The sequence below is a fragment of the Streptomyces sp. NPDC058051 genome (assembly GCF_042885475.1).
GTDB lineage: Bacteria > Actinomycetota > Actinomycetes > Streptomycetales > Streptomycetaceae > Streptomyces.
Genome location: NZ_JBHVRW010000044.1, coordinates 1 through 44,288 on the forward strand (window position 1 = coordinate 1; position 44,288 = coordinate 44,288).

The window sequence follows — 44,288 nt, forward strand, 5'->3', positions numbered from 1 at the left end:
GAACTCCACGACGCCTTCGTCTCCCTCGCCTGCAGCCTCATCTGCTACAGACGCCTCAAGAAAGCCCGCTCATGATCGTGTTACGAGCTCTAAGGCATTTCGAGGAACCCCATTGGAGGCAGGTTTGGGTGCTCGGAGGTGGATCGATCCGCCGTGGTGCTTTGAGTAAACGGTGGACACAATCATCTGCGTAGACGCCGGTTTGGCTAACCGGCGGGGTGCGGCTATGCTTCCACGATTTCTCCGAGATTCCCCAAGAGCTCGTAACGCGATCATGGTCGGGTCTTCTTGAGTCGTCGATAGCAGATGAGGCTGCAGGCGAGGGAGACGAAGGCATCGTGGAGTTCGGTGCGGCGTTCCCAGCGGGCGGCGAGTCGTTTGAAGTGGTGGAGCAGGGTGAAGGTTTGCTCGACGACGTATCGCAGCTTGCCGATGCCCTTGATGTTCGGTGATCCCTTGCGGGAGATGACGGGCAGGGTTCGTCGGCAACGGAGCTCGTCGCGGTGGGCGTTGGAGTCGTAGCCTTTGTCGCCGAGCAGGGCCTCTGGTCGTCGACGGGGCCGGCCGCGGCGGACTGCGACGGGCGGGACGCCGTCGACCAGGGCCAGGGTCTGGGTGACGTCGTTGACGTTGGCCGTGGTCGTGATGACCTTGAGTGCTCGGGCGCGTTGCGCCCTACCCCACATAACCTGCTGTGGCCGGGAACTCGCCTCCCTCTTGCCCGCGGGCCGTCAGGAAATCGGCCGGTTCCGCGTGGCGATGTGGGCCGAGGACCCGAGCTGTCCCGTCGACCGCTCGACCGCCGCCGCCCTGGCCACCGTCGAACACGCCCTCGCCACCGCCGGTGCCAAGGTCCGGAGCACTGCGGGCCCGGTCGGCTTCTCCGACTCCCTCCGACTCTTCGAGCAGCTTCTCCTCGCCACCGCGACGGCCACCACCGATGACGAAGCGGGCGCAGCCGAACTCGCGGCAGCACGTGATCTGCGGGACGACGACGCGAGCCCGCGCGCCGCCTTCCTCCGGCACCGGACGCAGACGCACCGCACCTGGCTCCGCGCCAACGAGGAGCGCCTGCGGCTTCGGGAGACGTGGCAACGGTTCTTCGCCGAAGCCGAGCTCGACGTTATCGTCACCCCGGCCGCACCCACCCCTGCGCTCCTTGCCGGCGCCCGCTCGCTCGTGGTCGACGGCGTGGAGCGGAGCTTCTTCGACCAGACCGGCTGGCTGAACCTCACCAGCCACATCGGCCTGCCCAGCCTGGTCGTTCCGGTCACCGTAAGCCCGGAGGGGCTGCCGATCGGCGTCCAGATCATCGGCCCGATGTACTCGGACCGGACGCTGCTGACACTGGCCGGGGCCCTGGCTCCGATCCTTGAGAAGGCCGCCGCGGTGGCGTGAAACTGGCTGCCCAAGGGCTGTCTGGGCAGCGGCAATTAGGGAGGGGCCCGACATGGCCCTCTGCGGTGCCAGGGCGCCTACTGATGCCGAGAACGGGACAGCGGGTCCGGCGCCCCCAGGTCGATCATGGTGCTGGTGGTTGTGATGACCTCGATCGGCCTGGTTTGCGCGTAGGAGGCGAGCGCGAGCGACAGTTTCGGTTCGGTCTCCGGGTTGGCTGGCGTGGTTGCGAGGAATCGCACGAGGTCGCCGGTGAGTCGGGCCCGTCCCAGAAGGAGGCGAAGCGAGTCCCGCCCGTGGTCGTGTAGCAGCGCGATCACGGCGTCGGGGCCCGGCTTCTCCACCAGCGTCACCATGTGTCCCGCCGGGTCGCAGATGATGACTCCGTGGCTGCTCGCGGCACTTCGGCTGAACGGGGCGGCCAGGACGGCAGGGGCAGGCTTCCCGCTCGTGGTGCTCGCCAGCTCGGACAGGGCTTCGTGGGTGGTGTCCACGTTGTCCGCGAAGGCGAGCAGTAAGTCGGAATCAGTGCCGAGGTGTTCGGCGCCGTTGAGTACAGAGGTGATGTCCGCGTACGGGCCGTGCTGGGCGACGAACTCCACCGTCGGGAGGGCGATGCGCTCGTTCGGCTCTCGGACGAGGTCGTCGTACTGGCTTTGCGCTCCAGGGTTGAGGACGTGCCGGGCCCATTGGATCAGCGGGTTGTAGTAGGGGTGGTGCACGACGACGATTCGGTCTGCTCGCGCGGTGGCCGCTTCGTCGAGGACGTGCATCAGGCCGGGGCGCCCTTTGACGGGGCGAAACTCCTTCGGGAGGTACCGAGACCACCCGGCGACCCGTGAGCCGAGACCGCCGGCGGCGATGATCACGTTCGGACGAGTATCCATCAATGTCCGCACCTTCCACTGGTGGGAGTCGCTACGGTCGGAGGATGCATACGCGTGTGACGGCCATCGTCATTGAAGACGGCGAGATCCTTCTCCTTGACCAGGACACCGACGCCCGGTCCTTCAGCCTGCCGGGCGGCAAGGTCGAGGACGGCGAAAGCCTGGGGGACGCACTGGTGCGGGAGATGAAGGAGGAGACCGGCATCGACGTCGAGGTCGGCCGACTCCTCTATGTCTGCGACGTCGTGAAGGCTCACGTGGTCCACATCACCTTCGAGGCCCGTCGGATCGGCGGAACAGTCGGCGACGTGAAGGAGAGCGCCGACACGACGCCGATTCGCGGCGTGAAGTTCGTCCCCCTTGAGGACCTGACCGGACTGGGCTTTGAGGCCCGGTTCGTCGATCTGTGCAAGCAGGGGTTCCCGGGCGCGGGCTCGTACATGGGGCCTAAGTCAGCCATTGGTCTCTGACCTCCGGGTCAGCGCACTGACCAGACGGCGGTCCGGGTCTCCGGCGTGCTGTTCTGGACCACCGAGGCCGTCGATCCACGACCGCAGTACTTGAGCGATCTCCCAGGCGCCGAGAGCAGTCACCCTGGACGGGTACTGGTCCTGCACGAGGCGCACGCCGACTCCTCGGGATGCGCCGAGCAGGTACCGGTGCCGTACAGCATGGACGGACTCGTCGGAGCTGGGCGTGTTCCACGCAGCACCGTGGAGGTATCTCTGCAGAGGGCCGTCTCCCCGGTTCGGGCCGTCCCCGCACCAGACCTGGAGGTTGCCGAGCAGGTGGTGGACCTCGGCGGGGCTCCGCTCGGCCTGGACCACGCCGGTCGTGTCGCCCAGGCTGTAGTTGGCGTTCTGCGGTCGCACGCCAGCTGTCGCTTGGATCATCTCCGCGCGAGTGGGAAGCCTGCTTCCCTCCCAGGCTGCGAACGCGGCGGCGCCGATCCAGGTGACCCAGTAGGCGGGGTGGTGCTCGAACCCGGGACTCGGCGTCCACTGAAGGCGAGCGGGGCCGAAGTGCAGCCGCCCACCGCGTTCGTGAGGCATCGGGCAGACCAGCAGGTGCGCCCCGTAGTGCGCGTTCGGCGTCCCGGCGGCGTGGAGCAGGGTCAGCATTTCTGCCATCTCGTTGTTGCTGATCAGGTAGTTCCGCCAGGCCGTGCCCTCGTCCTTGGGCACGTAGAAGGGCTTCCCTGGGGCGGGTGCGGGCGTGACGGCGCGCACGGAGCTGCCCCGGACGCCCCGGGGAGGGGTGCGCAGCTCGTATTCGTCGTCGCCTGATAGCCAGCTTTCCGCGGCGTCCGTCCACGCGTCGTTGAAGAACACGCGGGCCCCGGTGAGCACTTCCCGGACGCCTTCCTGGACGAGTTCGGCGCTGGTGCTGTCCAGTTCGGCGACGAGGCCGGTCTTGGACTGTGTGGTGGCGAACGTGGTGTCCGCGCGCGGTGGCGCTTCTCCGGCCGGGCCAACGGAGGCTGCGGGCACCGGAACCCCCATGAATGTGGCGGCGCCGTCCATGGTGCGGTCGCGCTCTCGTACATGCGTCTCGTAGGAGAGCCGGCGGTAGGAGCGTGAGGGGTCCGACATCAGCGCGCGAGCGAGCAGAAGTGCGTTGACGGCGACGAGTCGGCCCAGCGCCAGCGGCTCCGCCGGGTCGTCCTGCGGAAGCAGTGAGGCGAACGACCTCCACCTCGGTGAGCGGGCCGTCGCGGCGAGCTGCGCGTACCGGTCGTCGTATCCCCACCGCCGCCACAGACCGCCGCGAGCGAAGGAGCTGGCGATGCCCACGGGAGCCCGCGTCAGTAGAACGACGGGCGACGCCGGGAGAAGGGCAAGGATCGTGTCCGTGGCGAAGAAGAGGTTCGTTTCCTTCACCATGTGGCGCGGTGCCCCGTAGAGGTCGTCGAGGGCGCAGGTCAGGTGGTGCCATCCAAGTCGACCGAGGCTAACCCCTTTCAGGTCCACTGCCGTTCTCGCGCGGGGGGACAGCGGGTGGCTGCGGCCGAGCTGCTGGCGGAAGGGCTCGTTGTGCTGGGGCATCACGTTCCTGAAGGTGTCGGAGAGCCAGTTCGAGCCGACCCGCTCGAACGTCCCCAGGACCAGAACGGGGGCGGTCGGTGTCGCTCCGGGTCCGACGGTGCGGCCGTGCATGGCCGACACGCGTATTCCAAGGTCCGCCACCGAGTGGTGGCCTTCGTCTGCGGTGATCAACGCAACCTCATCTCTCGGGGCGGTGCACCACACGCCGCTGTACGGCTGGTACGAGGGCACCACGGAGCGCTTCTACGGGCGGTCGACTGCTTCTGTCTGCAACGGCGTTGCAGGACCTGCACGCGCGGTTGCCGACGGGGCCAGGGTGGTGCCGAAGCCACGGCGCGTCTTCAGCAGCCCTTCCTCCACCAAGGGGCGAAGGGCATTGCTTACCGTGCGGGTGCCGATGTGGAACTCTGCTGCGAGATCAGCGGTCAGAGGGGTGTCCGGGGGGATGGTTCCGTTCGCGATGCGGGCTCGCACTGCCTCGGCGATGCGCGGTCCCAGCCTGCTCGTGAGCTGAGGGCCCCCGCCGGGAATGAAGGTCCCGCCCGGCGCGACGCAGAGGCGTCCCTGCGCCAGCAGGCATTTCATGACCGGGTTGAGCAGGCTCGCGGGCACGGAGTACCGGAACCGAATCGCAGCCCGGGTCGGGAACTGGCTGCCTGGCGGGTAGGTCGCGTGGTCGTCGAGCAGGGCGACCAGCTTGTCGTTCAGCTTCCGGCCGGGGGTGCCCGGGGCCGGAACCGCCGGGACCGCTGTCGTCGCGGGGGACGTGGGAGTGCTCACGAGTCGTGCCTTCCGGAGACCCTGCCGGAACTGCGGGGGTGGATGGCTGTCGCTCTCACGGGGAGTCGACTCCCTTCACGGCGACTCCGGCGTACGCGCCGGCGAAGTGCGAGGGAAGGGCACGGTGGGAGTGGCTGCGGTGCCACTTGTGGGTGGGCACGACGCCGGGGTCGAGGAGCGCCCAGTTGCCGAAGTACGTTGCGATGGTGTCCCGGCTGCGGGGGCGGTAGGTGATGTCCGCGCCCGGGTTGCGGTCGGCGGCGTCGCGTACGAGCGGCGTCAGCGTGGACGGCATGGTGGGTGGCATGTCGGTGGCGTGCGTGATGGAGAGCCGGCTGCCGGCAGGCGCCCAGTCCCGCAGGACCCGCATCGCGTCCGTGGCCTGCGGATCGGCGATCCAGGGCAGGACGTCGTGCACCAGGGCGGCGACCGGGCGGGTGAGGTCCAGTCGACCGCTGATCTCTTCCGAGGCCAGCAGGGTGGCCATGTCGCGCAGGTCTCCCTGAACGAACGCGACACCGGTGTGCGCGGTGGCGATGCGCCGGTGGGCGATCACTACCGGGTCGATGTCCACGTAGATCATCGTGGCGTCCGGCTGGACGCGGAGGACCGCGGCGTGCACGTCCGGCCAGATCGTGCGGCGGGGCATCTGCGGCAGACCGCAGCCCAGGTCGAGGACCTGGTCGACGCCGTGCTGCGCCAACGTCCCCGCGATCCGGGCGTTGTGGTCCATGTTGATGCTCGCGGCGGCCTTGGCCTGGTTGATGTCATCCGCCGAAAGGCCCTGGAACACCTGTCGGTCGGCGGGGTAGTGGTCCGCCCCGTCCGTCAGCCAGTTGTAGAGCCGGGCGCTCGTGGGAACCAGGTGCCAGTCGTCCGAGAGCCGTGGGATCGGTGTGGCGGGGGCCCAGTCCGTCCCGTACGCACGGCGGTTGCTCTCGGCGTGGTCGCCGTTCGCGTTCTGGTCCATGGTGGTCAGACCTCCGAGGCAGGGCGCGGTGCGGCCGAGACGACGCCCAGAGCTGCTGCGAGCGTGAGGGCGTCATCGACGTCCAGCAGGTCCACGACCACCTCGTTCCTGCTGTCCCGCCGGCAGCGGCGGCAGACCGGATCCAGCGTCGCGAGGAGCTGTCGCCCGGTCGTCGTGCGCAGGAGTTCCTGGAGCATGTCGGCGAAGCGCTGGTGGTCGCCCAAGTCGCCCCGGTCGTCAAGATCGAGGTCCGTCAACGCCAGAGCGTCGCCGCCGAGCCGCCGGTAGAGGCGCAGAGAGTCGGGCAGGGTGAGCGGGGCGAGTTCGATCACACGGGTGCGGACCGTCACGTCTCGGGTGATCTCGGCTCTGTCCAGGGCTCGGTGGAGGTGGAGGGCTGCGTTCTGGAGCGGGGTGAGGTTGGTTTCGACCAGCCGTCCGAGGGCCCGCATGTCCTCGGCCGTCGGCAGCTCGATCAAGAGCATCGGGCCCGGGTCGAGCCACGCCGTCTCCACGAGCTCTACCTTGTTGGCGATGATCCCCTGGCCCTGGAGGGCTCCCTGCACGTCGCCCAGGGTCCAGGGGTGGGTGTCCGAGGGCATCAGCCGTACCTGGCAGCCGCCGGGCGGAATGCCCTGGGTCACCTCGGTGTAGGTGCCGCCGAACCGCAGCGCCGCGACCAGCTCTCCGGCCGCGTCGGCCACAGCCTCCCTCTCAGCTTTGCCGTCGAAGGTGGTGCGGGCCGTGGGATGCAACGTCATCGAATCTTCCTGCCTGACGAGATAAGGATCGGTCTGCCCGCTCGCCGGCCGGAACGGCCGGCGAGCGGGGGTGTTGAACGGGCCGGCCGAGCAGCGCCTGAGGTGTTCGGCCGGGACGCGGGCATGCGTCGCCTCGTTGCCTGCGGGGGAAGGGAACGCCGGTCACGTTTCCGGCAGCCCGTCACCGGCAGGAGGCCCGGATCTGTGCCGCGCGGTGCAGAGGTGCGCGGACTTGGTCAGGCGCCCGCGGTCTCCAGGGCTTCGGCGGTACTCGCGGCGCTCGCGAGGATCTGGTGGAGCTCGTCGTCCTGGGTCTCGGCGGTCCGCCAGGCTCCGTTTCTGCTCCACTTCATCGGGTGCCCTTCTGAGGTGTGGCCGTCTCCGAGCGGACGGCGTCGGCGGCGCGTGCCAAGGCGCGGACGAGGCGAGCGATGTTCTGCGCTCGTCTGGCCACGGCCCGCGTGGCGTGAACAGGGGGTCGCTGGTCGAGCCGACGGGATGCTTCGCCCAGTACGGCCGTGGCGGTGGGCCTGGTCTGCGAGGCCGGCGGCAGCGTCCGGTAGTCAAATTCGAGGCGTGCGGCGAGGTTCCGTGCGTGGGCCGTGAGCTGGTCGAGCAGGTCCGCGGCGACGTCGGTGTCCGGCAGGTCGGCGGCCGGGCCCGCGAGGTCCCAGGCGAGCACCCGGTCGACGACCGCCCGGATGCCGTCCGCGGCGAGCTGGGCAGCGCTTTCGGCGGGCGGCCGCGGTGCGAGGCGCTGGGGCACGGGCCTGGCGGGCATCACGCGACACCCGCCAGCGGTAGCAACTCGCGGACAGCGGCCCCGAGGCAGGCCGAGCGCCATACCTGCGCCGCGACAGTCGTCGGGTCCTCCGCCAGGGCGGTGGCCGCTGCCCTGCGCAGAAGGGTGAGCACCTCGGGGTGGTGCGCATGCTGTTCCGCGACGAGCGGGATGAGGTGATGCGCGGCCGTGGCCAGGGCCCCGAAGATCTCGCTGCGCTCCCGAGGGAAGGAGAAGCTTCGTGTCGCCCACCGTGCCCGGCTTCGGCGACACATCTCCTTGATGCCGGTCCCGCTGAGGTCCGTGCGCGGCAGAGCCAGCGGCACCAACCGCACGAGCAGACTGCTCAGCTCGGGAGGGGCTGTCACGGTCACAGGCAGGTGCGCGAGCACGACTGGGCGCGCCCCGCGTTCCACGAGGATGAACTCCCGCTCACGCAGCAAGCGGACGGCCTTGGCGACGGCATTCTGGTCGGACACCATGGCCACGGCCAGCTTCGCCCGCGCGGGCAGCTGGGACATGGGCGGGTACACCCCGGCCCGGATCAGCGTGATCACCCAGTCGGCGATCTCCGTCGATCGGTCCAGGAGCCTGGTGCTGTGCGCGGGCTGGTCGGCGAGCGCGCTCATGCTGCCGCCTTGGGGATGGGACGGTGCGGAGCGATGATCTGCCCGTTGGGCAGCAGCTCGCCGGTGTCCTCGAAACACAAGGCACCGTTGCACCGTAGGCCCCACCCCTGCTCGGGTCGATGGACGACCAGGCGGGCCGCCTCATGGGCGGGAGACTCAGCAACAGGACAGGGCGGTTGATGCGGACACATGGGAGTCCCCGGGGATAAGGATGGTCAGGAAGCGCTGCGGCGGAAGGGAAGCCGGAGGGCTTCCCCGCTCACTCGCGCTCCGCGAGGGTGGAGTCGACGGCGCCGGAGGGGGAGGCCGGAGCGGAGTTGAACCGCAGGCGATCCTCCCGGCGACCGGGGTGCTGTGCCCTCCGGTAGACGCAGAACGGTTCCCGAAGGGCGCCCGTCGACGGCTAGCAACGGTGAGGGACGGCGCACGACTATCCGTCCTGGTGAACGTCGGCCGTACCGCTCAGACGCTGGCCGTACCAGTGAGGCTCGTTGAACGACGCCCCCTGCATAGAGGGAGATTGAGGCGTTTCGGCCATCGCTGCTCGCTCCTCCGTGCTCACCATCCGCACGCCATCGAAGAGGCGAAGCTCCCAGGAGGACAGTTCCTGCTCGGGGGAGGTCGGCTCGGCTCCGCGATCCGCGTCCACGGGTCAGAGTTCCCTGACGCCGACGAGTACGCGACCGAGCAGCTTCGGGTCGGTACGGCGGCGTCCGCGCTTGGTCGAGGGCGGACTACCCATCGACTGTTCCCGGCTCTCACGCGCAGAGGACAGACTGATCTCGGCCCACACCACCTTGCCGGGGAGGCCCCGGGCCGGGTGGTGGCCCCAGCGGTTGCTCACCGCGGCAACGATGAGGATCCCCCGCCCGCTCGTCGCCTCCACCCCAGGCTCCGTCAGTACGGGCGGCCTCGCGTCGTGGTCCCACACGGACACCCGAACGGCGTCACGATTGATCTCCAACGCCAGCTCGAAGGTCTGCACCTCGAACTCCGAGGAGTAGATGGATAGCTCGTCGCCCGCCTCCTTCGGGTGCCGTACCGCGTTCGTGGTCAGCTCCGAGACGATGAGCTTTACCGTCTCCACGACCTCGGCCGGCACTCCCCAGCGGGAGAGGACGTTGGTCGTGTGGAGCCGCGCCAGTCCCACGGCGTTGGGTGTGTCGGCCAGCTTGAGGGTGTCTCGCGGGGGTGTTGCCTCGGACATGGTGCCTCCCGAGTCAGGAGAGGAGCGCGGGGTGCCGCTGGCTCTCGCTTCGTGTGGGGAATCGCCTGACCCCGGTTCGACGGCTGAGCTGGTGAGCTGCCGTTCCGGAGTCGTTTCGGTCCCGGGCCCATTACGTCGACGTCGGTTGAGTGCCGCCGTACCGTTCGTTCAGAGCCGGGTACGTCCATAAGGGAACCGCTGCGATGCCCTGGTCAGAAGGGTGCATGCAGGATGTCTTCGACCACGCAGGTTGGCACGGTTGTATAGGGAGTGCACGTATGACGAACACACGGCATGGCCGAGAGCGGCGAGCATCGGCGGGACAGTTCGCTGGTCGCCGCTTCGTAGTGACGGGAGGCTCCAGAGGGTTGGGCGAGCAGGTGGTGCGCCTGCTCCTGTCCGAAGGCGCGCAGGTGGCGACGTGCGCCCGCAGGCCTGAGTACCTGGAGACGCTCCGCAGCTCGCTGCACACCCCAGGTGATCTGTTCGTCCGGGCCCTGGACGTGTCCGTGCCGGCGCTGCTGGAGCAGTTCGTGGACGACGCAGTCTCAAGGCTGGGCAGGCTGGACGGCGTTGTCGCATGCGCGGGCGGCGCGCAAGGGAGGGGGATCGCCGAGGCGTCTGCCGAGGACTGGGCGGTTACGTGGAGGATGAACGTCGGTCACGTTGCCCGGCTGGTCTCGACAAGTAGTCCGCACCTTCGGGAGGCGGGAGGTGGATCGGTTGTCGTGGTGGCCTCGGTCTCCGGTTGGAAGCCCGGACCGCAGGCTCAGTACGGTTCGGCGAAAGCGGCCCAGATCCACATGGTGGCGTCCTTGGCCAGAGAGCTGGCTCCCGACGGCATCCGCGTGAACGCGGTCTCTCCGGGATCGATGCTCATCCCGGGCAAGCGGTGGGACCGGATGCGGCGCGAAGACCCGCTGGCCTTCGAGCGGTTCAGTGCGGAGTTTCCCGGGGGACAGCTGGTACGGCCGGAAGAGGTGGCAGACGTGATCGCGTTCCTGCTCTCTGACCAGTCCCGAGCAGTGACTGGGATCAACCTGCCTGTCGACAGGGGCCAGAACGCACCGACGCCGGAGGGGTACTGACCCGTTGCCGTTAGGCTGCTGTGCCGAGTATCGGCCTCGCCTTCCGCTCGAAGTCGCGGACGACGGCTTCGCCTCGATGAGGGGCAAGCCGTGCGCGGAAGTCACGTAGGGCCTGGACGGACCGCTCGCTGTGCACGCCGGCGAGCAGATCGACGGCGTTACTCGCTGTGTCTACCGCTTCGTCCAACCTGTTCTGCTGGAGGAACGCTGTCGCGAGCACCGAGCGGCTGATGGCCTGCCGACGCCGCCGGTCGTTGTTCGCCACGACGGACGCCTGGGCGAGGCGCTCGGCCTGCCCTGCCTCACCGAGGTCACGGTGGACCAGGGCGGCCTCGGCTTCCAGATAGTGGTGGTCCAGGAACCGGACCCACGGCGACTCTTCAGCAGGCCCTCGGCTGACCTCCAGGCCCTTGGTGGCTGCAAGGAGAGACGACGTCGCCCGTTGAGAATCGCCCAGGACGGCGTATCCGCGGGCAGCCATAGCGTGCAGGCGCATCAGGCCGAGCGGACTGCCCGCCGACTTGACCGTCGCGATACCAGCTCTCGCGAGGGCGACTCCTTCGGCGGGGCTACCGAGACTAGTGGCGAGGTGCGACATGCCAGCCAGGATCTGCCCGCCGAGCACGCGGTCGCCGCCCTCGGCACACAACCTCAGCGCCTGAATCATGTAGCGCTCCGCGAGTCCGTAGTCGGCGGAGTCGTACGAGCACCAGCCGGCCATCGCCGCCAACTTCGCGGCCGAGGTGTAGAGATGCCGACGTTGGTGGGAGGGCATGTTGCGCTGCTGGAGCATGGGGGAGAGTTCGGTACTGAGGTAGTGCACGATGCTCGCTCGAACCCCACCACCGCCGAACCGGTTGTCCATCTCGTCGAACATCTGGATCATCGCCTGGACCTGCTCGACGGGGCCGCTGTCGGCGACCACGGCGAGACGAGGTGCCTGCTCGTCCTCCAAGAGCCACAGAATCCACTGCCGTTGGGGATCGACGAGGGCAGCCGCGACGTACGGCACAGCGCCGAGAAGGCTGCGCCGCGAGATGTCCGTCGCCCCGAGTTCCGCAAGCGTATGAAGTGTTTCACCCACATCTTCACGGTACGTCAAGGCCCTTGCGACCACGGGACGCTGGGACTGCTCGGCGAAGCCGATGTCCACGGGTGAGACGAGCCGGCCCAAGAACCCGGACAGGGCTGCGGCGATGAACTCGGGTGCGCGGCCTCGCGGAGTCATCCCTTGTTGTAGCCATCGGGACACCGATGCCTTGTCGTAACGGGATACCTCGCCCTGGAGCGCGCCCAGTTCGTTGACCTTGCGCGCCAGGGCGGCGTGCGAGCAGCCGGCCTCCTCCAGCACTGCCGCGAGTGCGGCGTTGGCCTCGCCGCTCTTCTTCGAACTGCTCATGTGCTGATGATGCCTTGTGGATCACTCTGCGTCCCAGCCTTCGGACACAGAGCCATGGAAGTGCAACCTCCGTACAACCGAACAACCCCGTTACCCCCTCCTCCCGAGCCGTGCCAACACTGACACTGGAGGAGCTGTCGGGCCCGCGTACCTTCCCGGCGACGACGCCGCTGGAGCGCCACCGAGGCCCTCGGCACTGGAGGGAGAACCATGCTGCAGCCTGTAGTGATCTTGGACTGCTTCACCGTCGAACCGAGCGGTCTCGGCGTACCGCCCTACCTGTCGGCCTACGTCCGCAACGCCTGGTCGGCACTGCGGCGGGCCCGGCCGGAAGCGGACGTCCGGTACGTGACCATCGACGACGTTCGCTGGTGCCTGGCCGGAGGCGAGCCCACCGTCGAGCCGCCCCTGAGTGACCGGCTCACCTACTCCACCACCGTCAACCGAGACAACGCTGTTCAGCTCCTGCGCGACGCCGAGATCGTGATCGTCATCGCCGGAGACGCGGTTCCGTCCGTCCATCTCCACGCGGTGAACGGATCGTTCGAGGAGATCGCCCGCGCGCTCGCCTGTGTGCGAGGCCGCCGATACCTGCTCGGCCCGCTCTCCACCTACGCCGTGGACTCGCCTGCGGAGTACGCCGGTTTGTTCGATGCCGTCCACACCCACACCGTGACGTCCGGTGACCTGCTGCTCGGCAGCCGGCGTCCGGCCGACTACAAGCAGATGCGACGCGAACGCGATTCATTCGCCGGCCTCGTCGACCAGATGCCCTGGCGGCCGATCGCCGAGCTGGAGCTGTACCGAGGCTGCACCCGTCGTAAGTTCTGCGACTTCTGCAACGAGCCGGCCAAGTCGCCCCTCGTGGCCTTTCGCGAGGTCGACGACGTCGTCGAAGAGGCGGCTCAGCTCTACGCGGCCGGCATCCGCAACTTCCGACTCGGTCAGCAGACCTGCTTCTTCTCCTACCGCCACCGGGACGAGGACGCGATCCGCACCCTGCTCAGCGGCATCCGTGAGCGCTGCCCTGAGTTGGAGGTGCTCCACATCGACAATGCCGACCCGTTGGCGGTCGCTGCACCAGTCGGCTTGCGCATCGCCAAGCTGGTGGCGGACTTCTGCACCGAAGGCAACTGCGCGCCGATGGGCATCGAGAGCTTCGACCCGGCCGTCATCGAGCGCAACACCCTCACCTGCACGCCCGAAATCCTCCTGCGCGCCGTCGAGCACGTGAACACGGCTGGAGCCGCCCGCGGTCCCGGCGGTCTGCCGATGCTCCTTCCGGGCCTGAACCTGATCTACGGCCTTCCCGGGGAGACCCACGGCACCCACGTGGCGAACCTTCGCGGCCTGGCCCGGATCCTCGACGCCGGCTTGCTGTGTCACCGGACGAACGTGCGTCTGGCAAGGGCGTTCCCTGGCACCCCGCTCGCCGCACTCGGTGAGCAGAAGCCGTTGCCGTCGGCCGAGCACTTCGCGTCGTGGAAGGCGGACATCGACTACACCTGGGATCAGCCGATGAAGCAGCGGGTGTACCCGACCGGCCTCCGCGTGCCCGGCCTCCACTCCTACTTCATCAGCGAGGAGGGCACCTACTGGCGGCGGCTGGGCTCGTACTCCATCCAGGTCGTCGAACGTGGTGCCGCGTTGCCGCTCGGCACCACCGGTGACCTCACGGTGACCGGGCACTCGCCACGCATGATCTTCGGAGAACGCGTTGCATCTTCTACCTGACGGAACGCTCGCGACGCTGGAGGCCCTGGACGCGATGGCGGGCCGCACCGCCCGCGCCGGCCTGCTGCTGCCCTGGGCTAACGTCGCCGTGGAGACCGAGATGCCCCGCCTCGGCCTGCGCCACACGATCTTTCACCACGCGCGGCTCGTGCCCGCGTCCCGTGCGACGGCGATCGACGCCTCCTTCTGGCACGGGCTGCGCGAGGCGTCGGCACAGGCACTGGACTCCTTGTCTCACGTCCCGCTCGACGCCGTGATGCTGGCGTGTACTTCGGCCGGCTTCACCGGCGGTCCGCCGCTGCCCATCGGCATGGTCACCGCCTTCGACGCTCTCCTGCGGGCCCTGAGCGAGGCGGACGTGACGCGTATGGTCCTTGCCACGCCCTACCCGAGCCCGGTGACCGAAGCCGAAGCCGCAGCGTTCAGCGAGGCCGGCATGGAGGTCCTGGCCCACGCGAGTATGGGTCTGACCGACGGGTACCCCGACATCACCCCCGATCAGGTGCTGGCCCTGGTGGAGCGGCTGCCTCAACCAGCCCTCGACGCGGCTGGAGCGATCGTCCTGTCGTGCACGGGGTGGCACACCCTCCCGGTGATCGCCGAGCTGGAGCGCCGGTTCGGGAAGCCTGTGCTGTCCTCGAATCTCGCCATGGCGCTGCTGGCGGCCCGAATTCCTGCTGGAGTCGCACTATGAAGATCGAACGCGTGAAGCCGAAAGCCATCGAGATCCGTCGCATCCACCGACTCGTGGCTCGTGCTGCCGGCCTGCCGGACGTGCGAGCCGAGGTGGAGGCCAATCACGACGAGAACCGCTGGTGGCCGACGACGATCACTGACTCGCGTGTGCGGATGCTCGCCGCGGGCTGGTCCACCCGGGTCTCCTACCGAATGGTCGACACGTACGCCGGAGTGATCAAGTCAGCTGTAACCCGTGGCTTCGACGACCTCGTCGCGAGCACGGACGCCGAGTTGGCCTCGCTGGTGCGCCCCATCGGCCTGCCGCAGACCCGAATCGACTACCTGCGCTCCCTTGCCGAACTTCTCCAGCACTGGGAGAAGGAGGGGATCGATCCGACGGCCGCGTCGGCGGAACTCGACACCCTGGTCCTCGACTTCGCCACGCGGGTGCGAGGAGCGTCCTTCAAAGTCGCCCAGTGCGCGGTGCTCACCGCCCGCGGGTACCACTGCGGCATCATCCCGGTGGATTCGGGCATGGTCGCCAAGCTCGCGCCTGCTCTGGGAATCGAGCTCCCGTCGGGAGCCGTCGCCCATGAGCGGATGCGGTACGTACTCGAAGAGGTTGTCCACGCCCGCCCGGTCGAATTTCGCTCTCTGGTCACCGCCAACGAGCACCAGGTCACCATTCCGGACGGGGTGGAGCCGACGTGGTGGGTGCATCTCGTCCTGATCTACTTCAAGCGCCTGTATCTCAACGGGCCCTCCCCGCAGCTCTGTCGCCGGCGGCCGGTTTGCACGAAGATCGTCGGTTGCGCACACCCGACCTGGAATGTCTGACCCAAGGGGAGAGCGCGTGGACCGGCTCGACGTGATCGGCAACATCAGCTGGGACCTGACCCGCTACCCAGACCATCGGGGCGGCGCCCGGCTCGGCGGTGCGGCCCTGTTCGTGTCGCTGGCGGCGACGAAGGCCGGCCGCCGGGCGACTCCCGTCTGCGTCCTCGGGAACGATCTCGCCCACCTCCCCGAGACGCCCGGCCTGGACGTGCTCGACTGGTCGGCATGGCGTCCGGCCGACGGGACGTCGACGGCCTTCGACCTGGAGTACGACCTGCAGGGCGAACTGGTGCAGGTGCACACGGACTACGGCGTGGCAGTGGCTCTGACCGAACACGCGCTGGAGCACGTGAGTGCGCACCCGCGCGCTACTTTTCACGTCTGCTGCCGCCGTCCGCTGGACGTGGAGGCCGTACTCGGCCAACTCGTGGAAGTCTCAGCCCGGTTCAGCGTGGACTTTTTCCTGCCGAGCGCGGAGGCGATGATCCGCGCAGCCTCACCCTGGCTGCCGTCGGCGACCACCCTGTTCGTCAACGCCGCCGAGTACCGCCTGCTCGACCGAGCGGTCGACTGCGGCACGCTGCCGGAAGTGGTCGTCACCGACGGCCCCCGGGCCGCTGTCGTTCACGCGTTCGGGCAGCAGGTAGCCTCCGCCGTTCCGCCACCGCAAACTGCCTTCGAGGTCTCCGGTGCCGGAGACACCCTCGCCGGCACCTATCTGGCCCACCGTTCGCGCGGCGCGACCACCACCAAGGCTTTGGCGGAGGCGACAGCAGCCGCAGCCAGGTTCGTCGCGGCCCCCTCCCTCCCGATCCCCGCGCCGCGTCGCGGCTGACCTACCGACTGGAGGACCTCTACCCGTGCCCTTCTACGTAGCTCACCGGCTCTTCGCCGCCCACGACCGTGCCCTCGCTGCCGATCTCGCCGATCGCCTCGCCACGAAAGTCGGTCCCGATCGCGTCTTCCTGCCGTTCTGCGACACCGACGAGGAGGACCTCGTCGCCGAGGTCAAGGGACGCCGCCTGTTCGAGCTGGACCGCGACCGCCTCGGGCGCCTCGACGCCATGATCGCCATCCTGCACGGCCCGAGCCTCGACGACGGGGTCTGCATGGAGATCGGGTACGCCATCGCTTCCGGAGTTCCCGTCGTCGTGCTCACCACCGACTTCCAGACCTACTCGATGACCGAGGCCAGCACCCGCCTCGAATTCCCCGACCCCATCCTCCAGGCCGTGGCCACCCGCATCGTGCGCGTGGCCACGCTCGGACCGTCGCCGCTCCCGCCGGTCCCCGGCCAGTCCCGGTTCAAAGGCTTCCAGGCCCGCAACGCGGCCCAGACGAGCACGGCCGTCGACACGGCCATCGACACCCTGCTCGACCTTCCGGGTCGCGTGCCCCTTCCGACAGGGGCCCCAGTGACCCCCGGTGCTGCCGTATACGTCGAGCCGTCGCCGTACCTGCCCCGGCGCATGGACCACCTGGCCGAGAGTGTGGCGGGCGGCGGTCACACCGTGGTGGCGTCCCAGCGCTTCACGGTTCCTGAGCCGATCGCAGGGGCCTTGGCCGACCTGGCTGCCGTTCGTTCAGCAGCGCGGTTGCTGGTCGACGTCTCCGGGCCCGAAACACCGCCCGGTGCCGCCCTGCTCATCGGAGCCGCGCTGGCCAGCGGCGTACGGGTGGCTGCTTTTCAGTCGTACCCGACGTTCACGCACGCTCACGGCCGCGAGCCCAACTGGCGGAATCTAATGATCCAGTACGCCGTCGACGCTCGCTTCAGCAGCGACGAGGCCGCCTTGTCCTGGCTGGTCGCATGAACCTCGACGAGATCGTTGGCTACCAGACCGTCGTCCTGGAGGGCTGTGACGGGGTCGGCAAGAGCACACTCGGCGAGCGTCTCTCGGCGCATCACGGCTTCACCATGGTCCACTCTCCGAGGACACCCGACCATCTCAACCTGGCCAGCCGCTACAGGACCATCCTGGACGGGACCGGAAAAATCCTCTTCGACCGGTGCTTCATCAGCGAGTTGGTGTACGGCCCGCTTCACCGCGGACGCTCCCGGATCAACTGGTCCGAAGCGATCGATCTGGCCGAGAGCGTCATCACGCGTTCCGGCTTGCTCGTCCACCTGACTGCTTCCCCCGCCGTCATCCACCAGCGACTCCTGTCCCGCGATGGCGAGGCGATCAGCCTGGAGGAGATCACCGCAGTGGTGACGGGTTACGAGCGGGTCTTCTCCACCCTCGCCGACTACACCCGCGTACTCACGCTCGACACGTCGCTTCGCGATCTCCCTTCGGCAGGGTGACGGGTCGACGAAACCAGCCCGTCAGGCACACCGCTCCCGCTACGCTTCTGGGGCACCTGCTGTACCGCCGCTGGAGGAGCCTTGCAGATCAGAGACGCCCAGAAACTCGCCTGGGAGAACAAGGAACTCAAGGGGTTCAACACCACCGACGTGGCCCTGGAGTTCGGCCTCCTGAACGCAGAGACCGCCGAAGCCTTCACTGCATGGCGCAAAGGGCTGCCCGACCTTGCGGAGGAGCTGGCCGACGTCTTCCTCTACCTGACGGCCGTGGCGCAGATGAACGGCGTGGACCTGGACTCCGCTGTCGCCCGGAAGATCGAGAAGAACGCAGGCCGTACGTACGAGCGGAACGAGCACGGGGCTTTGATCCGGACGAGTGCCAGGTAGGTCTGTGAACTTCTGGGTGGAATTCCTGCCGCGCGGGAGCACGGAGCTGGGCACGGACGGATCCTTGATGCGCCGCTCGTAAACAGGCGTGGTGTCAGTCGTTGATCAGATCGTGCCGGGCTGATGTCCCACGTGCATGTCGGTGACCCCTATCGTGACGCACCGGCGCCGTCGGTGCGTGTCTCTGTGATGCTGTGCGCCGTTGCCGTGGAAGGGCGCTGAACGAAGGGCAGACAATATCGTACGGATATGGTGCTGGTCCCAACTGGCCGATGATCCAAGCCTGACAACCAGCTGAGAAGAACGAGGCCGACGCTCATCGCGCGGCTGCGTCCGGCTGTGCGAGGGCTGCTCGCTGGCAGCTTCGCTACCCAATTGCAGTTCACCCATGTACAGGTCTACCACCCGCCACTGACAACGTCACAGACTCGCCTCACCGAGCCGCCCGCCCCGGGAGCTGTCGACGGGGCACGGACGTGCCGCACTCCCCGGAGCTGGCGAACCACCGAGTTCACCGGCCATCTATACCAGCAGGCCCCATGAGCTGCTGACCTGCTGGAAGCGGCGCAACCCTCAGGGGCCTGACGACCCACGACTTGCACAACAAGTACGGGAAGTCCGTGCGCAGCGAGTTCTGCCAGGCCTTCGAGCCGTGTCCGCTTGACGACTTCGAGATCTGCGCCCGGCAGCGTCACGCGGAGAAATGGGCCCGGGTATCCGCAGAGAGTCCGCCGCCGTCGACGGAGTCTCGCATTGTGGTCACGAGGGCCGTCGCCTGTTCGGTCAACGCCTTGTCTTCGGTCTCGCCGAGTGCAGCGACCGCAGCTGTACAGAGCGAGATGGCCTCCTTCGGGTCCGCGGCCCACACGGCCGACGAGAGAAGGAAGAGTGCCCTTCCTTCCCCATGGCGGTCGCGGGCCGTCCGGAAGAGCGTGATCGCCTCACGGATTGCCTCGGTGGCCCGGTCCGGCTGCTTGAGCGTCGCCCATGCCTTGCTGAGGTTCATCAGCGCCTTTGCCTGCGTGTGGGCGTCGCCGACCTCCTTCAGCAGGTCGTTTGCCTTCGTCAGCAGACGGGCGGCCTCGGTCGGTTCACCCGTCTGAAGTCGGATGGTCGCGAGATTGGTCAGGGCGAGGCCTTCGCCGCGCTTGTCCCCAAGGTCGCGACAGAGGGTCAGCGCCTCCTCGAGTACGTCTGACCCGTCACCGAGTCCCCCCGCACGGAGCGCCGTGCTCAGATTGGTGAGGGCCATGACGACTCCATGACGGTCATCGGCCCTACGGAAGGCGTCGCGTGCAGCCGCGTGGGCGGCTGCGGCCTCACCGGCCCGTCCCAGCTCTCTGAGTGCCAGGCCGAGATTGTTCTGGGTGACCGCCTCACCGTGCCAGTCACCAACGAGACGGCAGATCTCGATGTCTCGCTGGTACGCGCTCACCGCTTCCTCGTAGCGGCCCAACTCATCCAGCGAGCGTCCTAGGTTGTTGAGCGCGGCGGCCTCACCCTGGCGATTTCCCGCCTTGCTCTGGAGGACAACGGCCCTTTGCAACAAGGGCACGGCCCGCTCGATGTCCCGCATCTCGTGCAGGGTGCGTCCGAGATTGGTCAGTACTTCTGCCTCGCCTAGAAGGGACCCCTCAACCGTGTAGATACGGAGGGCTTCTTCGTGTGCGGTGAGGGCTTCGGGGAACCGGCGCAGTCCTCTGAGGGCGCATGCCCGTGCGTCGAGGAACGCGGCACGGAAGGCGGCAGGGTCGTTCTTGGAGCAGTGCTCCAGTGCGCTGTCGTACACAGCCGCCAACTCGGCGAAACCGTGACGCAGTTTGAGGTAGTCGCCGATCCGTCCCGCCATTGCCAGGATGAGGTAGGGGTTGTGAGTGCCGGGCGTGGTGGTGATGACCGCGACGAGGTTCGCCCGTTCCTCGTCCAGCCAGGAGAGTGCGGCGGTACGGTCAGAGAACCTAGGCGCCGGAGACTGACTTGGGGAGAGGTGGTCGTGCGCCTCGTCCAGACAGTCCGCGTAGTGGCGTAGCAGCCGTTCCAAGGCGGCGGACCGACTTTCGGCAGTATGCTCAGTCCGCCCGGTCTCGTCCGCGTATAGCCGGATCAGGTCGTGCATGCGCCACCGGCCGTAGGTGGCCGCACTCTGCACCAGATGTCCGCGCCCCAGGGCCTCCAAGAGATCTTCGGCCGTGTCCGGGTCCACATCGCAGAGCCTGGCGGCGGACTCGGTGGAGACGTCGGGGCCGGGGTTGAGCGCGAAGAGCCTGAAGAGCCGTGCCTGGTCCTGCGGCAGGTGCCGGTAGGACAGTTCGAAGGCGGCTCGTACCGCGAGGTTTCCCCGACTCAACCGGCGCAGGCGGCGATGCTCATCGTCAAGAGCCTGGGCCATTGAGGACAGCGGCCGGGCGGGCTGGTCTGCCAAGAGGGCGGCGACGATCCGCAGCGCCAGTGGCAGGTGCCCGCACTGCCGGGCGATGACCTCGGCCCTCTCCGGGGCATCATCGATCCGCGTGTCCTCTTCACCCCGGCTCGCTCGCAGAACGAGACGTAGCAGGTCGACGGAGTCCACGGGATCGAGGACCGTTAGGTCGTGCAGGCGGGCGTCTAGGTCGGACAGCGTGTGTCGAGAGGTGATCAATACTGGGGTGCGCGCGTCACCCGGTAGGAGGGGTCGTACCTGCTCGCTGTCCAGGGCGTCGTCGAGGACGATCAGGGTGCGTCGTCCCTGGTTGGCCAGGTCCTGTAGCGCCGATCGGTACAGTCGCGCACGGTCCTCGAGAGACACGGGGATGTGCTCGTGGTCGACACCCAGCCCCCGCAGCAGGGAGGCGAGCGCCTCGTCGGGACCCTGACGGCGAGCGGGGTCGTATCCGTAGAGTTCGACGGCGAGGACACCGTCGAACCATCCGTCCTGTGCATAGGCGCGATGGGCAACCTGCCGCGCCAATTCGGTCTTTCCGACGCCTGGGAGTCCGGCGACGATGTGGACCGACGGTCCCTCGCCGACGGCACCCGGGTCCAGCACCGAGAGCAGGCTGTTTACGGCGGTCTCCCTGCCGGTGAACGTGCTGGACGGGGCGGGCAATCCCGAGAGGGCGGAGGTGGTCCGACGGCCAAGGTGGACGGAGGCGGCCTTCGCAGCACCACCCGCCGACGATGCCGCAGCGTTGTCCGCCGGCGGCATTGCGCGCCGCAGCCCGTACTGCGGGAGTCGGTCTGCGAAGAAGGCCGCGTCGAGGCAGGTTCCCAGGGAGTTGAGGAGAAGGTCGCCCAAGGCTAGTGCTGCGAGGCGGCCGGGAGCCCCGGCCAGGGCCTGTTTGGCGAGGGCTGTATTCATGGCAACCACATCGCGCTCATCAGGCCACTCCACCCACAGGGCGCGGAGCATGCGCCACGCCGTTTCCGGTGCGCCGTAGATCCGGGGAGCCGCGAGTTCATCGAAGGGGGCACGGAGTTCGTCCGTCAGCCAGTCGTGGACGAAGGAGGAGGAGTCGTCGGACCGACGGGCGCGGTCACAGAGTTCCTGGAGCGGCCGGGCCGGAACCATCGAGACGAAATGGAAGTCGTGCCCCGCTTCAGCGTGGGTGCGGAGGTGCCGCCAGATCCCCTTCGCGTCCAGGGCGGCAACGTTCCAGCCATTGGCGTTGCGGTTCTGACGCTTGACCTGGTGCACCTCAGTGCGCCCGCCGTGACGGTACGCGAACTCGGTACCTTCGCCGAGAACTCCGTTCGGCTCAAGGGTGAGCGAATCGCCTTGCCCCAGGAGGACGTACAAGGCGTGCCTGATCGTCCAGGCGCCTTCGTAGCGGTTGCCAAACTTGTCCGTCTCACCACCCGGCCTCGGTACCACCGGTTCCCCCTGTCTCGCCCGCCGGACGAATCCGCGACCCCGCCCCGTGCACGGTCGCGTGCCACGTCACCGTACCTGGCGGCGCCGACAGAGGTGCCCGGACCGGACGGCCTCCGGAGCGTCTTTTGGCCTTTCAAAATGAAGGGGGTTGCTCGATGGAAGACAACTAGCCACCAGCGCTCCCTCGCGCCAGAGCGAGGGGCCGCATTACCGATGCCAAGCGCATGGCTTCCTCATCAGATACTGGGTGAGGGGGCTGACGGGCCGCCAGCTTCGCCGCGCGGGGCGGACTGCTCAGTCAGGAGCCTGGTTGCCAGTGCAGTGAGTCTGGGGACCAGTTGGGGACCACACGGTGTACGAGCTGGTGCACGTGAGGCCGTCGTGCGCACCGTATGCACCCGGATTAAGTCCGCTATATCCAGAGAATACCCCCGACCCTCACTCCTGGGGGTCAAGGGGTCGCAGGTTCAAATCCTGTCGTCCCGACTGGAGACAGTCGCAGATCAGGGCCGGTTTCGGAGACATCCGAAACCGGCTTTTGGTCGTTCTGGGGGACCGGTTGAGGACCGGCGTCCCCGACCGGCGCCAGCAGGTCATGACGATCGGGCTCGGCAGGGAACGAGGCGCGCGAAGCACGCTGCGTCGGCAGCCGTGATCGTGTGTACGTCCGGGTGCCCTGGTGGAGTCGGCTGTGGGAACTGCCCGAGTACCTGTCTGATCTGTGCCTTGTATGCCTTGTGGTGGCTGGGTCTGCGCGTCTCAAGGGGTGTGAGCGTGGCAGGACCCGGGAAATCGGGTGCCGTGTGAAGGGCGGTCCGCCAGGATGAGGATCATGACTGGTGAGAAGCGCGTGGGGAGCCGGCAGGACGTGGGAGAGGCGGGCCGCCCGCTTGCCTTGGTCACGGGGGCGGGACGCTCGGCGGGGATCGCGGCGTCCGTGGTGGTGAATCTGGCCCGGGCCGGTTGGGACGTGGCCTTCACGTACTGGACTCCGTATGACGCGCGCATGCAGTGGGGCAGGGAGCCGGGTGCGCCCGAAGAGCTGCAGAAGAAGGTGGCGTCCCACGGGGCGAGAACGCTTGCGGTCGAGGCGGACCTGAGCGATCCGGCGGTGCCGGCCCAGCTCTTCGACAGCGTCGAGCGGGAGCTGGGGAACGTCACCGCGCTGGTGCTCTGCCATTGCGAGTCGGTTGACTCCGGCTTGCTGGACACCACGGTGGAGAGCTTCGACCTGCACTTCGCGGTCAATGCGCGGGCAACGTGGCTGCTGCTCCGGGAGTACGGGCTGCGATTCCGCAGGCAGCACGGAAGCGGGCGGATCGTCAGCCTGACCAGTGACCACACCGCCGGCAACCTGCCCTATGGGGCGAGCAAGGGGGCCATGGACCGGATCACGCTGGCCGCCGCCCGCGAGCTTGCCCATCTGGGAGTGACCTGTAACGCGATCAATCCCGGGCCGACCGACACCGGGTGGATGTCCCAGGAGCAGAAGGCGGACATGATCCGCTTCACGCCCCTGGGACGTCTCGGCGTGCCGCAGGACTGCGCGAATCTGGTGACATTCCTCTGCTCGGCAGAGGGCGGATGGGTCAACGGTCAGCTTCTCCAGAGCAATGGCGGTCTCGGGTAGCCAAGCCCGTGAGGCAGGACTCACGGGCACTTCCGGCCGGCGGCGTAGGCGGCGGCGCGGGAAGGGCGACCGGCGAGCTGCCGAAAGTGATCGTGACGGTGTCGCCGTCGATCTCGGCGAGGTCGGTGCGGGCCTGGACCCTCTCGTCGCGTCCTGTGCACTCCGGGTCCAACCGGCCGCCGGTCGCAACGGCTCCTCGGTGAGGGGCCGTTGCGACCTACCGGGCACTATGGCCAGGGTGGCGGCGTCAGGAGATACGTATCGAAGGACCTGACCGTTCGTCGAGCGAGTCACTGGGCCGGAACTGCGACGCCAGCACCCGCTTGAGGACCTTGCCGCTGGAACCCAGGGGAAAGGCGTCGACGAACTCGACCCGGCGCGGATACTTGTACCCGGCGATGCGCTCCCTGCCCCACGCCACGATCTCGTCGCCGAGAGCCGGGCCGGCGTCCTGCGACCGGGCGGGCACGACGACCGCGCACACCTCCTGGCCGAGCACGGGATGGGCGACACCGATCACCGCCACCTGCGCCACGGCCGGATGACGGACGAGGACCTCCTCGATCTCGCGCGGGTAGACGTTGTAGCCCGCGCGAAGGATCATCTCCTTCTTCCGGTCGACGATCGACAGGTACCCGTCGTTGTCGAACAGGCCCAGGTCGCCGGTGCGGAACCAGCCGTCGATCAGGACCTCGGCCGTGCTGTCCGGGCGGCCCAGGTAGCCCGCCATGACGTTGTGGCCGCGCACCACGATCTCGCCCGTCTCACCGACGGGCAGGATCTCGATGTCCCTCTCCGCGTCCGGCCGGGCGATGGCCACGGTGACGCCCTCGATCGGCTTGCCCACCGTCCCGGGCCGGCACGGGATGCCGGGATGGTTGTACGCCACGACGGGTGACGTCTCCGTCAGTCCGTAGCCCTCGTACACGGGACAGCCGAACACACTGCGGACCTCGTCCAGCGTCGTGACCGGAAGCGCCGATCCCCCGCTGTACGCCCGGTCGAGCCGGGGAGCGGGCACGCCGTGCGCCACGGCGTCCAGCATCCCGTGATACATCGTCGGCACGCCCATGAACACCGTGCACCCGTGGTCCACCATCAGTGCGAGGGCTTCCTTCGCGGCGAACCTCGGCATCAGGACCATGGAGGCACCCGCGTAGAAGCAGGTCAGCATGGCGCAGATCTGGCCGAAGGTGTGCGACAGCGGCAGACAGCCCAGCAGCACGTCGTCACTGCGGAACGCGAACGGGGCGACGGCCGTCACCTTGACGTTCTGCAGAATGTTCCGGTGCGTGAGCATGACCCCTTTCGGGCTGCCCGTCGTGCCGGAGGTGTACAACAGGATCGCGATGTCGTCCGGCTCCCGCGCCACGGGTGCGTCCACCGGCGTCTCGCGCTCTGCCGCCTTCTCCAGCTCGACCGTGCCCGCGCCGTCCGTGTCGACGGTCAGCAGGGTGGTGCCCACCGGCTCCGCCGCCTCGCGCGCCGCGGCGAGCGACGAACCCGCGCACACGAGAAAACCGACCTCGGCGTCCCCCAGCACATAACCGATCTCCGGCGCCTTCAGCGTGGTGTTCAGCGGCACCGCGACGGCACCTGCCGTCAGCACGCCGAAGTACACAGCGGGAAACTCCGGGGTGTTGGGCAGGAGGAGGGCGACCTTGTCACCGGGCCGCACCCCGCTGTCGCGGAGCGCGGCCGCGTAGCGCCGGGCCCGTTCCCACAGCCAGGCGTACGTGACGTGCTCGGACTCGTGGATGACGGCCGAGTGGCCGGGCCGCCGTGCTGCGGTGTCAGCCAGCACGGCGGCGACCGAACAGGTCATCGCCGCGGCTTCCTGGAGGTCGCGGACGGGATGCCCAGCTCCTGCCAGACGCTGCGCAGCGCACTGGCGAACTTCTCCACCTCCGCCGGCTCGTGGTACGCGCCCGGGGCGATCCGCAGGATCTCCTCACCGCTGCGGACGCTCGGTGCGTTGATGGACTGCACGTAGATCCCGTGCTGTTCGAGCAGCAGCGCCGAGGCCTGCTTGCACAGCTGGTCGTCCCCGACGAACGCCGAGATGATGTGCGACTGGTCCGACAGGAAGGGGATGTCCGCCTCGGTCAGCAGGCCGTGCAGCTGCGTCGCGTTGCGGGACAGCCGCTCCCTCTCCAGCTCCGACGAGCGCAGGTGACGTACTGCCGCAAGCGCCGCGGCGGCGGAGGACGGCGGCAGCGACGTGGTGAAGATGAACGACCGGGACAGCGTCCGGACGGTGTCCACCATGGCGGCGGGGCCTGCGATGTAGCCGCCCGCGGTACCGAAGCCCTTGGCAAGCGTGCCCATGATGACCGTGAACCGGTCGGCTATGCCCTCGCGGGCGGCGATGCCCGCGCCCTGTGGGCCGTACATGCCGACCGCGTGGACCTCGTCGAGGAACGTGCTCGCGCCGTAACGGTCGGCGAGGTCCGCGACCTCGGCGAGCGGGGCGACGTCGCCGGACATCGAGTAGACCGATTCGAGCACGATGAGCTTGGGACGCTCGGGATCGGCCGCCTTCAGGAGCTCCTCAAGGTGCGCCATGTCGCTGTGGCGGAAGATGTGCTTCTCCGCCCGGCTGTGCCGCAGCCCGTCGATGATCGACGCGTGGTTCAACGCGTCGGAGAACACCACGGTGTTGCTCGGTGTGCCGGCCAGGACGGTGAGCGCACCGTCGTTGGCCGTGTAGCCGGACGTGAACAGGAGCCCGGCCTCCTTGCCGTGCAGATCGGCGAGCTCCTTCTCCAGGAGGACGTGGCACTGGTTCGTACCCGCGATGTTCCTGGAACCGCCGGAGCCCGCACCGAACTTTTCGATGGCCTCGCGCGCCGCCCGGAGCACCTCCGGGTTCTGCCCCATGCCGAGATAGTCGTTGCTGCACCACACGCTCACTTCGGTGTCCCGGTTGGCGCGGCGAGCGATTGCGGCAGGGAAATGACCGGCACGACGGCCGATCTCCAGGAACTCGCGCCGGTCCTCGGCGGTCAGCGTTGCATTGCTCTCGTCGGTGTAATAATTCATGTGGTGAAACATGGCGACGCTCGCTCCCTAAAATTCTTGCTTTTCGCGTTCACTGGGGTTTTGTGCGATGAGGCGACGGCCGTGTCGGCTGCGAAGCAGTACCTTGTCGGCTTTCCCCGAGTCGTTCACGGGGAGTTTGTCCAGCACGACGATTTCCCGGGGAGCGTGCACCGGTGACAGCGAGGCGCTGACGTGAGCCCGGATGTCGTCCGCGGTCAGTGTGGAGCCGGGCCGGAGGGTGACCGCCGCGTGCAGCGATTCGATGGAGTCCTCGTCCCGCCAGCCGTACGCCGCCGCGTGCTGTACGCCGTCGACCGCAAGGATCTCCTGCTCCACGACCGCGGGGTGGATCTTCACGCCGTTCACCTTCACCACGTCGGATGTCCGGCCGAGGAGGTGCAGGTAGTCCCGTTCGTCGCGGTAGCCGATGTCGCCGGTCGCGTACCAGCCGTCGCGCAGGACTTGTGCGGTGAGTTCGGTGTCGTTCCAGTAGCCGTCCATGAGATGCGGCGACCGCATCCACACTTCCCCGACCTCGCCGGGGGTGACCGGCTCACCGGACTCGGTGTCGTGCAGTGCTATCTCGACCTCGGGGAACGGCCGGCCGACCGTGGTGGACAACCAGGGGTCGTAGTGCTCGCCGGGGTCGAGGAAGGTGACGCGGCCGCCTTCCGAGGTGCCGTACGCCTGCACGAGGACGGGCCCGAAAAGGCGCACGGCCCTGGCGATGCGGGCGGGTGCCGCGGCGCTGCCGCTGTAGATCAGGTGGCGCAGTGTGGACAGCCCGGCAACGCGCTCCGGCGAGCCCGACTCCGCCAGGTGATCGTGCAGTTGGTAGAGGTGCGCCGTCGCCATGAACGCGCGGGTCGTCCCGTGCTTCGCGACGTCCTCCACGACCTGACCGGCCCGGAACTCCTCCCGGAGCACGACGGTCCCGCGCGACGTCAGCGCGGTGTCGGCCATCGGCCCGACCGTGTGGCTGAGCGGTGTCGTGACGAGCAGGTGCATCGGCTCCGCCTCGGGCGCGAGCGTGGTACGGACCGTGCCCTCCCACGCCGTGCCGGACAGGCGGATGCCCTTGGGGCGCCCCGTGCTGCCACTGGTGTAGCCGACGATCGCCAGACGCTTCGGATCCCACTCGGTGACCGGCTCCGAGGCCGGCACCGTGCCGTCGGCGGCCGGTCCCAGAACGGTGATGCCGCTCTGCGTGCCGCCCGCCAGCTCGGCTGCCCGGTCGCGGTTCTCGTCGTCGGCGTAGATCACCGCCGCGTGTGTCTCCTGGAGCATCTGGAGCTGATCGGCGGCGGACAGCACCGCGGCGTTCGAGCCGGGGTTCGTCGTCCGCAGATAGCAGACGGCCGCCCCCAGCAGATGCGCCGCATAACGTGCGGTCAGCATGTCCGGACTGTTGGGCGCCACCAGAATGCCCACCACACTGCCCGGCCCGGTATTCAGGTCACGCATGGTGCGATAGGTACCGGTGACGGAATCGATGATTTCCCGGCCGGTCACCTCACGGCCTCGCCAATGTACGACGACCCGTTCCGGTTCCTCGGCGAGCACCGACAGGATGTCTGCCGCGTATCCGCCGATGCGGCTCCACCAGGTCTGGTTGCTCGTCATGCTGGACTCACTTTCGTGCGCCTCCGGAGAGTGATTGAAGCCCGGCTTCGAATGTGTCCTGTGCTGCGCCCATGGTTGGGAGAGCGGCCCCGCACTAACAACCCCTACTGAACCCAGACTTTCGACCCCGCGTACGGACAGGGGCTCCCACCTGCCCTTTGTCGCTACACGCAGGCAATATCCATCGCGTAAAGGTCGATGTTGGCCGGCAGATGGCGACGGCCATTGATGTCCAACTTGCGGTACACGTTGGTGAGGTGCTGCTCGACGGTGCTGATGGTGACGTGCAGCAGTTTCGAGATCTCCCGATTGCTGTACTTCAGCGCCGCGAGCGCGGCGACACGCCGTTCCGATTCGCTCAGCCGGGCGTGGATGGCGTCCGCAGCACCGGCCGTACCTGCCGCGTCGGGCTCGAAGCACCGCGAGGGCGGCGAGTTGCGCCGGATCTCTTCGAGCAGTGCGTTCGCTTCGCACTCACTCGCCAGACTGATCGCCTGCTGACTCGTCATCTCCGCCATCGGGTCGCCGACCGCGTGCATCGCCTCGGCGAGCTCCGCGAGGGTCCTGGCGAGCTCGACACGCTCCCCGGACCTGCGCAGCTCGCTGACCGCCTGCTGAAGGAGCGGCGAGCGCTTCTTCGACTCGCTCGTCGCCGCGCGCAGCCGCAGGGTGATGCCACGCACCGCCGGGTGCCGGGCACCCGGGGTGGACAACTGCTGGAGTACCAGCCGTTCGACGGCCTGCGACTCGCCGAGGCGCCGCAGTACCTCGGCCGCCTCGGTGCGCCACGGCAGGAGGACCGGCCAGTCGATGTTCCAGCGCTTCATCAGGCGGCCGATCTCGAAGAAGTCGTCGAGAGCGGCGTGCAGTTGGTTGGTGGCGGCCAGATACCGGCCGCGTGCCCGGAGGTAGCTGAGCCCGTGCGTGGTCTGGAACAGCTTCGGGGGCAGCGGCTGGTCGACGTAGGCGGCCGCCGCGGCGAAGTCCCGCATCTCGGTCCTGGCGAGGATCAGTGTGGCCACGGCGTTGTGGGCGAAGGTGCAGTTACGCCGGTTCGGCACCAGTTCGAGTGCCTGGAGCGCGAACCGTTCCGCCTCGCGGAGGTCGCCCAGCCGCCACAGCGCGGCGGCGTGTATCGAGGTGAACGCGCACTGCCAGCCCACGGCCCTGAGCCGCGTCGCCTTCTCCAGCAGAACCCGGCTCCAGTGGACCGCCCGCCTCGGGTCGTCGGAGTGGGCGAGCGCCGTGACCGCCTGGATGATGGGCGGCAGGGTCGGCCCGGCCAGTGCGGTCGACTCCAGGAACCGCTCGATGTCGGTGGTGTCCGCGCCGATCGCCGCGTACTGGTGCGAGTCGGCTGTCGCCGTCAGGCGCGGGGTGTCCTCATCGGCGTCGTGGCGCGCGAAGGGGTCCGCGACGGTCCTGGCCCAGGGAGTGTGGTTCGCGGACAGGCTGTTCGCGTCCGTGCCCGCCATGGTCCGGTTGCGGAGTTCCGTGGCGTCGGTGATGCGTCCCTGGGCGACCAGGATCTGCGCCAGCGGCCATACGCTCTGTGGGGTGGCGTCAGCGGTACGGAGTGTCTCGAACGCCTCGTCGAGGCAGCGTTCGGACAGGGCGGGGTCGATGCGCCAGGCGATCGCGGCGAGGCGTGTCTTGATCTCACCCCGGCGCAGCGTGTCCGGGCAGGCCGCGTGGGCGCGTTCGAGCAGGCGGACCGCCTGCTCCGTGTCGTCGTGGATGAGGACGTGTTCGGCGGTGGCGCACAGGACCTCCGTGGCCCACTGCGGTTCCGGCTCGTCGAGGCCGTCGGCGGATGACACGACCAGGTGCTGGGCCACCAGATGGGGCGGGGCCCCGGCCGCGTAGAGTATCTCGGCCGTTCTTCGGTGCAGCGCGATGAGTTCGTGCCGCGGCAGGTTGTCCAGGATCGCGGTCCTGCCGACCGGGTGCCGGAACGTCTTGCCGTCGACGACCCCTGAGGTGACAAGGGCCGCGAGCCCCTGAGCGGCGGCCGTCGTGGTGATGCCCAGGAGTTCCGCCAGCCGCTTCGGCGACGCATGGGAACCGAGTACCGCGACGGCGCCGGCGAGTCGCAGTCCGCTGCGACTGCTTCGGCGGGCGCAGGTGAGCACGGCCTGGGCGTACGGGCCGCCGTTCGCCGGCACGTCGGCGGCCGAGTTGAGACGCTCGGCGATCAGTGCGCGCAGCAGCAGCGGGTTGCCGCCACTGACCCGGTTCAGCTCGGCGGCGTGGTCGGCCGAGGTGGCGGCCAGGTCCGGATACCGGCTGACCACGCTCGTGACCTGCTCGCTGTCGAGGCGTGACAGCCGGATGTGGCGGACGTTCCGCATACGCAGGAGTTCGGTGCTGAAGGCCGGATCCAGGAGCCCGAGGGGGGTCGTCTGGCTCAGGACGATGAGGACGCGCGCCGTCCGGCTGAGACGGACCAGGTGCTTGAGGCTCTCAAGCGAGGCGGCGTCCGCGTAGTGCAGGTCGTCCACGAGACACACCAGAGGGGTGTCCCGGTTCCTGTCGAGCACGGCCGACCACACCCCGCGGAGCGCTTCGGTGCCCAGGATGCCGGCCCCTTCCGAGACGAGGGGAAGGACGAGGGACGGCTCGTTGCTCGACAGGCGGCGGAGCGTGCTGAACGGGGCGTCGCCGTCGGACTCCGAACCCACCGTGCTCAGAATGACGGCACCCCGAGCGGCGGCCTGCTCGGCGAAAGTATCCATCAGTTCGCTCTTGCCGCAGCCGCACGGCCCCTCGATGAACACGATCTGCCCGGTGTCGTTCAGACTCGCTGTCAGTGCGGCTTCGAGTTCATCGAGTTCCTTTTCCTGCTGGGCCAACTTCATGAGTCCCCAGCCCCCTTTCCCCCGTGAGATCCTCATGCCGCGATGACGGATGTGGAAACGTGAACCAATGTGAATCCGCTTCACGGATTCTGTTCGAGTCCTCGCCGTCGATCCCCCCGCGACACCTGTCAGCTTATGGGTCCCGAACCCCACGGATCGCCGGAACAAGTTGCTTGGCAGGAAGTTCCACCCTGTGCGGAAGGCCGACCCCTCGTCGCGTTCGGCCAGGCCAGAGCGGAGTTCGCGGCAGCGCCGGACGCGGTGACAGGGGACAGGAAGGATGAGCGCGGCTGTTACCGATCCCACTCACACCACTACGCCCCGTGTTGGAAACGGAGTCAATGCCGCGCGAATTGAGGGCGATAGGAGGCCCGGTAGGGGGTGCTGCCTCGGCCAGTTAGGGGCGGGCCCCCATTGTTCGGACGCCAGGCCCTGGCATTGACTGTGAACTGAGGCCGGAAGTAAAGGAAATTGAACACAGCCATGACATCTGCCCATACTGAGACAGGCGTTTGGGTGCGCCGTTTTCATCAGACGCCCGAAGCCCCCGTCCGTCTTGTCTGCTTTCCGCACGCCGGCGGTGCGGCCTCCTTCTATTTCCCGGTGTCGAGGACGCTGTCGCCGAAACTGGACGTGCTCGCGATCCAGTACCCGGGCCGCCAGGACCGGCGCCACGAACCTGCCGTCGAAGACGTCGGCACGCTCGCCGACCTGATCGTCGCCGAACTGCGCCCCCTCATGGACAAGCCGCTGGCGTTCTTCGGGCACAGCATGGGCGCGGTTGTCGCGTTCGAGGTCACGCGGCGGATGGCGAGTGAGGGCAGGGCACCGGTCATCCTGTTCGCGTCGGGACGGCGCGCACCGTCGGCCGTGCGTGAGGAGTACGTGCACAAGGACACCGACGAGAAGATCATCGCCGAGCTCCAGCGGCTCAGCGGCACGGATGCCCGCATGCTGGACGACGAGGAAGTGCTCCGCATGATCCTCCCGTCACTGCGCAGCGACTACAAGGCGGTCGAGACCTACCGGGCCGAGCCGGGCGCGACCGTGAGTTGCCCGATCGACGTGCTCATCGGCGACGACGACCCGCATGTGACACATGCCGAGGCGACGCGGTGGCGCGAACACACCACCGGCCCCTACGACATCGAGGTCTTCAAGGGCGGCCACTTCTACCTGAACGATCACGCGCCGGCCGTCATGAACAGGCTGGTCACGCGCATTTCCGCGCTGCACGCGACGGATTGATCCAGGCCGCACCACCCGAGACCCACCCCCATTCTTGAACCGCGAGGAGCGCGAGGCGGAGATGGCAGCGAGCGACCCGAAACTGGTTGAGGCTCTTCGGGCCTCCCTGAAGGAGACAGAACGCCTTCGGGAGCAGAACCGGCTGCTTACCGACGCGTCGAGTGAGCCGATCGCGATCGTGGGGATGGCGTGCCGCTACCCCGGCGGGGTCATGTCACCGGAGGACCTGTGGCAGCTCGTCGCCCGCGGGGGCGACGCCATCGACGGGTTCCCGACGAACCGTGGCTGGGACCTGGAGCGGCTGTACGACCCCGACCCCGACAGCCGCGGCACTTCGTACACCCGCGAGGGCGGATTCCTTCACGACGCGGGGGAGTTCGACGCCGACTTCTTCGGGATCTCGCCGCGCGAGGCCCTTGCCGTCGACCCGCAGCAGCGGCTGTTGCTGGAGACCTCGTGGGAGGCGATGGAGCGCGCGGGCATCGACCCGGCAGGGTTGCGGGGGAGCAGGACCGGTGTGTTCGCCGGGGTGATGTACCACGACTACGGGTCGCGGGGCGCGGCCCCGGTCGACCTGGAGGGCATGCTCGGTACCGGCAGCTCCGGCAGCGTCGCGTCGGGCCGGGTCTCGTACTCGTTCGGGTTCGAGGGGCCCGCGGTCACGGTGGACACGGCCTGTTCCTCGTCGCTCGTCGGCCTGCACCTCGCGGTCCAGGCCCTGCGGACCGGTGAGTGCGACCTCGCCCTGGCCGGCGGCGTCACGGTCATGGCCACCCCTCATACGTTCGTGGAGTTCTCGCGCCAGCGCGGTCTTTCCGCCGACGGACGGTGCAAGTCCTTCGCCGCCGGTGCGGACGGCACGGGCTGGGGCGAGGGCGTCGGCATGCTCCTGGTGGAGCGGCTCTCCGACGCCCGGCGCAACGGCCACCGCGTGCTGGCGGTGGTACGGGGTTCGGCGGTCAACCAGGACGGTGCCAGCAACGGACTGACGGCCCCGAACGGCCTCTCCCAACTGCGCGTGATCCGCCAGGCACTGGTCAACGCCGGGCTGTCCACCTCGGACGTCGACGTGGTCGAGGCGCACGGCACCGGGACCAGGCTCGGTGACCCGATCGAGGCCCAGGCCCTGATCGCCACCTACGGACAGGACCGCCCGGCCGGCCGGCCCCTGTGGCTCGGCTCGCTGAAGTCCAACATCGGCCACACTCAGGCCGCCGCAGGCGTCGCCGGTGTGATCAAGATGGTCATGGCGATGCGGCACGGTGTGCTGCCCCAGACCCTGCACGTGGACGAGCCCACCCCGCACGTGGAGTGGCCGCAGGACAGCGTGGCGCTGCTGACGGAGGCGCGCACCTGGGACGCCGGCAACGGCCCCCGGCGGGCCGGTGTGTCCTCGTTCGGCATCTCAGGCACGAACGCGCACGTCATCATCGAGCAGGCGCAGGCGCAGGCGCAGGCGCAGGCGCAGGCGCAGGCGCAGACGGAGACGACGGACGCCGAGCGGCGTGACCTTCCGGTCGTGCCCTGGCTGATCTCGGCACGGACTACGGCCGCTCTGCGCGCGCAGGCGGCGAAGCTGGCCGGGCACCCCCCGGCCGTGGACTCCGACGACGTGGCGGCGGTGGGCGCGGCGCTGCACGGCACACGCACACTGTTGGAACAGCGTGGCGTGGTCGTCGGCACGGACCGCGACGAACTGCTGGCCGGCCTGCGGGCCCTGGCCGCGGGGGAGCAGTCGGCAGGCGTCGTCACCGGGAGCGGTGACGGCGGCGAGCTGGGGTTCCTGTTTGCGGGTCAGGGGAGTCAGCGGGTCGGTATGGGCCGGGCGTTGGCGGAGGCGTTCCCGGTGTTCGCCGATGCGCTCGACGGTATCTGCCGGGTGCTTGATCCGTTGCTTCCGCGGCCGGTGCGGGAGGTGATGTTCTCGGAGGGTGAGGCGCTGGATGAGACGGGGATGACGCAGCCGGCGTTGTTCGCGTTCGAGGTGGCGTTGTTCCGGTTGCTGGACTCGTACGGTGTGGTGCCGGATGTGTTGGTGGGGCACTCGGTCGGTGAGATCGTGGCCGCGCATGTGGCGGGTGTGTTCTCGCTGGAGGATGCGTGCACGTTGGTGGCGGGCCGGGCGCGGTTGATGCAGGCGTTGCCGGTGGGTGGGGCGATGCTTGCCGTCGCGGCACCCGAAGCCGATGTGCTGCCGCTGCTGAACGACCGTGTGGGTGTTGCGGCGGTCAACGGGCCTGCTTCCGTGGTGATTTCCGGTGCTGAGGACGCGGTCGAGGAGATCGGCGCGGTGCTGGGTGCGCGTGGGGTGCGGACGCGCAGGCTGCGGGTCAGCCATGCGTTCCACTCGCCGTTGATGGACCCGATGCTGGAGGAGTTCGCGGAGATCACCGCGGCACTCACCTACCACGAACCCACTATCCCGGTGATCTCCAACCTCACCGGACAGCTCGCCACCGCAGGACAGCTCACCGACGCCTCCTACTGGGTCGATCACGTCCGTCAGGCCGTCCGGTTCGCCGACGGCGTCACCGCCGCGGTCTCCGCGGGGGCGGAGATCTTCCTGGAGGTGGGGCCGGACGGAACGCTGACCGGTCTGACCCGGCAGATCCTCGACGACACTGCTGTGGTCGTGCCGACCGCGCACAAGGACCGCGACGAAGCCCAGGCGCTCGTCGAGGCGCTGGGCCGGCTGCACACCACCGGCGTGTCCGTCGACTGGACCGGCTATTTCGGACAGACCACCGCCCATGTGGACCTGCCCACCTACGCCTTCCAGCATGAGCGGTACTGGCTCGACGCCGGCCCGGCCGCGGGCGACCTGTCGGCCGCCGGGTTGAGCGCCGTCGACCACCCCCTGCTGAGCGCTGTCGTCTCGGCCCCGGATTCGGACGGGCTGACGATCACCGGCCGGGTGTCGATCGCCGGACAGGCATGGCTGGCGGATCACGACGTACTGGGCACGGTCCTCGTGCCGGGCACCGGCCTTCTGGAACTCGCGCTCCAGGCCGGACACGAGGCAGGCTGCCCGGCCGTACGGGAACTGACCCTGCAAGCCCCCCTGGTCCTTCCGGACCACGGCGGACTCCACCTCCGCGTGACGGTCGGCGCCCCGGACCACTCGGGCGTGCGGAGCATCAACATCCACAGCCGCGGCGAGGCGGACCTCAAGGGCCCCTGGACGCTGCACGCGTCGGGCGCGCTCGGCACCGCCCCGGCCGAGGCCGGCACCGACATGGTGCAGTGGCCGCCCGCCGGCGTCACGCCCGTCGACACCGAGGACGTCTACGCGTTCCTCCACGGGCGCGGATACACCTATGGGCCCGTCTTCCAGGGGCTGCGCGCGGCGTGGCGGCGCGGCGACGAGATCTACGCCGAGGTCGGACTTCCGGAACTCGCGCACACGGACGCGGCACGGTTCGGCCTGCATCCCGCGCTCCTGGATGCCGCCATGCACGCACCTCTGCTCGACGACCGCCGACGCGGCGACGCCGAGGAGACCGTGCTGCCGTTCTCGTGGTCCGGCGTCACTCTGCACTCCGCCGGTTCCCCGTCGCTTCGGGTGCGCATCACCCGTACCGGGAAGAACGCGATCGCGCTGGCCGCCGCCGACGCCACCGGCGCACCGGTGCTGACGGTGGATTCGCTGGTCTCACGCCCGGTGTCCGCCGAGCAGCTCGCCGCCCGGAACGAATCGCTGTTCCGGCTGGATTGGGTGTCGCTGCCGGTCGGTGACACGGCCCGCGACGGGGTGGCGCTGGTCGGGGCTCCTGTGCCCGGGCTGTCGGCCGCTCCGTTCGGCGACCTCGGCTCCCTGGCGGAGTCGGGTCCGGTGGGCCCCTGGGCTGTCGTCGCCTGTCCCGGTGCCGAGGGCGATGTTCCGGCCGCGATACGGCGGTCGACGCAGCTGGTGCTTGAGCAGGTCCAGGCGTTCCTGGCCGATGAACGGTTCGCCGGGTCACGGCTGGCCGTACTGACCCGGGGCGCCGTGGCGACGGGCGCCGGTGAGGAATGCGAGCTCGGCGCGACGCCGGTGTGGGGACTCGTGCGCGCGGCGCAGGGCGAGCACCCGGACCGGATCGTGCTGGTGGACATCGACGACGCGGCCGCGTCGGGTGCGGTGCTGGCCGGCGCGCTGGAAACCGGTGAGCCCGAGATCGCGATCCGGGCCGGTGCGGTCACCGTTCCCCGACTGGTGCGGGTCGACGCACCGTCGGTGGCAGCGCCCGCCCTCGATTCCCGGGGGACCGTGCTGGTCACCGGTGGTACCGGTGGTCTGGGTGCGTTGGTCGCGCGGCACCTGGTGGTGGAGCACGGTGTGGGTCATCTCGTGCTGGCCGGCCGCCGTGGGGCACAGGCCCCGGGCGCCGCGGAGCTGGTCGCCGAGCTGACGGGGCTGGGGGCGTCGGTCAGGGCCGTCAGCTGTGACGTGGCGTCCCGCGATGCCCTGGCGCAGCTGCTCGCGAGCATTCCGGCTGAGCACCCGCTGACCGGTGTCGTGCATGCCGCCGGTGTCGGTGACACCGGACTGGTGGAGTCGCTGACGTCCGACCGGCTCGACCGGGTCTTCGGGGCGAAGGCCGATGCGGCATGGTTCCTGCACGAGCTGACGGCCGATCTGGACCTGGCCGCGTTCGTGCTGTTCTCGTCGGCCGGTGGGTCGGTCCTGGCCGCCGGGCAGGGCGCGTACGCCGCGGCGAACGTGTTCCTCGACGGGCTGGCGGCCCACCGCCGCCGACTCGGCCTGCCGGGTACGTCGTTGGCGTTCGGGCTGTGGGAGACCGAGACGGGGCTGACACAGCTGCTCGGCGCCGCCGATGTGGAGCGGATGCGCCGGCAGGGTCTGCCGGCACTGAGCGTCGAAGAGGGACTGGCCGGCTTCAGCGCCGGACTGGGCACGGAGGAACCCGTGCTCGTCCCGTTGCGGGTGGACACCGCAGCCCTGCGCAACCGGGCCTACCTACCGGCCCTGTTGCGTGGGCTCGTCCGGCGGCCTCGTCAGGTCGCCCGGGTCGCCGCGGGCGGCTCGACCTCAGGTGTCGCGGGCCGGCTGGCCGCCATGGGCGCGTCCGAACGTGCCCGTACAGTGCTGGAGTTGGTGCGCGACAAGGTGGCGGCCGTCCTCGGTCACACCTCGACGGCGGCCATCGAGCCGTCCCGGGCCTTCTCCGACCTGGGATTCGACTCGCTGACCGCGGTCGACCTGCGCAACGAACTCAACACGGCGACCGGTCTGCGGCTGCCCGCCACCCTCGTGTTCGACCACCCCCATGCGCAGGCCGTGGCCCAGCGCATCGAGTCCGAACTGGTCGACGACGCGGCCGACGCGTCGAAGGCCGTCGTGGCGGCCTCCACCGCGAGCGACGAGCCGATCGCGATCGTGGGCATGGCCTGCCGCTACCCGGGAGGCGTGTCCTCTCCCGACGAGCTGTGGCAGCTCGTCATGGACGAGGTGGACGCGGTCTCCGGCTTCCCGACCGACCGCGGCTGGGACATCGGGCGGATCTACGACCCGGAGCCGGGGAAGCCCGGCACGAGCTACACCCGGGCGGGCGGCTTCCTGCACGACGCCGCCGACTTCGATCCGGAGTTCTTCGGGATCTCTCCGCGTGAGGCGCTCAGCATGGACCCGCAGCAGCGTCTGCTGCTGGAGGCGTCCTGGGAGGCGTTCGAACACGCCGGAGTCGACCCGCACGCGCAGCGCGGCAGCCGTACCGGTGTGTTCGCCGGCGTGATGTACCACGACTACGGGCTGGGCGTTCCCGGCTCGACCAGCGGCGGCAGCCTGGTCTCCGGCCGGGTCTCGTACACCCTCGGCTTCGAGGGGCCGGCCGTCACCGTCGACACCGCGTGCTCGTCCTCGCTGGTCGCGCTCCACATGGCCGTGCAGGCACTGCGGTCCGGCGAGTGCGAACTGGCGCTGGCCGGCGGTGTCACGGTGATGTCGAGCCCCGGCATGTTCATCGAGTTCTCCCGGCAGCGCGGCCTGGCCGCGGACGGCCGGTGCAAGTCCTTCGCCGACGCGGCGGACGGTGCCGGATGGGCCGAGGGCGTCGGCGTGCTCCTCGTCGAGCGGCTTTCGGACGCCCGGCGCAACGGGCACCAGGTGCTGGCTGTCGTGCGTGGTTCGGCCGTCAACCAGGACGGTGCGAGCAACGGTCTCACCGCGCCCAACGGCCCTTCCCAGGAACGCGTCATCCGCCAGGCTCTGGCGAACGCCGGGCTGTCCACGTCGGACATCGACGCCGTCGAGGCGCACGGCACCGGAACGACCCTGGGCGACCCGATCGAGGCCCAGGCGCTCATCGCGACCTACGGCCAGGACCGGCCCGTGGCACGCCCGCTGTGGCTCGGCTCGGTGAAGTCGAACATCGGCCACGCCCAGGCCGCCGCCGGAGTGGGCGGCCTCATCAAGATGGTCATGGCCATGCGCAGCGGAGTCCTGCCCCGGACTCTCCACGTGGACGAACCGTCGCGCCATGTGGACTGGTTCGGAGGCGCGGTCGAGCTGCTGACCGAGGCGCGGGAGTGGACCGAGGAGGGCCGGCCGCGCCGGGCGGGTGTGTCGTCCTTCGGGATCAGCGGCACCAACGCCCACGTGATCATCGAGCAGGCTTCGGAGGCCGCTGGACAGCCGCCGGAGAGCGTCGGTCCGCGGCCCGCGGACCAGTCTTCGCCGGCGCCGCTGTGGGTGCTCTCGGCGCAGTCGCCCGATGCCCTGCGCGCCCAGGCGGACCGCCTGCACGCGTGGGTGTCGGACCGGCCCCACCTGGACCCGTCCGACGTCGGCTGGTCGCTCGCGTCGGGCCGGGCCGCTCTCGGCCACCGGGCGGTCCTGCTCGGAGCGGACCGCGACGGGCTGCTGGCGGCGCTGGCCGGGCTGGCCGGCGGAACGGCCGACGCATCGGTGATCGAGGGAATCGCGGCCGAACACGGCGCCACGGCCTTCCTGTTCGCCGGCCAGGGCAGCCAGCGTCCCGGGATGGGACGTGCCCTGTCCGCCGCCTTCCCGCAGTTCGCCGCCGCGCTGGACGAGGTCTGCGCGGTCCTCGACCCGTTGCTCGCCCACCCCCTGCGCGACGTGATGTTCGCCGAACCCGGAACCGAGGCGGCCGCCGGGCTCGACGGGACCGGGATGACCCAGCCGGCGCTGTTCGCCTTCGAAGTCGCGCTGTTCCGGCTGCTGTCGTCCTTCGGCGTCACGCCGGACGTCCTCGTCGGTCACTCGATCGGTGAGCTCGCCGCCGCGCACGTGGCCGGTGTGTTCTCCCTGGAAGACGCGTGCACCCTGGTCACGGCCCGCGCCCGGCTGATGCAGGAGCTGCCCACGGGCGGGGCGATGCTCGCCGTCGCGGCACCCGAGGCCGACGTCCTGCCCCTGCTGGACGACCGGGTCGGTGTCGCCGCGGTCAACGGACCGGCCGCCGTCGTCGTGTCCGGCGCCGAGGACGCCGTCGACGGGATCGCGGCAGTGCTGGCCGAGCGCGGGGTGCGGACCCGGCGGCTGCGGGTCAGCCACGCGTTCCACTCACCGCTGATGGACCCCATGCTCGACGCGTTCCGGCAGGTTGCCGAGAGCGTGACCTACCACGAGCCGTCGATCCCGGTGATCTCCAACGTCACCGGGAAGCCCGCCGGCGAGGGCCGGCTGACCGACCCCGGCTACTGGATCGCACACGTCCGGCAGGCGGTGCGCTTCGCCGACGGGGTGACAGCGGCAAGGGCGGCGGGCGTCACCCGCTTCGTCGAGGTCGGCCCCGACGGGGTCCTCACCGCCCTGGCCCAGCAGAGCCTGGACGACGGCACCACCCTGACCGTGCCCACGATCCGCAGGGACCGCGACGAGGCGCAGGCGTTCGTCGAGGCACTCGCGCGGCTGCACACCACGGGCACCGCCGTCGACTGGAGCGGCCTGTTCGCCTCCGCCCGCCGGGTCCAACTGCCCACGTACGCTTTCCAGCGCGAGCGGTTCTGGCTGGACGGCGTGGACCCGTCGGGCAGCGCGGAAGCCGTCGGACTGGACACCGTCGACCATCCGCTGCTGAGCGCGGTCACCGGGCTTCCCGGCTCGGGCGGCATGCTGGTGACCGGCCGGCTCTCCCTGGCCACGCACGCCTGGCTCGCCGACCACGTCGTCAACGACGTCCTGGTCGTGCCGGGCGCGGCGCTGGTGGAGATGGCCATCCGGGCCGGCGACACCGCCGGGCACGGCTTGCTGGCCGAGCTGACGCTCCAGGCACCGCTGGTGCTGCCGCGCGACGGCGCCGTCCACGTCCAGATCACTGTCGGCGGCCCCGACGAGCACGGCGCACGGCCCGTCGAGATCCACTCCAGCCCGGACCACACGTCCTGGACCTGCCACGCGACCGGCCTCCTCGCCGACGGAGCCGACGGAGCCGACGGAGCCGGCCGACCGGCCGCCGACCTCACCCAGTGGCCGCCCCCCGGCGGACAGCCCGTCGACGTCACCGACACCTACGAGCAGCTCATCGCACTCGGCCTGCGTTACGGCCCGTTGTTCCAGGGGCTGCGCGCGGGCTGGCGTACCGCCGACGCCGTGTACGCCGAGATCGTGCTGCCGGAGCAGGCGCACGACGACGCGGCACGCTTCGGCATTCACCCCGCGCTCCTCGACGCGGCACTCCACAGCACCGGCCTCGGCGACCACCTCGACAAAACCCCGGCGGGACAGCCGCTCCTTCCGTTCGCCTGGCGACAGGTCGCCCTGCACGCCACCGGCGCGACCGCTCTGCGTGTACGGGTGGCGGGCACCGGCGCGGACAACACCGTCACCCTCGCCCTCGCCGACGCCACCGGCGCTCCGGTCGCCGACATCGGCGCGCTCACGCTGCGCCCGGTCACGGCCGACCAACTGGCCGAGGGCACGGACAACCGCCCGCTGTTCCACACCGAATGGACCGCGGTGTCCACCGAGGACGGCGTGGCCGAGGGCATCGCCGTCCTCGGGGACGATCTGTTCGAGGTGTGGCCGACCGTGGCCGAGACCACGGAAACTCCGAAGTGGTGCGTCGTCGGCGCGCCGCGCACCGCCGCCGAGGTGCCGGACGCGGTCCGGTCGACGACGACCGCGGTTCTCGACCAGGTGCAGTCGTGGCTTGCCGACGAGCGTTTCGCCGAGTCGCGGCTGGCCGTCGTGACGCGAGGCGCGGTGGCGACCGGCTCCGACGAGGACGTGGATCTCGGTCAGGCACCGGTGTGGGGCCTGGTACGGGCCGCGCAGGCGGAGAACCCGGGCCGGATCCTGCTGGTCGACGTGGATGACCGGCAGGACAGTGTGCGGGCGCTTCCGGCCGTCCTGGCCTCCGGCGAACCGGAGTCGGCCGTCCGCGACGGCCAGGTGCGCGTGCCGAGGCTCACGCGGATGCCGCAGGCAGCCGCCGAAGGCCCCGTACTCGACCGCGACGGGACGGTGTTGGTCACCGGTGGCACAGGTGGCCTGGGCGCTCTGGTCGCACGTCACCTCGTGGCGCAGCACGGTGTACGCCACCTGGTGCTGGCCGGCCGTCGGGGCACGGATGCCCCCGGCGCGGCGCAGCTGGTCGCCGAGCTGACGGAGCTGGGCGCGTCGGCCGAGGCCGTCGCGTGCGATGTGTCGGACCGGGCCGCCCTGGCGCGGCTCATCGACTCGATCCCCGCCGCACACCCGCTCAACGCCGTGGTGCACGCGGCGGGTGTCGGCGACAACGGACTCGTCGGCTCGCTGACCCCGGACCGCATGGCGCCGGTGTTGGCCGCCAAGGCGGACGCCGCCTGGTATCTGCACGAGCTGACGGCCGATCTGAACCTGGCGGCGTTCGTGATGTTCTCGTCGGCCGGCGGTTTGGTGCTGGCGGTTGGGCAGGGCTCGTACGCTGCGGCGAACGTCTTCCTCGACGGACTCGCCGCCCACCGCCGCCGGGCCGGGCTGCCCGGCACGTCGTTGGCTTACGGGATGTGGGAGACCGCAACCGGGCTGACGCGCCGGCTCAGCACCGTGGACCTCGAACGGATGCGCAGGCAGGGGCTGCCGGCCCTCTCCGTCGCGGACGGACTGGCCGCGTTCGACGTCGGCCTGACGACCGCCGAGGCGAACCTCGTCCCGCTGCGGGTCGACACGGCGGCGCTGAGGTCCCGTACGGATGTCGCGGCACTGCTGCGCGGGCTCGTCCCCGCACCGGCACGCCGGGTGAGCCGTGCGGTCGCCGGCACCGGCCCGGACCGCTCCCTGGAAGGACCGGACCGCGCACAGGCGCTGCTGAACCTGGTGCGGGAGAAGGTCGCGGGCGTTCTCGGATTTGCGTCGGCCGCGTCGGTCGATCCGGCGAAGGCGTTCCAGGATCTCGGGTTCGACTCGCTGACCGCGGTCGAACTGCGCAACGAACTGAACACGGCGACCGGACTGCGGCTGCCGGCGACGCTGGTGTTCGACTACCCGAACGCGCGGGCTGTCGTCGGCCACCTGGCCGCGCAACTGGGCGGCACACAGGCCGAGGCCACCTCCGTGGCGGCGGCCTCCGCGAGTGACGAACCGATCGCGATCGTGGGCATGGCCTGCCGGTACCCGGGTGCGGTTGCCTCCCCGGAGGACCTGTGGCGGCTGGCCTTCGACGGCGTCGACGCGGTCTCGGAGTTCCCCACCGACCGCGGCTGGGACCTGGACGGCCTTTACCACCCGGACCCCGACCACCGGGGCACCACGTACACCCGGCACGGCGGGTTCCTGCACGAAGCCGGGCTCTTCGACCCCGCGTTCTTCGGGATCTCGCCGCGCGAAGCCGTGGCGATGGACCCCCAACAGCGGCTGCTGCTGGAAACGTCGTGGGAGGCCGTCGAGCGCGCAGGCATCGACCCCAGCACCCTCCGCGGCACCCGCTCCGGCGTCTTCGCCGGAATGATGTACCACGACTACCTGTCGCAGTCGCCGACGATCCCCGGTGAGCTGGAAGGGCTGGTCGGAACGGGAACGTCCGGCAGCGTGCTGTCGGGACGTGTGGCCTACACGTTCGGGTTCGAGGGTCCGGCGGTGACGGTCGACACGGCGTGCTCGTCGTCGCTGGTCGCCCTGCACCTCGCGGTGCAGGCGCTGCGGTCCGGCGAGTGCGACCTCGCCCTGGCCGGCGGTGTCACGGTGATGGCCTCACCCGGCACCTTCGTGGACTTCTCGCGTCAGCGCGGGCTCTCCCCGGACGGCCGGTGCAAGGCGTTCGCCGCGGACGCGGACGGCACCGGGTGGAGTGAGGGCGTCGGCGTCCTGCTGGTGGAGCGCCTCTCCGACGCCCGCCGCAACGGACACCAGGTCCTGGCCGTGGTGCGCGGCTCGGCGGTCAACCAGGACGGCGGCAGCAACGGCCTGACCGCCCCCAACGGTCCGTCGCAGCAGCGGGTGATCCGGCAGGCGCTGGCGAACGCCGGTCTGTCCACCTCGGATGTGGACGCGGTGGAGGCGCATGGCACGGGGACGACGCTGGGTGACCCGATCGAGGCACAGGCCCTGCTGGCCACCTACGGGCAGGACCGCTCGGCTGATCGTCCCCTGTGGCTGGGCTCGATCAAGTCGAACCTCGGCCACACGCAGGCAGCTGCCGGTGTGGCGGGTGTGATCAAGATGGTGATGGCGATGCGCCACGGCGTGTTGCCTCAGACGCTGCACGTGGATGCGCCCAGCCCGCATGTGGACTGGAGCGCGGGCGCGGTCGGGCTGCTGACCGAGGCGCGGGAGTGGGACGCGGACGGTCGGCCTCGCCGGGCGGGTGTGTCGTCGTTCGGGATCAGTGGCACCAACGCGCACGTGGTCATCGAGCAGGGTGACGAGCCGGTGACGGTTCCGGCGGTGACTGTTCCTGCGGTGCCTGCTGCGTCCGTGGTTCCGTGGCTGATCAGCGCTGCGTCCGCCGAGGGCGTGGCCGCCCAGGCGGCGAAGCTGCTGTCGCACCTCGACGCCGATGCCGACGCCACTGCGGTGGGTGCGGCGCTGGTGACCTCCCGCACGGTGCTGGATCATCGTGCGGTGGTGGTGGGTGCTGACCGGGTGGAGTTGCTGGCCGGGTTGGCGAGGCTGGCGGCGGGTGAGGCCGGGCCGGGTGTGGTTTCCGGTGCGGGTTCGGGTGGTCGGCTCGGGTTCTTGTTTGCGGGTCAGGGGAGTCAGCGG

29 protein-coding genes are annotated in these 44,288 nt (G+C 69.5%); 13 read left to right on the forward strand and 16 right to left on the reverse strand.

The features are described 5' to 3' along the window. Positions 1–272 precede the first annotated feature (272 nt). Positions 273–686, reverse strand: a complete 414-nt coding sequence (locus tag ACFVUT_RS36140) for a transposase (RefSeq protein ID WP_389660276.1) — start codon at positions 684–686, stop codon at positions 273–275. Between the two features lie 31 nt (positions 687–717). Here ACFVUT_RS36140 and ACFVUT_RS36145 point away from each other — a divergent pair, with 31 nt between their 5' ends. Beyond that, the gene (locus tag ACFVUT_RS36145; protein WP_389660279.1) at positions 718–1,398 is read left to right on the forward strand and encodes an amidase family protein; all 681 of its coding nucleotides are present in this window, start codon (positions 718–720) and stop codon (positions 1,396–1,398) included. 77 nt (positions 1,399–1,475) lie between these two features. Here the strand turns inward: ACFVUT_RS36145 and ACFVUT_RS36150 are convergent, their stop codons facing one another. Beyond that, on the reverse strand, positions 1,476–2,285 hold the full coding sequence (locus ACFVUT_RS36150; protein WP_389660282.1) for an NTP transferase domain-containing protein: 810 nt from the start codon (positions 2,283–2,285) through the stop codon (positions 1,476–1,478). Positions 2,286–2,341: 56 nt separating this feature from the next. On the opposite strand from ACFVUT_RS36150, the gene ACFVUT_RS36155 reads away from it, so the two are divergent. Then, a complete protein-coding gene (locus tag ACFVUT_RS36155; RefSeq protein WP_389660284.1) occupies positions 2,342–2,755 on the forward strand; it encodes an NUDIX domain-containing protein in 414 nt (137 codons plus the stop codon). Here ACFVUT_RS36155 and ACFVUT_RS36160 read toward each other — a convergent pair. The 8 genes from ACFVUT_RS36160 to ACFVUT_RS36195 form a co-directional block, all read right to left on the reverse strand. Then, positions 2,738–4,441, reverse strand: coding sequence for an SUMF1/EgtB/PvdO family nonheme iron enzyme (locus ACFVUT_RS36160; protein ID WP_389660357.1), 1,704 nt, complete (start codon positions 4,439–4,441; stop codon positions 2,738–2,740). The two genes, ACFVUT_RS36155 and ACFVUT_RS36160, sit on opposite strands and share 18 nt — an antisense overlap. A gap of 132 nt (positions 4,442–4,573) precedes the next feature. After that, the gene (locus ACFVUT_RS36165) at positions 4,574–5,110 is read right to left on the reverse strand and encodes a GntR family transcriptional regulator (RefSeq protein WP_389660287.1); all 537 of its coding nucleotides are present in this window, start codon (positions 5,108–5,110) and stop codon (positions 4,574–4,576) included. A gap of 55 nt (positions 5,111–5,165) precedes the next feature. Next, a complete protein-coding gene (locus ACFVUT_RS36170; protein ID WP_389660290.1) occupies positions 5,166–6,080 on the reverse strand; it encodes an SAM-dependent methyltransferase in 915 nt (304 codons plus the stop codon). Positions 6,081–6,085: 5 nt separating this feature from the next. After that, complete coding sequence (locus tag ACFVUT_RS36175; protein ID WP_389660293.1) at positions 6,086–6,841, reverse strand: hypothetical protein; 756 nt, start codon at positions 6,839–6,841, stop codon at positions 6,086–6,088. A gap of 349 nt (positions 6,842–7,190) precedes the next feature. Beyond that, positions 7,191–7,622 (reverse strand): DUF6415 family natural product biosynthesis protein, encoded by a 432-nt coding sequence (locus tag ACFVUT_RS36180; RefSeq protein WP_389660295.1) that lies wholly within the window; start codon positions 7,620–7,622, stop codon positions 7,191–7,193. After that, entirely contained in the window at positions 7,622–8,251 is a 630-nt protein-coding gene (locus ACFVUT_RS36185) for a hypothetical protein (RefSeq protein WP_389660298.1), read from the reverse strand. The genes ACFVUT_RS36180 and ACFVUT_RS36185 overlap by 1 nt, the downstream gene beginning before the upstream one ends. Further along, positions 8,248–8,442: a DUF5999 family protein gene (locus ACFVUT_RS36190; protein ID WP_389660301.1), complete on the reverse strand. Its 195-nt coding sequence runs from the start codon at positions 8,440–8,442 to the stop codon at positions 8,248–8,250. Before ACFVUT_RS36190 ends, ACFVUT_RS36185 begins: the two co-directional genes overlap by 4 nt. A 461-nt stretch (positions 8,443–8,903) precedes the next feature. Then, the gene (locus ACFVUT_RS36195) at positions 8,904–9,458 is read right to left on the reverse strand and encodes an ATP-binding protein (RefSeq protein WP_389660304.1); all 555 of its coding nucleotides are present in this window, start codon (positions 9,456–9,458) and stop codon (positions 8,904–8,906) included. A gap of 278 nt (positions 9,459–9,736) precedes the next feature. On the opposite strand from ACFVUT_RS36195, the gene ACFVUT_RS36200 reads away from it, so the two are divergent. After that, the gene (locus ACFVUT_RS36200) at positions 9,737–10,546 is read left to right on the forward strand and encodes an SDR family NAD(P)-dependent oxidoreductase (protein ID WP_389660307.1); all 810 of its coding nucleotides are present in this window, start codon (positions 9,737–9,739) and stop codon (positions 10,544–10,546) included. Between the two features lie 10 nt (positions 10,547–10,556). On the opposite strand, the gene ACFVUT_RS36205 is transcribed toward ACFVUT_RS36200, so the two are convergent. Further along, positions 10,557–11,945: a hypothetical protein gene (locus ACFVUT_RS36205; protein ID WP_389660310.1), complete on the reverse strand. Its 1,389-nt coding sequence runs from the start codon at positions 11,943–11,945 to the stop codon at positions 10,557–10,559. A 210-nt stretch (positions 11,946–12,155) separates the two neighbouring features. On the opposite strand from ACFVUT_RS36205, the gene ACFVUT_RS36210 reads away from it, so the two are divergent. From ACFVUT_RS36210 to ACFVUT_RS36240, 7 genes are all read left to right on the forward strand, one after another. Beyond that, positions 12,156–13,679, forward strand: coding sequence for a radical SAM protein (locus ACFVUT_RS36210; protein WP_389660313.1), 1,524 nt, complete (start codon positions 12,156–12,158; stop codon positions 13,677–13,679). Next, positions 13,663–14,373 carry a hypothetical protein gene (locus tag ACFVUT_RS36215; RefSeq protein ID WP_389660316.1) on the forward strand — a complete coding sequence of 237 codons (711 nt, stop codon included), beginning with the start codon at positions 13,663–13,665 and terminating at the stop codon, positions 14,371–14,373. The genes ACFVUT_RS36210 and ACFVUT_RS36215 overlap by 17 nt, the downstream gene beginning before the upstream one ends. Continuing rightward, positions 14,370–15,194 carry a hypothetical protein gene (locus ACFVUT_RS36220; protein WP_389660319.1) on the forward strand — a complete coding sequence of 275 codons (825 nt, stop codon included), beginning with the start codon at positions 14,370–14,372 and terminating at the stop codon, positions 15,192–15,194. The genes ACFVUT_RS36215 and ACFVUT_RS36220 overlap by 4 nt, the downstream gene beginning before the upstream one ends. Positions 15,195–15,210: 16 nt before the next feature. Continuing rightward, positions 15,211–16,029 carry a PfkB family carbohydrate kinase gene (locus ACFVUT_RS36225; RefSeq protein ID WP_389660322.1) on the forward strand — a complete coding sequence of 273 codons (819 nt, stop codon included), beginning with the start codon at positions 15,211–15,213 and terminating at the stop codon, positions 16,027–16,029. 25 nt (positions 16,030–16,054) lie between these two features. Further along, complete coding sequence (locus ACFVUT_RS36230; protein ID WP_389660324.1) at positions 16,055–17,008, forward strand: nucleoside 2-deoxyribosyltransferase; 954 nt, start codon at positions 16,055–16,057, stop codon at positions 17,006–17,008. Further along, positions 17,005–17,502, forward strand: coding sequence for a hypothetical protein (locus tag ACFVUT_RS36235; RefSeq protein ID WP_389660327.1), 498 nt, complete (start codon positions 17,005–17,007; stop codon positions 17,500–17,502). The genes ACFVUT_RS36230 and ACFVUT_RS36235 overlap by 4 nt, the downstream gene beginning before the upstream one ends. A gap of 81 nt (positions 17,503–17,583) precedes the next feature. Further along, complete coding sequence (locus tag ACFVUT_RS36240; protein WP_389660330.1) at positions 17,584–17,889, forward strand: MazG nucleotide pyrophosphohydrolase domain-containing protein; 306 nt, start codon at positions 17,584–17,586, stop codon at positions 17,887–17,889. Between the two features lie 691 nt (positions 17,890–18,580). Here ACFVUT_RS36240 and ACFVUT_RS36245 read toward each other — a convergent pair. Further along, the gene (locus ACFVUT_RS36245) at positions 18,581–21,277 is read right to left on the reverse strand and encodes a tetratricopeptide repeat protein (protein ID WP_389671128.1); all 2,697 of its coding nucleotides are present in this window, start codon (positions 21,275–21,277) and stop codon (positions 18,581–18,583) included. A 1,294-nt stretch (positions 21,278–22,571) separates the two neighbouring features. Here ACFVUT_RS36245 and ACFVUT_RS36250 point away from each other — a divergent pair. Further along, entirely contained in the window at positions 22,572–23,369 is a 798-nt protein-coding gene (locus ACFVUT_RS36250) for an SDR family oxidoreductase (protein WP_389660336.1), read from the forward strand. Between the two features lie 247 nt (positions 23,370–23,616). Here ACFVUT_RS36250 and ACFVUT_RS36255 read toward each other — a convergent pair whose 3' ends face one another. The 4 genes from ACFVUT_RS36255 to ACFVUT_RS36270 form a co-directional block, all read right to left on the reverse strand. Next, the gene (locus ACFVUT_RS36255; RefSeq protein ID WP_389660339.1) at positions 23,617–25,194 is read right to left on the reverse strand and encodes a long-chain fatty acid--CoA ligase; all 1,578 of its coding nucleotides are present in this window, start codon (positions 25,192–25,194) and stop codon (positions 23,617–23,619) included. Then, a complete protein-coding gene (gene hemA / locus ACFVUT_RS36260) occupies positions 25,191–26,411 on the reverse strand; it encodes a 5-aminolevulinate synthase (RefSeq protein ID WP_389660342.1) in 1,221 nt (406 codons plus the stop codon). Before hemA ends, ACFVUT_RS36255 begins: the two co-directional genes overlap by 4 nt. Before the next feature lie 27 nt (positions 26,412–26,438). Then, complete coding sequence (locus tag ACFVUT_RS36265) at positions 26,439–28,034, reverse strand: class I adenylate-forming enzyme family protein (protein ID WP_389660345.1); 1,596 nt, start codon at positions 28,032–28,034, stop codon at positions 26,439–26,441. 164 nt (positions 28,035–28,198) lie between these two features. Continuing rightward, positions 28,199–30,892 (reverse strand): AAA family ATPase, encoded by a 2,694-nt coding sequence (locus tag ACFVUT_RS36270; RefSeq protein ID WP_389660348.1) that lies wholly within the window; start codon positions 30,890–30,892, stop codon positions 28,199–28,201. 483 nt (positions 30,893–31,375) lie between these two features. Between ACFVUT_RS36270 and ACFVUT_RS36275 the strand changes: the two genes are divergently transcribed. Both ACFVUT_RS36275 and ACFVUT_RS36280 read left to right on the forward strand, forming a co-directional pair. Then, entirely contained in the window at positions 31,376–32,140 is a 765-nt protein-coding gene (locus ACFVUT_RS36275; protein WP_389660351.1) for a thioesterase II family protein, read from the forward strand. Positions 32,141–32,201: 61 nt separating this feature from the next. Next, positions 32,202–44,288 (forward strand): SDR family NAD(P)-dependent oxidoreductase (locus tag ACFVUT_RS36280; protein ID WP_389660354.1); only part of this gene is annotated, 12,087 nt, incomplete at its 3' end.

Coding starts and splice junctions, on each gene's coding strand:
- ACFVUT_RS36210 (WP_389660313.1), top strand. CDS start 12,156: ATGCTGCAGCCTGTAGTGATCTTGGACTGCTTCACCGTCGAACCGAGC.
- ACFVUT_RS36190 (WP_389660301.1), bottom strand. CDS start 8,442: ATGTGTCCGCATCAACCGCCCTGTCCTGTTGCTGAGTCTCCCGCCCAT.
- ACFVUT_RS36235 (WP_389660327.1), top strand. CDS start 17,005: ATGAACCTCGACGAGATCGTTGGCTACCAGACCGTCGTCCTGGAGGGC.
- ACFVUT_RS36220 (WP_389660319.1), top strand. CDS start 14,370: ATGAAGATCGAACGCGTGAAGCCGAAAGCCATCGAGATCCGTCGCATC.
- ACFVUT_RS36265 (WP_389660345.1), bottom strand. CDS start 28,034: ATGACGAGCAACCAGACCTGGTGGAGCCGCATCGGCGGATACGCGGCA.
- ACFVUT_RS36195 (WP_389660304.1), bottom strand. CDS start 9,458: ATGTCCGAGGCAACACCCCCGCGAGACACCCTCAAGCTGGCCGACACA.
- ACFVUT_RS36245 (WP_389671128.1), bottom strand. CDS start 21,277: ATGCTCCGCGCCCTGTGGGTGGAGTGGCCTGATGAGCGCGATGTGGTT.
- ACFVUT_RS36250 (WP_389660336.1), top strand. CDS start 22,572: ATGACTGGTGAGAAGCGCGTGGGGAGCCGGCAGGACGTGGGAGAGGCG.
- ACFVUT_RS36270 (WP_389660348.1), bottom strand. CDS start 30,892: ATGAAGTTGGCCCAGCAGGAAAAGGAACTCGATGAACTCGAAGCCGCA.
- ACFVUT_RS36255 (WP_389660339.1), bottom strand. CDS start 25,194: ATGACCTGTTCGGTCGCCGCCGTGCTGGCTGACACCGCAGCACGGCGG.
- ACFVUT_RS36170 (WP_389660290.1), bottom strand. CDS start 6,080: ATGGACCAGAACGCGAACGGCGACCACGCCGAGAGCAACCGCCGTGCG.
- ACFVUT_RS36160 (WP_389660357.1), bottom strand. CDS start 4,441: ATGCACGGCCGCACCGTCGGACCCGGAGCGACACCGACCGCCCCCGTT.
- ACFVUT_RS36150 (WP_389660282.1), bottom strand. CDS start 2,285: ATGGATACTCGTCCGAACGTGATCATCGCCGCCGGCGGTCTCGGCTCA.
- ACFVUT_RS36180 (WP_389660295.1), bottom strand. CDS start 7,622: ATGCCCGCCAGGCCCGTGCCCCAGCGCCTCGCACCGCGGCCGCCCGCC.
- ACFVUT_RS36140 (WP_389660276.1), bottom strand. CDS start 686: ATGTGGGGTAGGGCGCAACGCGCCCGAGCACTCAAGGTCATCACGACC.
- ACFVUT_RS36275 (WP_389660351.1), top strand. CDS start 31,376: ATGACATCTGCCCATACTGAGACAGGCGTTTGGGTGCGCCGTTTTCAT.
- ACFVUT_RS36205 (WP_389660310.1), bottom strand. CDS start 11,945: ATGAGCAGTTCGAAGAAGAGCGGCGAGGCCAACGCCGCACTCGCGGCA.
- ACFVUT_RS36185 (WP_389660298.1), bottom strand. CDS start 8,251: ATGAGCGCGCTCGCCGACCAGCCCGCGCACAGCACCAGGCTCCTGGAC.
- hemA (WP_389660342.1), bottom strand. CDS start 26,411: ATGAATTATTACACCGACGAGAGCAATGCAACGCTGACCGCCGAGGAC.
- ACFVUT_RS36175 (WP_389660293.1), bottom strand. CDS start 6,841: ATGACGTTGCATCCCACGGCCCGCACCACCTTCGACGGCAAAGCTGAG.
- ACFVUT_RS36200 (WP_389660307.1), top strand. CDS start 9,737: ATGACGAACACACGGCATGGCCGAGAGCGGCGAGCATCGGCGGGACAG.